Consider the following 56812-nt stretch of genomic DNA (forward strand, 5'->3'; position numbering starts at 1 on the left):
GTGTCTTCCAGCGGCTTCAGTTGCAGCGGCTTGCTGAGGCAGTCGTCCATGCCGGCTTCGCGGCAGCGCGCGAGCTCGCCCGCCAACGCGTTGGCCGTGGTCGCGACGATGGGCAGGCGGGAAGCGGCGGCGCTCTCGCGCTCGTGGCGGCGCCATGCACTGGCCAGTTCGTATCCGCTCATCTCGGGCATGTTGCAGTCGGTGAGCAGCAGGGCGTGGTCGCCGTGCTGCAGGGCCGCCAGCGCCTCCCGCCCGTTGTCCACGAGTTCGCAGGGCCAGCCCAGCAGGCCCAGCTGGCGCTGCACGAGTTGCCGGCTCACCGGGTGGTCCTCGGCGACCAGGATGCGCTGCGTGCGGCGCCGTGCGTGCCGCGCGTCGGGGGCGATGGCCTCGATGGCTGCCGGCGCCGGCATGGGCGCCGTCGACGCCGTGTGCCGCGGGTCCAGCGCCAGCGTGCAGGCGCGCAGCAGCGCCTGCCAGCGCAGCGGATTGGCGCCCAGCAGGATGCGTTCGCCGTCGGCGGCGACGATGGGTGCGGGAACGTCGCGCTGGGTGAGCGCCACCACGCGGGCGGGGATGGCGCGGCCGCTGTCGAGGTCGTCCTCGTCCAGGAACAGCAGGTCGGCGGCCACGCCGGTGCGCAGCGGCACGGCGGGGTCGATGCGCTCCACCGTCATTCCCAGCGCGGCGAGGTGCTGCGCCAGCGCCGCCACCAATTCCGGCTCGCGCAGACGCAGCAGCGCGTGCGGCGATGCGGCGCCTGGCAGCCGCACGGCGTCGCGGCTGGCGACCGGGAGACGCAGTTGCAGCGCCACCGTGGTGCCTTCGCCGGGCTTGCTGGCGAGCGTGATCTCGCCGTCCATCAATTGCGCCAGGTGGCGGCAGATCGCCAGGCCCAGGCCGGTGCCGCCGTAGCGGCGCGCGGTCCAGTCCTCGGCCTGGCTGAACGGGGCGAACAGCGCGGCCTGTTTCTCCTCGGCGACGCCTATGCCGGTATCGCTGACCGCGATGCGAAGCCGCTGGCCGTCTTCGTCTTCGCCGAGAACGCGCCAGGACACGGCGATGCTTCCGCGCTCGGTGAACTTCGTCGCGTTGCCCAGCAGGTTCAGCAGGATCTGCCGCATGCGCACGCCGTCGCCCAGCAGCAGCCCCGCGACGGCGGCGTCCACCGACACGTCGATGCGCAGGCGCTTGCGGCGCATCGCGCCGGCCATCACGCCCACCACGTTGTCCACCAGCGTGCGTGGGTTGAAGGGTTCGCGGTCCAGCCGCAGGCTGCCGGCTTCCAGCTTGGAGAAGTCCAGCACGTCGTTGAGGATCTGCAGCAGCACGCCGGCCGAGTCCTCCACCGCGTGCAGCAGCTCGCCTTGCGCGGCGTCCAGCGGCGTCTGGCCCAGCAGTTCCAGCATGCCGATCACGCCGTTCATGGGCGTGCGTATCTCGTGGCTCATGGTGGCGAGGAAATCCGCCCGGGCCTTGGCGGCGCGTTCCGCCGCGTCGCGCGCCACGCGCAGCGCCTCGCTGTGCGCGCGGGTACGCGAGGTGTCCAGCAGGTAGCCGACCCACTGCTGGCCGCCATCCGCGCGCGGCTGGGCAGCCAGCGAAACGTGCAGCCAGCGCAGGCCTTCCGGTGCGTGCACGCGGAAATCGGCCGTGCGCGGCCACGGGTCGGCGGCTGCCTCCCGTGAAAACTCCAGCAACTGCGCCAGCGCGGCGCGGTCATCGGGATGGACGCGTTCGCGGAAGGTCGGCGTCGTCAGCGGATTCTCGCGCGGCGGGGCCGCGGTCCCCAGGCCGGCCACGACGAACGGGTCGCCGACCAGCGGGGCGAACCGCGGCGTGCCATCGGGCGCCACGCGCAGCATGAAGACCGCCACCGGCACCTGCGCGGCGATGCCGCGCAAATCCTGCTCCACGGCAAGGTAGTGGCGGGCGCGCCGCAGCAGCTGCCGTTGTCCGCGGATGTACCAAAGCAGCCCCAGCGCCAGCAGCGCCACCAGCACCAGCAGCCCGGCGAGCAGCAGGGTAGGCGCCTGCCACGCGCCGGACGCCGAGTGCAGCCAGTCGGGGGCGGCAGCGGTGGCGGCAAGCTGGCTCATGGATGGGCGCCTTTCCCGCGGCACGTGGACCGCAGCATGCCCCAATTTCTTGCGCACGGCCGCAGGCCGGCGGTGGGGCCGGGGCGTTCCTTGCGCATGCTCGCGCGCCTGGCTGGCTTGTGCATGGGCATAGCGTGCAGCCTCGATCGGGCGACGACAAGCACTTCGACCGGAGGGATGGCTGGCGCATGCAGGGCCGGGACGGATATGGTGGGGCCGACGGCAGCGGGGCGCCGGTTCGGCAGGAGAAGTTCCCAACATGCGCATCGTGATCTGCGACGACCACCCCGTAGTGGTGATGGGCGTCAAGGCCATCCTCGCCAGCCAGGGCAACGCGTTCGAGGTGGTGGGGGAGGCGCACGGGGGCCAGCAACTGCTGCAGCTGCTGGGGACCACGGCGTGCGACCTGGTGATCACCGATTTCTCCATGCCCGGCGAAAATCGCCAGGACGACGGGCTGCCCATGCTGCGCCGCCTGCGCGAGGCGTGGCCGGAACTTCCCGTCATCGTGCTGACGATGATCCACAACGCCGCGCTGCTGCAAGGCATGCTCAAGCTGGGCGTGCAGGGCGTGGTGGACAAGACCGGCATGACGACGGAGCTGCTGCGCGCCGTCCGCGCCATCGCTGCCGGGCGCAACTACGTCAGCACCCATGTGCAGGCCGCCAGCAATCATGGTCGTGCGGCCGAAGTCGACGACCAGCAGGCGGCGACAGTCGCCGTGCTCTCCGTGCGCGAGGCCGAGGTGGTGCGCCTGTACGCCCAGGGCCTCAGCGTCACCCAGATCGCCGAAACCGTGCGGCGCAGCGTGAAGACAGTCAGCAAGCAGAAGAACGACGCCATGCGCAAGCTCGGCCTGGAAAGCAACCGCGAGCTGTACGAATTCGCACGCGCCAGCGGGCTGCTTGCCTGAGGAGCCGGCGCCTTCGCCCGGCGGGGAATGGCCCCGGACGGGCGTGGTAGCCACGTCGCCGGCTGCCGTGGCGGCCTGACCCGACGCTCCGCCTCGCGCGGCCCACTGCACAACCTCTTTGCCGTCCGCCCCGTATGGCTGGTCGCCGCGTGTCCCGGGCGAACGATGTTCTCGTCGTGCCGGCCGGCGCCGGGGACTGCGCATTTTCTTTTTCAGAATCGTCTGATTCAAACCGCCTGTGGCCAGCCGCAGAATCGGTCTCAAGAAGTGTGATGCGCATCACGGCGCTGGATTCATTTGACTTGCCTGTGCGCGGCAGCGCTTCTCCGCCTCCCGCATGCCGAAGGAACGGCATGTGTCGACCCTGGTGTCGGCGGCAGGTGACCCCTACCCCCTGGGGAGTCGCCTGTCGGGTTCCAATTCGCATGTGAGGGTTGGGGGATACAGAGAGACTGATGGCGCGGGATTTGTCGCGTACGGCTCGGGGACTTCGTTGCCAGTTTTCAGATTGAGCTGCAGTCGCGCCCCCCGAGTGCTGCCGCATGCAATACGCCGAAGCCCGCATGGAGCGATCCATGCGGGCTTCGATGCATATGCCGCCCTGCTGCCACGGTTGGTTTGCCGATTCCATTTGAGGAACGACCGTGAACAAGACCTATAGCAAGGTGTGGAGCAAGTCGCTTGGCCAGGTGGTGGTTGCGTCGGAACTCGCAACCAGCGATGGCGGCGGAGCAGCCAAGGGAGGCGGATGCCTCGGCCTTCGTCTTGGAGCGTTGTCGCTTGCCATTGTCTTCGGCTTGCAGGCCGTGCCGCAGCGAGCCGTGGCAGCCACTTATGCCGGCAATCCAAGCACCTGCTCCGCAGCGGGCACCAGCACCATAGGTCGCGTCACCGTGAACGGCACGAACGCCGACCCTGTTGATGGATCCGGCACCTTGTCGAACATCGCGGGGTGCAATGCCAGTGGCAACGGAATGGACGCGGCCACCGTTTACGGTGCGTACTCCCAAGCTACCGGGCAGGGGGCGGCGTCCTTCGGTTTTTACGCAACTTCCGCCAAATGGGGAAGCGCTTTCGGTCTCTCCTCCAGTGCAACGGGCATCGGTTCGACCGCACTCGGCTTCGGCAGCTCCGCAAGCGCTCCGAACTCGGTTGCCATCGGCGGCGCAGGCGGCAATGGCACCGCCGCACTGAGTGCCGCCAACTCCACGTTGGCATCCGGCGCCGGCGCCATCGCCATCGGCAGCGATGCCGTGAAGGGGGCGCAAGCCACGACGATCAATGCGATCGCCATCGGTGGCGAGTCGTCTGTAGGGACAACCGGCACATCCGGCATTGCCATAGGCCGTGGCGCCACGGTAAGTGCGGCCTACGGCATCGCCCAGGGCGACGGCGTCGCCAGCGGCGCGACTGGCCAGAACGTGGCCATCGGCTCCTCGGGCACCACCGCCAATGGCGGTTCCAGCGCGGGTGGCGCGGTGGCGATCGGCATGGGCCAGAAGGCGACCGGCAACGGTGCGGTCGCCATCGGCGATCCCAACATTTCCAACGGCACGGGTGCGGTGGCCCTGGGCGCCAACAACACGGCGGCTGGCGACACGGCCGGCGCAACGGCGGCCAACGGCGCGGTCGCCATCGGCAACAGCAACCAGGCCATCGGGCAGGGTTCGGTGGCGCTGGGCAACGGCAGCGTGGCGGCCGCGGCCGGTGGTATCGCCATGGGCGACACCGCCAATGCGAAGGCAGCCAATGCCGTCGCCATCGGCAGTGGCGCCACCGTGACCAGCGTCGGTGCTGTCAACGACACGGGCGGTGCAGCCGGTTTGCGCGGCGTAGCCATTGGCATCAACGCCAGCACCACGATGGCCGACTCCATCGCCATGGGCAACGGTGCCCTGGTGCGGAACACCGCCGCCAGCTCGCCGAGCCCGCTCGGCGCGATCGCCATCGGCACGTCGGCGGCCGCGATGGGCACGCAGTCCATTGCCATCGGCAACCATACCGGTACCGGTTCCACCGGTTTCAACAATCTTGCGATTGGTGTCACGTCGGGTCAGAACAATGCCTCGTCCGTCAATCTGGCCCTGGGCTACAACGTGGGCAACAGCGTGTCGAGCACGGGCAACACCGCCATCGGCAACCTGGGCACCGGCAGCAGTGTCTCCGATACCAGCACCCAGCCCGCGGTGTTTCCGGGCGTCAGCGGGAACAACACCGCCATCGGCCCGGTGGCGGGCAACGGCGTGAAGGGTGCCCTCAATACCGCGCTGGGCTGGAAGGCCGGCGACACCGTCGATGGTTTCAACAACATCGGGATCGGGCCGAATGGCGCGCGCTCCGTGACCGGCAACGCCAATATCGGCATCGGCTCCTTCAGCGGCTCCAGCATCAAGGGCAACGACAATACGACCATCGGCAATTTCTCCGGCCAGAACATCACCGGTGCACGGAATACCGCCATCGGCGACAACGCCGGCAACACGGTCTCGGGCAACGCCAACTATGCCGGCGGCGAAGCCTCCGGCACCAACGTCACGGGCGATTCCAACGCCGCGATTGGCAATGGCGCCGGCCGCTATGTCACCGGCACCGGCAACCTTGCCATGGGGTCGAACGCCGGTTCGGGCACGAGCACGACGGCGTTGACCGTCGATCGTTCGACCGCCATCGGCAACGCCGCTGCCGCCCATGGCAACGACGGGATCGCCCTGGGTACCAACGCAGTGGCCGGCGTTTCCGGTTCGAACGTGAGCATCGTCGACGACATCGCGCTGGGCAATGGCGCGCAGGCGACGGGCGGCAATTCGATCGCCATGGGCGCGGGCGCCAATGCTGCCGGCGCGTCGGCCATTTCCATCGGCAACGGCAACAATGTGAGCGGTGCGAGCTCGGGTGCCATCGGCGATCCGAACACCGTCAGCGGCGCGGGCAGTTACGCGATCGGCAACGACAACACGGTGACCGCGGACAATGCCTTTGTGTTCGGGAACAATGTTGCCAACGGCATTGCCAATTCGGTGGCCTTGGGCGCCAACTCCACGGTCGCGGCCGCGAACATGGGGTACTACAACCCCGGTACGGGCGCGTTGTCGGGAACGGCGGCCGGCGTGGTGAGCGTGGGCGCGGCGGGTGCGGAACGTCAGATCCAGAACGTGGCGCCGGGCAGCAACGCGACGGACGCGGTGAACGTCAGTCAGCTGCAGTCCCTGGCGAACGCGGTGGCGGCGGGGCAGACGCATTACTACAGCGTCAACACCCCTGCCGGAACAGGTGCCGGAAGCAACTACAACAACGATGGTGCGACGGCGGCATACTCGCTCGCTGCCGGCGGGGGAGCCCAGGCGACCGGTGAGCAGACCATCGCCATCGGCGACAACTCGTTGGCCGAGGGCGCCGCTCGGGGAGCCATCGCTGTAGGCGTGTCCGCGCATGCAAGCGGGCGGAAACCCGTTGCCATCGGCTTGAGCGCAGCGGCGACGAATGACTATACGGTGGCCATCGGTGGAAATACGACGGCTTCAGGCTGGAACTCCACTTCCATCGGTTCCGATGCGATGGCCAGCGCCAGCAATGCTGCCGGCTTCGGTGCCAATTCCAACGCATCCGGTGCCGGTTCGAGCGCAATAGGCAGCTTCTCGAGCGCGAGCGGTCTCAACTCGACTGCGGTGGGCGCCTACGTGGTAGCGACGGGTGCGGCCTCGACCGTGGTCGGCAGCCAGGCGACCGACAACGGAAATGCCGACGCGACGGTGCTGGGCCAGGGCGCGAGCATCGCCAGCGGTACCGCGGGCAGCAACGTGGCGCTGGGCCAGGGCTCGACGGTGGCGGCCGCCGCGGTGGCGACGCCGGGTGGCGTGATCAACGGCACGACCTACACCTATGCAGGCCAGACGCCCGCAGGCGTGGTGAGCATGGGCAGCGCAGGCAACGAACGCCAGATCGCGAATGTGGCGGCAGGCCAGGTCACGGCCAACAGCACGGATGCGGTGAACGGCTCGCAGCTGTATGCCACGAACCAGGCCGTGAACCAGCTCGGCAGCCAGATCACCAACATCGACAACGGCGGCGGCATCAAGTACTTCCATGCCAACTCGAGCGATCCGGACAGCCAGGCGCTTGGCGCAAACAGCGTGGCGATCGGTCCGAACGCCGTGGCGAGCGAGGCTGACAGCGTGGCACTGGGCAACGGCGCCACGACCACGGCGACCGTGGGCGTGAGCAGCGCGGTGATTGGCGGCAATACCTACGGCTTCGCCGGCGCCGCACCGGTGGGCGTGGTGAGCATCGGCTCGGTCGGGGCGGAACGCCAGCTGCAGAACGTCGCGGCCGGCCGGTTGAGCAGCAGCAGTACCGATGCGGTCAACGGCAGCCAGCTCTATGCCACCAACCAGCAGGTGGATGCCAACACCACCAGCATCAACAACATCAACAACACCGTCACCGGCATCAACAACGGCAGCGCCGGCATGTTCCGGGTCAGCCAGGACCACAACACGCCGCCACCCAGTCCGACCGGCGCCAATTCGGCTGCGGGCGGCGCGGGTGCCGTTGCTTCGGGCAGCAACAGCCTGGCCGTGGGCAACAACAGTGCGGCCACCGGCACGAACGCCACGGCGGTGGGCACCGGCGCCACGGCAAGTGCGGACGGCAGCACGGCACTGGGCCAGGGCGCGGTCGCGAGCACGCCGGACTCGGTGGCGCTGGGCGCCGGCTCGACTACGGCTACGGCCGTGGCCGTGGGCAGCGCCACGGTGGGCGGCGTGACCTACGGCGGCTTCGCCGGCAACGCTCCGACCGGCGTGGTCAGCGTGGGTTCGGCGGGCGCCGAGCGGCAGGTCACCAACGTGGCCGCGGGGCAGGTGACCGCGACCAGCACCGATGCGGTGAACGGCAGCCAGCTGTATTCGGTGGCGAGCCAGGTTTCGCAGATCGGCAACTCGGTCAGCAACGTCGCCAATCAGGTGAATGCCGACACCACCGACATCAAGAACCTGCAGCAGGGTTCGGACGGCATGTTCCAGGTCAGCCAGGACGACAACGGCACCAAGCCGGTGGCATCGGGCACGAAGTCGACCGCGGGTGGCAACGGCGCCGTGGCCTCCGGAAGCGGGAGCACCGCCGTCGGCAACGGCGCGCAGGCGACGGCCGACAACAGCGTGGCGATCGGCGCGAACTCGGTGGCGGATCGGGCGAACAGCGTTTCCGTCGGCTCCGCCGGCGGTGCGCGCCAGATCACCAACGTGGCGGCTGGCACCCAGGCCACCGACGCGGTGAATGTGAGCCAGCTGCAGGCATCGCAGGCCGGCAGCGTGCATTACGACACCAATGCCGACGGCAGCGTCAACTACGACAGCATCACGCTCAATTCCGGCGGTTCGCCCACGTCGATCCACAACGTCGGGCCCGGCACGGCCGCAACGGATGCGGTGAACGTGGGACAGATGAACCAGGGCATGCAGCAGGTGCAGAACTGGTCGAAGAGCTACACCGACCAGGCGGTCACCAACCTCGGCAACAAGGCTTTCGCCGGCGTGGCTTCGGCGATGGCGATGGCGAGCATGCCGCAGGCCTACCAGCCCAACCAGAGCGCCGCCACGGTGGGTCTCGGCAATTTCCATGGCCAGTCCGGCGTCGCCGTGGGCCTGTCGACGATCTCCGAAAGCGGTCGCGTGATCTTCAAGGTCAACGCCTCGACCAATACGCGTGGCGACACCGGCGTGGGCGTGGGCGCGGGCGTGGTCTGGTAAGTGGAGAGGACGCCCACGCCGCCGTGGCGTGGGCGACGAACATGAGCAATCTCCCGTCCTGCACGGGAGCGTCACGACCTGAAGGGGCATGGCATGAGGGATTCTTTCAAAAACCTGGCACGGGCGACGATGGTGCTTGCGGCGTTGCTTGCCCTTGGCGGGTGCGGCAACGTGAGCCGGAATGTCGCCACGGACGGCAAGAGCGCGGGCGAACTGGTGTGGCCGAGGATCGGCGACACCACGCCGATGCACGCCAACGGCACCTGGCCCAACCCGGACAGCTTGCGCCTGGTGCATGCGGGCCAGACCAAGAACCAGATCGCGGCCCTGGTCGGCTACCCCCATTTCAGCGAAGGGGTGTTTGCGGTGCGCGAGTGGAACTACGTGTTCCATTTCCGCACGAAGGATCACCCCGACCAGGTGTGCCAGTACAAGGTGCTGTTCGACGGGCAGAAGATCGCGCAAAGCTTCTACTGGAAGCCCGAGTCATGCGCGGAGTTGCTGAAGCTGCCGCAGCCCGAGGTGGCCGGGAAGCGTTTCAGCCTGTCCGCCGACGCGCTGTTCGCGTTCGACAAGTCGTCCATCGACGACCTCACCCCGAAGGGGCGCGAGCAACTGGACGAACTGGCCGGCCGGATCGTGGCGGAGGACAACAGGCTCAGCATGGTCCACGTGGTCGGCTACACCGATCGCCTGGGCAGCGCCGAGCACAACGACCGCCTGTCGCGCCGACGCGCCTATACGGTGATGGAGTACCTGGTCAGGCACGGCGTGCCGTCGAACGTGGTCGTGGCCGAGGGGCGCGGCTCCGTGGCGCCGGTCACCACCGACTGCGAGAGCGGCAACCGCGCCGAACTCATCGCCTGCCTGGCGCCGGACCGGCGCGTCGAGGTGATCGTGGTGGGGCGGCACTGAGCAGCCGGCCGCCCCGTGCGCGGTCAGCCCGCCAGCGGCGCGCAGTGGCGCTCCAGCCATGCCAGGTCGGCGCCTTCCAGCAGCGGGGCGAGCGCGGCGCGCACGCTGGCGTGGTAGTCGTCCAGCCACGCGCCTTCGTCGGGGCTGAGCAGGCCCGGCTCCAGCGCGCGGCGGTCGAACGGGCACAGCGTGAGCGTCTCGAAGGCGAGGAAATCGCCGAACTCGGTGCGGTCGGCCTCGACCACCACCGCGAGGTTCTCGTGGCGGATGCCGTGGCGACCCGGCTTGTACAGGCCCGGCTCGATCGAGGAGATCATGCCCGGCTCCAGTGCCACCAGGGCGCCGCCGGAAACCGGCGGCCGGACGGACTGCGGCCCCTCGTGCACGTTGAGGAAGTAGCCCACGCCATGGCCGGTGCCGTGGCCGTAGTCGCAGCCGGCCGCCCACAGCGGGGCGCGCGCCAGCGCGTCGAGCTGCGGGCCGCTGGCGCCCTTCGGGAAGCGCGCGCGGCTGAGCGCGATCATGCCCTTCAGCACCAGGGTGGCGTCGCGGCGTTGTTCGACGGTGGTCTCGCCCAGCGCCAGCACACGGGTGATGTCGGTGGTGCCGCCGAGGTACTGGCCGCCGGAGTCGATCAGCAGCAGGCCCTTCGCCTGCAGGGCGTTGTGCGATTCCTGCGTGGCGCGGTAATGCGGCAGCGCGCCGTTCGCCTGGTAGCCGGCGATGGTGGCGAAGCTCTCGCCCACGAATTCCGGTTGCGCGGCGCGTGCGGCGTGCACCAGGCGGTGCACGTCCAGCTCGGTGAGCGGCTTGCCGTCGGCGAGCTGGTGCTCGATCTCGCGGAACGCGCTGGCCAGGGCGGCGCCGTCGCGGCGCATCACCTCGCGCACGTGGTCCAGTTCGGCGGGACCCTTCACCGCCTTGAACGCGGTGCTGGGGTTGGCGGCCTCGATGCGCCGCACGTCGGCAGGGATGGCATGGCTGATCGCGCAGACCACGCGGGCGGGATCGAACAGCAGGGCGGCATCCTTGCCCAGTTCGGCCAGCGCGCCGGCGATGCCGGCATAGCCGTCGATCGCGACGCCGTCCGCGGCGAGCTGCGCGACCAGGGCGTCGTCGAACTTGCCGCGCTCGGCGAACAGGGTGGCCTTGCCTTCGGTCGCGACCAGCAGGTGGGCGAGGAAGACCGGGTTGCACTCCACGTCGCTGCCGCGCAGGTTGGTGAGCCAGGCGATGTCGTCGAGGCTGGAAACCAGATGATGCGTGGCGCCGCGCTTGCGCAGCGCGTTGCGCAGGCGCGCCAGCTTGTCCGCGCGCGCGGTGCAGGCCCAGGCGATCGGGTGTTCGACGATGCGCGCATGGGGCAGGGCGGGCCGGTCGCTCCAGATCGCGCCGGGCAGGTCGAGGTCGGTGCGCACGCGCACGCCGTGCTCGCCGAGCTTGCCTTCCATCGAGCGCAGGCCAGCAAGCGACAGGCTGTCGCCGGCCACGGCCAGCACGTCGCCCCCGTGCAGATGCGTGGTCAACCAGTCCATGTGCTCGGGCGTGTGCGGCACGTGCAGCTTCATCAACGCGATGCCGCTGCCGCCAAGCTGCTGCTCGGCCTGCGCGAAATAGCGCGAATCGGTCCACAGGCCAGCCTGCTCCAGCGTCACGATCAGGGTGCCGGCCGAGCCGGTGAAGCCGGACAGCCACGCCCGTGCCTGCCAGTGCCCCGGCAGGTATTCGGAGAGGTGCGGGTCGGCGCTGGGGACGATCACGGCGGCGACGCCGTGCTGCTGCATGGCCGCGCGCAGCGCGGCGATCCGGGCGGGGATGGGGGTGGTCATGCGCGGCATGGTAACAGGCGCCCCATGCGCGCGATGCCTTCCGTGCCGGCGTGCCGGACCACTGCGCGGCGCCGCCTGGAAGGCCATTTGCCTGAATCGGAGTGTCCGGACATCTCGCGGCGGCGGCCGTCTGCCGCTAGAATGCGTATTTCCAGCACGGCTGCATTCCATGACCCCCCTGATTTTCGTCACTGGCGGTGTGGTGTCCTCGCTTGGCAAGGGCATCGCCGCGGCGTCGCTGGCCTCCATCCTGGAAGCGCGTGGCCTCTCGGTCACCATGATGAAGCTCGATCCCTACATCAATGTGGATCCGGGCACCATGAGCCCGTTCCAGCATGGCGAGGTCTACGTCACCGACGACGGCGCCGAGACCGACCTCGACCTAGGCCACTACGAGCGCTTCGTCCATACCCGGCTCACCGGCAAGAACTCGATCACCACCGGCAAGATCTACGAGAGCGTGATCCGCAAGGAACGCCGCGGCGACTACCTCGGCGCCACCGTGCAGGTGATCCCGCACATCACCGACGAGATCAAGCACTGCATCCACGAGGCCACCCGCGGCTTCGACGTGGCGCTGGTGGAGATCGGCGGCACGGTGGGCGACATCGAGTCGCTGCCCTTCCTGGAGGCCATCCGCCAGCTGCGCATCGAGCACGGCCCGGAGAAGTGCCTGTTCATGCACCTCACCCTGGTGCCGTACATCAAGGCCGCCGGCGAGATCAAGACCAAGCCCACCCAGCATTCGGTGAAGGAACTGCGCTCGATCGGCATCCAGCCGGACATCCTGCTGTGCCGCAGCGAGCAGCCGCTGCCCGAGGGCGAGCGCCGCAAGATCGCGCTGTTCACCAACGTGCCCGAGAACGCCGTGATCAGCGCGGTGGACGTGGACGTGATCTACAAGACCCCGCTGTGGCTGCACCAGCAGGGCCTGGACGAGATCGTGGTGAAGCGGCTGGGACTCGACGCCAAACCGGCCGATCTTTCGGCATGGCAGCGCACGGTGGACGCCGTGGTGCATCCGAAGGACGAGGTCACCGTGGCCATCGTTGGCAAGTACGTGGAGCACAAGGACGCCTACAAGTCGCTGGGCGAGGCGCTGCGCCACGGCGGCATCAAGCAGCAGACGCGCGTGAACCTGGAGTGGATCGACTCCGAGCAGGTCGAGGCCGAGGGCGCCGCCAAGGTGCTCGGCGGCGCGGACGCGATCCTCGTGCCGGGCGGCTTCGGCAAGCGCGGCTTCGAAGGCAAGATCATGGCCGCGAAGTACGCCCGCGAGCACGGCGTGCCGTACTTCGGCATCTGCTACGGCATGCACGCGGCGGTGGTGGATTTCGCGCGCCACGTGGCCGGGCTCGCCGGGGCCGATTCCAGCGAGAACGACCGCAACACGCCCGACCCGGTGATCGCGTTGATCACCGAGTGGACCACCTCCAGCGGCGAAGTGGAGCAGCGCACCGAGCGTTCGGATCTCGGCGGCACCATGCGCCTGGGCGCGCAGGAATGCCGCCTCAAGGCCGGCACGCTGGCGCGCGAGATGTACGGCCAGGAAGTGGTGCGCGAGCGCCATCGCCACCGCTACGAATTCAACAACCGCTACCGCCAGAGCTTCGAGGACCAGGGCCTGGTGATCTCCGGCAAGTCGATGGACGACCTGCTGGTCGAGATCGTCGAACTGCCGCGGCAGAAGCATCCGTGGTTCCTCGGTTGCCAGGCGCATCCGGAATTCACCTCCACGCCGCGCGACGGCCACCCGCTGTTCATCGGCTTCGTGCACGCCGCGCGCGAGTACAAGGCCGTGCGCGACGGGCAGAAGCTGGCGCAGGGAGCCGTGGCATGAAGTTGTGCGGGTTCGAGGTTGGCCTCGACCAGCCGCTGTTCCTGATCGCCGGGCCCTGCGTGGTCGAATCCGAGCAGTTGCAGCTGGATACCGCCGGTACGCTCAAGGAAATCACCGGCAAGCTCGGCGTCCACTTCATCTTCAAGTCCAGCTTCGACAAGGCCAACCGTTCCTCCGGCACCAGCTTCCGCGGTCCGGGCATGGAGGAAGGCTTGCGCATCCTCGGCGAGGTGAAGCGCCAGATCGGCGTGCCGGTGCTCACCGACGTGCACGAATACACCCCGTTCGGCGAAGTCGCCGCGGTGGTGGACGTGCTGCAGACGCCGGCCTTCCTGTGCCGCCAGACCGATTTCATCCAGAACGTGGCCCGCGCCGGCAAGCCGGTGAACATCAAGAAGGGCCAGTTCCTCGCGCCCTGGGACATGAAGAACGTCGTCGACAAGGCCAGGGCCGCGGGCAACGACGACATCCTCGTGTGCGAGCGCGGCGCCAGCTTCGGCTACAACAACCTCGTCTCGGACATGCGCTCCCTGAGTGCGATGCGCGACACCGGCTGCCCGGTGGTGTTCGACGCCACCCACTCGGTGCAGTTGCCGGGCGGGCAGGGCGCGAGTTCCGGCGGCCAGCGCGAATTCGTGCCGGTGCTGGCGCGCGCCGCCGTGGCCGCGGGCGTGGCCGGCCTGTTCGCCGAAACCCACCCGGACCCGAGCAAGGCGCTCAGCGACGGCCCCAATGCATGGCCGCTGGGCAAGATGCAGGCCCTGCTGGAAACCCTGATGGAACTGGACGCCGTGACCAAGCGCCACGGTTTTCTCGAACACACCCTGTAAGCCCGGACGCGAACCCCGCCTCATCCCCTTTCTCCAACGCTTGAAGGATTGCCGCCGCATGAGCACCGACATCACCCGCATCCACGCCCGTGAAATCCTCGACTCGCGCGGCAACCCCACGCTGGAGGCCGAAGTCACCCTGGCTGGCGGCGGTTTCGGTCGTGCGGCGGTTCCCAGCGGCGCCAGCACCGGCACGCGCGAGGCCGTCGAGCTGCGCGACGACGACAAGTCGCGCTATCTCGGCAAGGGCGTGAAGAACGCGGTGGGCCACGTCAACGGCGTCATCGCCAGCACGCTGAAGGGCTTCGACGCCGCGAACCAGGGCGGCCTGGACGCGAAGCTGATCCAGCTCGACGGCACGCCGAACAAGGGCAAGCTGGGCGCGAACGCGCTGCTCGGCGTGTCGATGGCCGCGGCGCACGCGGTGGCGGCGCAGCGCAAGCAGGCGCTGTGGCAGTACCTCGCGGAAATCAACGGCACCACCGGCAAGCCCGGCGCGCTGCCGGTGCCGATGATGAACATCATCAACGGCGGCGCGCACGCCGACAACAACGTCGACGTGCAGGAGTTCATGGTGCTGCCGGTGGGCGCGTCCAGCTTTGCCGAGGCGCTGCGTGCCGGCGCGGAGATCTTCCACGCGCTGAAGAGCGTGCTGAAGGGCAAGGGCCTCAACACCGCGGTGGGCGACGAAGGCGGCTTCGCGCCGAACCTGCGCTCCAACATCGAGGCGCTGGACACCATCCTCGAAGCGGTGAACAAGGCCGGCTACAAGGTGGGCAGCGAGATCCTGCTCGGCCTCGACGTCGCCAGTTCCGAATTCTTCAAGGACGGCAAGTACGACCTCGAAGGCGAGGGCAAGGTCTACACCCGGCACGAGTGGGTGGACGTGCTGGCGAGCTGGGCGAAGCAGTACCCCATCGTCACCATCGAGGACGGCATGGCCGAGGGCGACTGGGACGGCTGGAAGCTGCTCACCGACAGGATCGGCAAGAGCGTGCAGCTGGTGGGCGACGACCTGTTCGTCACCAACCCGGCCATCTTCAAGGAAGGCATCGACAAGCAGATCGCCAACGCCATCCTGATCAAGGTGAACCAGATCGGCACGTTGTCGGAGACGCTGGAAGCCATCGCCATGGCCGACGCGGCGAAGTACGCGGCCATCGTCTCGCACCGTTCGGGCGAGACCGAGGACACCACCATCGCCGACATCGCCGTCGCCACCACGGCCACCCAGATCAAGACCGGCTCGCTGTGCCGCACCGACCGCGTGGCCAAGTACAACCAGCTGCTGCGCATCGAGGAAGCGCTGGGCTCTGCGGCGCATTACGCGGGCCGCGCGGCCTTCGTGAGCCTCGACCACCTGCCGGGCTGATCCGGCAGCCTCGCCGCCCCATGTTGCGCTGGATCGCCCTGATACTGGTCCTGCTCCTGATCGGACTGCAGTTGAAACTGTGGTCCGCGCATGGCGGCATGCACGAGGTGGACGCCTTGCGCGTGTCGATCAAGAAGCAGACCGACGAAAACACGCGCCTGCAGCAACGCAACCAGGCGCTGGCGGCGGACGTGAGCGACCTCAAGCACGGCGACCAGGCGATCGAGGCGCGCGCGCGCACCGGGCTGGGCCTGATCAAGCCCGGCGAAACCTTCTACCAGATCGACAACCAGCCCGCGGGCGCCAGCAGCACGCTGCCGTTGCCGCCGCCGGCCCGGCCCGGTGGCATCACCGGCCGCGTCGTCCGATGAGTGCCGCCTTGTGGTGCGTGGTGCCGGCCGCCGGGCGCGGCACGCGGATGGGCAGCGACTGCCCCAAGCAATACCTGCCACTGGCTGGCCGGCCGCTGATCGCGCACACGCTGGAACGGTTGGCCGCACATCCGCGCATCGCCGGCCTCATGGTGGTGCTGGGCGCGAACGACGGACACTGGCCCGGCACCACGACCCTGCACGGCAAGCCGGTGCGCACTGCAATCGGCGGCGCCGAGCGCAGCGATTCGGTGCTGGCGGGCCTGAACGCGTTGCCGCCTGAAGTGGGTGATGCCGACTTCGTGCTGGTGCACGACGCCGCGCGCCCCTGCGTGCGCGAGTCCGATATCGCGCGCCTGATCGAGCGGGCCACGCAGGCGGATGGCGGCCTGCTCGGCGCGCCGCTGCGCGACACGCTCAAGCGCGCGGATCAAGACGCGCGCAGCCTCGCCACCGAGCCGCGCGATCAGCGCTGGCGGGCCTTCACGCCGCAGATGTTCCGTCGCGGCGAGCTCGTCGCCGCGTTGCGCGCGGTGGCGCGCGATGGGCGGCCGGTCAGCGACGAGGCGATGGCGATGGAATTGGCGGGCTTCCGGCCGTTGCTGGTCGAGGGCGCCGAGGACAACATCAAGGTGACCACGGCGGCGGACCTCGCGCTGGCCGAATTCCTGCTCGCGAGGACGGCATGAGCTTGCGCATCGGCAACGGTTTCGACGTGCACGCGTTCGGCGACGGCGACCACGTCGTGCTGGGCGGCGTGCGCATCGCCCACTCGCGCGGGCTGGTCGCGCACTCCGACGGCGACGTGGTGATCCACGCCCTGTGCGACGCGATCTTCGGCGCGCTGGCGCTGGGCGACATCGGCAGGCATTTCCCGCCCTCGGACGAGCGCTGGCGCGACGCCGACAGCCGCCAGTTCCTGCGCCACGCGGCGCTGCTGATGACGCAGCACGGCTATGCGCTGGGCAATGCCGATATCACCGTGATCGGCGAATCGCCCAGGGTGGGTCCGCACGCGCAGGCGATGCGCGAGATCCTCGCCGCCGATCTCGCATGCGAACCCGGCCGCATCAGCGTCAAGGCCACCACCACCGAAAAGCTGGGCTTCACCGGTCGCGGCGAAGGCATCGCCGCGCAGGCCTGCGTGTTGCTGGAACGCCGCTAGTTCGCTGTCGCCATCCCGGCGGAAGCCGGGACCCGGCAGTGGAACGAATGGGTTTCGCGACTGCACGACCAGCTCCCCGGTCATTCAAGAACGCCTCCGGCCTGCGCCGGAATGACGTTTCCGTACTTCGAGGCAACCATGTCCAGTTCTGAACTTCCTTTTGCACATGGCAACGTCCCGCCGCTCACGGCGAGCTTGCGCAGTACCCCCGAGGATTTCGTGGTCGAGGAGATTCTGGGCTACGACGCCGACGGCAGCGGCGAACACGCGCTGCTGTGGGTGGAGAAGCGCGGCGCGAACACCGACTGGGTGGCGCGCGAGCTCGCGAAGTTCGCCGGCGTGCCGCCGCTGGCGGTGGGTTACGCCGGCCTCAAGGACCGCAACGCGGTGACCCGGCAGACGTTCTCGGTGCAGCTGGCGGGCAAGCCCGATCCGGACTGGTCCGCGTTTCCGCACGCGGACGTGAAGGTGCTGGCGTCCACGCGCCATGGCCGCAAGCTCAAGCGCGGCGCGCTGCGCGGCAATCGTTTCGTGCTGGTGCTGCGCGAGGTGCGGGGCGAGCGTGAGCGCGCCGGGCAGGTGCTGGCCGCGATCGCCGCGCGTGGCGTGCCGAACTATTTCGGCGAGCAGCGTTTCGGCCGCGAAGGCGGCAACCTCGCGCAGGCGCGGGCGATGTTCGCAGGGCGCCGGGTGGATCGCGACAAGCGCGGCTTCCTGCTTTCCGCCGCCCGCTCGCAGATCTTCAACAGCGTGCTCGCCGCCCGCGTCGAGCGCGGCGCGTGGGACGCGCCGCTGGACGGCGAGATCTGGTCGCTCGCCGGCTCGCGCTCCTGGTTCGGGCCGGAGCCATACACCGACGTTCTGGCGCAGCGCCTCGCCAGCGGCGACATCCATCCGTCCGGCCCCTTGTGGGGGCAGGGCGAGCCGCCCACCACGGGCGAGGCCGGGGCATTGGAGCGCGACATCGCCGCCGCCCACGCCGATCTTGCCGAAGGCGTCGCTGCCGCTCGCATGGACCAGGAGCGCCGCCCGCTGCGCCTGCTGCCGAAGGACCTGCGCTGGCGCTGGTTGGCGGACGACGCGCTGGAGCTGGCGTTCGAGCTGCCCGCCGGCGCCTACGCCACCGTCGTGGCGCGCGAAGTGGCGGCGCAGGCGGAAGCGCTCAGTTCCTGAGCAGCACCACCACCGCACCGGTGCCGCCTTGCGCGGGCCGTGCGGAGGCGAAGCCCACCACGTCGTCGCGCCGTCGCAGCAGCCGGTCGGTGAGCGCCTTCAGCACCGGGCCGGCGGCCTTGGAGCGCAGCCCCTTGCCGTGGATGATGCGCACGCAGTGCAGGCCGCGCCGCCGCGCCTCGGCGAGGAAGCTGGCGATCGAGGCCTGCGCGGCGGCGACGTTCATCTGGTGCAGGTCCAGTTCGTCCTGCACGCTGTACTGGCCGCGCTTGAGCTGGCGCAGCAGCTTCGGCGGGTAGCCGTCGCGCAGGTAGGCCAGTTCCTCGCCCACTTCCAGCGTGGCCGGGTCGAAGGCCATCTCCAGCAGCTCGCCGGGCACCGCGGCTTCGTCGGCTTCCAGCATGCGCGGCAGCGGCGCGGGTTTCGGCACCGGCAGCGGCGCCGCGACCGGATCGATGCGGCGCACGTCGCCGATCGCCTCGCGGAACAGGCGGGCATCATTCTCGCTGATCGTGACAGGAGCGCGGCGTTTCATGTCCCGATGCTAGCAAGCGACGCGGCGCCCGGCGTGTGCCCGATCCGTGAATCCCGGGGTGCGCTCCGGTAAACTCGGGAGGTTGCAGGGTACGCAGGCCGCGAATGGCATGCGCTGCACTCGACTCAACACGGATCAGCATGCGAGTTCTTGTCAGCAACGACGATGGCGTGGATGCGAAAGGCATCCACGTGCTTGCCGAGCGTCTCGGCGAGGTGGGAGAGGTGACGGTGGTGGCGCCCGATCGCGACCGTTCCGGCGCCAGCAATTCACTGACACTGGACGCGCCGCTGCGCGTGCTGCGCATGGAGGACGGCCGCTACCGCGTGGCCGGCACGCCCACCGACTGCGTGCACCTGGCGCTGTCCGGCCTGCTGGAGCACGAGCCCGACATCGTGGTCTCGGGCATCAACAACTCCGCCAACCTCGGCGACGACGTGATCTATTCCGGCACGGTGTCGGCGGCGATGGAAGGGCGCTTCCTGGGCCTGCCGGCGATCGCCGTGTCGCTGGTCAGCGACGACCACCGCGGCGTGCATTACCACGCGGCGGCGAACGCGGTGCTGCTGCTGATGCGCCGGTTGCTGGTCGACCCGTTGCCCGCCGACACCATCCTCAACGTCAACGTGCCGGATCGGCCATGGGGGGAAATCCACGGCTTCGAGGTCACCCGGCTGGGCCGCCGCCACCGCGCCGCGCCGTGCATCGCGCAGACCGATCCGCGCGGACGTCCGGTGTGGTGGATAGGCCCGGCGGGCGAGGTGGACGACGCCGGCCCCGGCACCGACTTCGACGCGGTGCGCCGCGGCTACGTGTCGGTGACGCCCATCCATGTCGACCTGACCCGCTTCCAGGCGCTGGAGAAGATCAGCAGCTGGATGGAATCGCTAAGCGACGACATGGCCGCCCCCGGCCACAAGGTGGCCTGAGCGATGAGCATGCATCTGCTGCCCCCGGCGGTGTTGAAGGGCGAGGGCATGACCTCGCAGCGCGCACGCGACCGGCTCGCCGGCCTGCTCAAGGAAAGCGGCATCCGCGATCCGCGGGTGATCGACGTGATCCGCAACGTGCCGCGCCACCATTTCATCGACCAGGCGCTGCACTCGCGCGCCTACGAAAACACCGCGCTGCCGATCGGCCACGGCCAGACCATCTCCCAGCCCTGGGTGGTGGCGCGGATGACCGAGGCGCTGCTCGAACATTTCGACGCGCGCAAGGAGAAACCCGGGCGGGTGCTGGAGATCGGCACCGGCTCCGGCTACCAGGCGGTGGTGCTGGCCGCGCTGGTGGAGCAGGTCTACACCGTGGAACGGATCGAGGAGCTGCTGCGCCAGGCGCGCCGGCGTTTCCGCCAGCTGGGTCTCGCCAACATCCGTTCGCGCTACGACGACGGCAAGCTCGGCTGGGCCGACGAGGCGCCGTTCGACGCGATCATCCTCACCGCCGCGGGCGACACCATCCCCACCCGCATCCTCGAACAGCTCAGCCCCACCGGCGTGCTGGTGGCCCCGGTGGGCTCGCCCAGCAGCCAGGTGCTGATCCGCCTGCGCGGCGACGGGCAGGGCGACTTCACCCAGGAAGAACTCGGCGCGGTCAGCTTCGTGCCGCTGCTTGGCGGCATCGGCTGATGCATACAGCAAAGGAAACCGACTAGATGCGCCTGTTCGGCAAGCTCTATGCCCGCGCCCTGGTGTGGGCGCGTCACCCGCACGCGGTCCGCTACCTGTGCGTACTCAGTTTCGTCGAGGCCTTCATCTTCCCGGTCATGCCGGAAGTGATGCTGGCGCCGATGATGCTGGGCAAGCGGCACCGGGCGTTCTTCTACGCGAACATCAGCCTCGCGTTCTCGCTGCTGGGCGCGCTGGTCGGTTATGCGCTGGGGCACTGGGCGTTCGAGGCGCTGAAGCCGGTGCTGGGCACGCTGCACCTGCTGGCGCCGATCGAGCAAGGCGTCGAGAGCCTGCGCACCCAGATGGCCGAGCACCGCTGGGGCATGTTCGGCGTGCTGATCCTCGCGGCGTTGCAGCCGGTGGTGCCGATGAAGTTCGTGACCTGGGCCTCGGGCATCGTCGGCGTGCCGGTGCTGCCGTTCCTGGGTTGCGTGGCGCTGGGCCGCGGCAAGCGCGTGTGGCTGCTGGCGCTGCTGATCCGGCTGTTCGGCGAGCGCGCCGAGCAACTTTTGCACAAGTACATCGAGTGGATAGGCTGGATCGTGCTGGTGGCGCTGGGCCTGCTGCTGGCATGGTGGATCTGGAGCCATTGAGCAGGGATGGCGCCCCGGAGCGCCGCATGAAAAAACAAGGAAGTCCCATTATGCTGCCGCGAATGAATGGTTTTCTTTCCAGGTCGCTGGCTGCGGCTGCGTTGCTGGCGCTGTCGGCCTGCAGCACGGTGGTGGTGGAACCGGCGTCGAACGCCGGCCATCCGGTGGCGCCGGCCGTGGCGCATGCACCGGCCCCCGGCGGCCACTACGAGGTGCAGCGCGGCGACACGCTGTATTCGATCGCGTTCCGCAACGGGGTGGATTTCCGCAACCTGGCGCAGTGGAACGGCATCGCCGAGCCGTACACGATCTGGCCCGGCCAGCGCTTGAGCCTGTCGCCGCCTTCCGGCGCCGCGCCGGCGTCGCACGCCACCGTGGCCGCCGCGCCGCCTGCCAGGCCCGCCCCTGCTCCGGCCGCGCCCGGCGCCCCCATGTTCGAGAACGTGCCGACGCCGACGCGGGCTTCCACACCGGCCCCGACCGCCACCAGTCATGCGCCGGCGGCCACGGGGGCGGTCGTCGCCGCCGTTCCGCATGCGCCGCCTGCGCCCGCGGCCGTGGTGAAAGCGCCCGTGCCGGCAACCCCGGCCAGCACCGAAGTGCCGGTGGCGGGCGAGCCCAAGGCCAGCGTGCCGCCGCCGGCCCCGGCGGTGGCGACCGGCAGTTCGCGCGCCTCCGGGGGCGTGACCTGGCGCTGGCCGGCTGACGGCCAGATCATCAAGCGCTTCACCCCGGGCGATGCGGTGCCGGGCGTCGAGATCGCCGGCAAGGCGGGCGACCCGGTGCGTGCCGCCGCCGATGGCGTGGTGGTGTACAGCGGCAACGGCCTGGTCGGCTACGGCGAACTGGTCATCATCAAGCACAACGACAGCCTGCTGTCGGCCTACGGGCACAACAGCAAGCGGCTGGTGAAGGAAGGCCAGCGCGTCAGCGCCGGCCAGGAGATCGCCGAGATGGGCTCCAGCGGCGCCTCGCGCGTGGAACTGGGTTTCCAGATCCGCAAGGACGGCAACCCGGTCGATCCGCTGAACTACCTGCCCCCGAAGTAGCCGGCCGGCGTGAAGGCGGCCGCCGTGGAAGACCGCCCGGCTTCCGCGCTCAGGGGGCGGCGCCGAGGATGAACCCCGCGACCACGTGCCGCCCTTCGCCTGCCAGCAGGTTGTAGGTGCGCGCGGCGGCGGCGTTGTCCATCACCTCGATGCCGACGCCCTTGCGCAGGAAGCCGGCCATGAACGCGGCCGCCGGAAACACCTGGCGCACGCCGGTGCCCAGCAGCACCAGTTCCGGCTGCAGCTCGAGCAGGGCATTGACGTGCCCTTCATCCAGCGTGCCGGCCGCGTGCACCGGCCAGCGCTCGACCACGCGGTCCGGCGCCAGCAGGAAGCTTTCGGTGAGCTCGCGGTCGATCAGTGTGATGCCGTGCTCGCCGACCCTGCGCACGTACAGGTAACCCTCGGGACGGTCGAGCGAAAGGTCCATCAGCGCGGCAGGGCGATCTTCGGTTCGTCCGCATTGCGGCGGAACAGCACGGCGACATGGCCGATCTGCTGCACCGCTTCGGCGCCGGTGCCGCCCAGCAGGGCGTCGAGCTGGACCTGGCGCTCGTCCTTGTCGCCGCCGGAGAGCTTCACCTTGACCAGCTCGTGGATATCCAGGGCCTGGTGCAATTCCTTGACCACGGCATCGCTGGCGCCCTTGTTGCCCAGCAGGACAACCGGGTTCAGGCCGTGGGAAAGGCTGCGCAGGTAGCGGATCTGCGAGGGGGAAAGGGCCATGCGGGGCGGTCGATTCGCGGGGAGTGAGCGGCAAAGGGTATCATGCGGCCTGATTCCCTGTAGCGATGTACCCCCCATGAGCCGCAGCAAGAGCAGCGCCGGCTGGCTGCGCGAACACTTCAGCGACGCCTACGTGAAGAAGGCGCAGGCCGAAGGCGTGCGCTCGCGCGCGGTGTACAAGCTGGAGGAGCTGATCGACCGCGACCGCCTGCTCAAGCCGGGCATGGCCGTGGTGGACCTGGGGGCGGCGCCGGGCGGCTGGTCGCAGCTGGTGCGCCAGCGGCTGGGCGACCGCGGCAAGGTGGTGGCGCTGGACATCCTGCCGATGCAGGGCATCGCGGGGGTGGATTTCATGCAGGGCGATTTCCGCGAGGAAAGCGTGCTGCGCGCGCTGGAGGCGCGGCTGGAGGGCCAGCAGGTGGATCTTGTGCTCTCCGACATGGCCCCCAATATGAGTGGTGTGGCCTTGGCCGACCAGATCCGGGCGATGGATCTGGCCGAACTGGCGCTGGATTTTTCCCGGCAATGGCTGAAACCGGGGGGCGCGTTCCTGATCAAGCTGTTCCAGGGCGCCGGCTTCGACGATTACCTGCGCAGCTTGCGCGCGGACTTCTCGCGCGTGACGATGCGTAAACCAAAGGCCTCGCGCGCGCGTTCGCGGGAGGTATACGCGCTCGCTACCGGCCGCAAGGCCGCCGCGGCGCAACCGGGCGAGAACCGCGCATGAACGAAACAGCGAAAAACGTATTGCTCTGGGTGATCATCGCGGTGGTCCTGTTCACCGTGTTCCAGAGCTTCAATCCGCACGGCGCCGCGTCGTCGAACATGGCCTACAGCAGCTTCGTGCAGAGCGTGGGCAACGGCAACGTCTCCAGCGCCGTGATCAGCGCCGACACGCCGCCCAGCATCACCGGCAAGCTGAAGGACGGCTCCAGCTACCGCACCGTCGCGCCCATGCTCGGCTTCTCCACCAATGCGGTGGTCAAGCAGATGCAGGACAAGGGCGTGGAAGTGCGCCAGGACCCGGCCGAGGGCTTCTCCCTGCTGGGCCTGCTGGTGAGCTGGCTGCCGGTGCTGCTGATCGTGGGCGTGTTCATCTGGTTCATGCGCCAGATGCAGTCCGGCGGCGGCGGGCGCGGCGCGATGAGCTTCGGCCGTTCGCGCGCCAAGCTGCAGGGCGAGGACCAGATCAAGGTCAACTTCAGCGACGTGGCCGGTTGCGACGAGGCCAAGGAAGAAGTCGGCGAGCTGGTCGAGTTCCTGCGCGACCCGGGCAAGTTCCAGAAGCTGGGCGGCAAGATTCCGCGCGGCGTGCTGATGGTGGGCCCGCCCGGCACCGGCAAGACCCTGCTGGCCAAGGCCATCGCGGGCGAGGCCAAGGTGCCGTTCTTCTCGATCTCCGGTTCGGACTTCGTGGAGATGTTCGTGGGCGTGGGCGCCAGCCGCGTGCGCGACATGTTCGAGCAGGCCAAGAAGCACGCGCCCTGCATCATCTTCATCGACGAAATCGACGCGGTGGGTCGCCACCGCGGCGCCGGCCTGGGCGGCGGACATGACGAGCGCGAGCAGACCCTCAACCAGTTGCTGGTGGAGATGGACGGCTTCGAAGGCAGCGAAGGCATCATCGTGATCGCCGCCACCAACCGCCCCGACGTGCTCGATCCGGCGCTGCTGCGCCCGGGCCGTTTCGACCGCCAGGTGGTGGTCGGCCTGCCGGACGTGAAGGGCCGCGAGCAGATCCTCAAGGTGCACCTGCGCAAGGTGCCGGTGGCCAGCGACGTCGATGCGATGACCATCGCACGCGGCACGCCGGGCTTCTCCGGCGCCGACCTGGCCAACCTGGTCAACGAGGCGGCGCTGTTCGCCGCGCGCGAGAACGCGCGCGAAGTGCGCATGGCCCACCTGGACAAGGCGCGCGACAAGATCCTGATGGGCACCGAGCGCCGCTCGATGGCGATGAGCGAGGACGAGAAGAAGCTCACCGCCTACCACGAGGCCGGCCACGCCATCGTCGGCCGCCTCGTGCCCGAGCACGATCCGGTCTACAAGGTCACCATCATCCCGCGCGGTCGTGCGCTGGGCGTCACCATGTACCTGCCGGAAGGCGACAAGTACAGCATGAACAAGGTGGCGATCGAGTCGCAGCTGTGCTCGCTGTACGGCGGCCGCGTGGCGGAGGAGCTGATCTTCGGCACCGACAAGGTCACCACCGGCGCCTCCAACGACATCGAGCGCGCCACCAAGATGGCGCGCAACATGGCGACCAAGTGGGGCCTGTCCGACGAACTCGGCCCGATCACCTACGGCGAGGACGAGGACGAGGTGTTCCTGGGCCGCTCGGTGACCCAGCACAAGAGCATCTCCAACGAGACCGCCAGCAAGATCGACGAGGTGGTGCGCGGCATCCTCGACCGCGCCTATGCGCGCAGCACGCAGTTGCTCACCGACAACATCGACAAGCTGCACGCGATGGCCGAGGCGCTGCTGCAGTACGAGACCATCGACGCGCACCAGATCGACGACATCATGGCCGGCCGCGAGCCGGGGCCGCCGGCCGACTGGAACCGCAACGCCAGCGGCGGCTCCACGCCGCCACCGCCGCCGCCACCAAAGGGCGGGGACTCCACGGTAGGCAAGGTGGGCGATCCCGCCACGCAGAGCCGCTCCGGACTGGATGCCTGATTCGGACGTCTGGACGTCCATTTGATCTGCGCTGGCGGAGCATGCGAAAGGAGCGGCGGTTGTCGCTCCTTTCGTCGTTCGAGGGGCCGCGTGGCGCGCTGCCATCGTGTCGCACGGCATGTCGCGAAACGGGATGCGGGCAGGGCGCCTGTATGCGATGTGAAAAAAATTCACGAAAGGTGTTGACCTTCGCGGCCCAACCCTGAATAATTCCGCTCCTTGCTTCGGCGGTCCGGGAAACCGGGTGGCGGAAGCGGCAAGTTTAGTGTGCGCCCGTAGCTCAGTTGGATAGAGTACCTGGCTACGAACTAGGTGGTCGGGAGTTCGAATCTCTCCGGGCGCACCATTTTGTACTGCAGGCCGAAGCGTCCGTGCTTCGACCTGCTTTCGCGGAGCAGGCAGTTCGCCGATGCCGCGGAATGGTGGGCATGGTGCTCTGGCAATGCTCGCGGATTGACGGGTGGCATGGTCGGCCGTGACATTTCAAGGCTCCGTTGATGAAGGCTGTCGCGGGCTCGCTCGGGGTATAGCTCAGTCTGGTAGAGCGTTGCGTTTGGGACGCAAAAGTCGGGGGTTCGAATCCCTCTGCCCCGACCACTCGCGTGTTCTGCCGTAGGCGTCCGCGCCTGTAGCTCAACCGGATAGAGCATCGGCCTTCTAAGCCGACGGTTGCAGGTTCGAGTCCTGTCGGGCGCACCACTTGAAGTGTTTTATGGTGGACGTAGCTCAGCTGGTAGAGTCCCGGATTGTGATTCCGGTTGTCGTGGGTTCGAGTCCCATCGTTCACCCCAAAATTCAGGTTTCAGGGCCGTTAGCTCAGTTGGTAGAGCAGTTGACTCTTAATCAATTGGTCGAAAGTTCGAATCTTTCACGGCCCACCAACACCAGAACGCCGACCTCAGGGTCGGCGTTTTGCTTTGGTGCGATGCAAGGCTCCCGGACCGCGTCGCATGCTTGTGCTGCGCCTCGGCGCGACCGTACAATGAGCCGCTTTAGCGCTGGGTAATCATCGACTTAGGCTGCGGCGGGGCAGGTGTCACGGAAACGCCGTTTTTGCCCGCAAGGCCGGCCAGACAAGGCGAAAGTGGCGGAACTGGTAGACGCACCAGATTTAGGTTCTGGCGGGTAACCCCCGTGCGGGTTCGAGTCCCGCCTTTCGCACCACCCGGCACGATGGTTTTCCGGCGCTGCAGGTTGCCCCAAGGCGCCCGGCGGGTGCCCAACATTCAGGTTTCAGGAGACGACATGCAGGTTTCGGTTGAGAACATCGGCACGCTCGAGCGCAAGCTCACGGTGAAGTTTCCCGCCGAGCGTTACGAGACGCAGGTGAGCGCGCGCATCGCGGAGCTGGGGCGCACGGTACGCCTGAAGGGTTTTCGTCCGGGCAAGGTGCCGGTGGCCGTCATCAAGCAGCGTTTCGGCGAGCAGGTGCGCGGCGAAGTGCTGTCCGACCTGATCGGCAGCACGCTGCGCGAGGCGGTGACGCAGGAGAAGCTGCAGCCGGTCGCCAACCCCTCGATCGACACCACCGGCAAGCCGGAGAACGGCGAGATCGCCTACACCGCCACCTTCGAGGTGATGCCGGAATTCCCCGCGGTCGATGTGGCCGCGCTTGAAGTCAAGCGCCCGCGCGCCGAGGTGACCGACGCCGACGTGGAGAAGATGCTGGAAACGCTGCGCCAGCAGCGCCGCAGTTTCGAGCTGGTCGACCGCGCCTCTGCCGAGGGCGACTTCGTGATGTTCGAGTACGCCGCCGAGACCGGCGACTACCGTTTCCCGGCCGAAGGCCTGGAGCGTGCGGGCAGCGTGCTGGGTTCGGGCAACCTGTTCAAGGCGCTGGATGCGGCGCTGACCGGCCGCAAGTCCGACGACAGCTACGAGGCCGACGTCGAGTTCCCGGCGGATTTCCGCAACGAAAGCCTGGCCGGCAAGACGGCCAAGGTGAGCTTCAAGATCATCAAGGTGCAGGAGCCGAAGCTGCCCGAGATCGATGCCGAATTCGCCAAGCTGTTCGGCATCGCCGACGGCGACCTGGAACACTTCCGCAAGGAAGTGCGCGCCAACCTCGAGCGCGAGCTGAAGGCTGCGCTGATGGGGCGGCTGAAGTCCGAGGTGGCCGAGAAGCTGGCGGACGCGCATCCCGCGCTGGACGTGCCGAAGCTGATGGTGCAGTCCGAGGCGCAGGCGATGGCCGCAGGCAGCGTGCCGCGCGGTCAGCAGCCGCCGCCGCAGCTGGTCGAGGCCGCCATGCCGATGGCGCGCAAGCGCGTGACCGCCGGCCTGCTGATGGGCGAGATCGCCCGCAAGCAGGAGCTGAAGATCGACCGCAAGCGCGTGGCCGAGCAGCTTGCCGCGATCGCCTCGACCTACGAGGAGCCGGAGAAGGTCATTGAACTCTACAACGGCGACCCCCAGTTGATGTCCGGGCTGCAGAACCGCGTGATCGAGGACCAGGTGGCCGAGTGGGTGGCTGACCACGCCAACACCACCAACCTGGACCTGAGCTTCGACGAAGTGATGCGCCCCGCGGGCGCCTGATCATCAGGCGCGGGCCGTCGGGTCTGGCGGATGCCGGGCCCGATGGCATACTCAAGGCACACAACCGGAGAGCGCAAAGACCATGGAACAGATTCAGAACCTCAACCTGGTGCCGATGGTCGTCGAGCAGACCGCCCGCGGCGAGCGCTCCTACGACATCTACTCGCGCCTGCTGAAGGAGCGGGTGATCTTCCTGGTCGGCGAAGTCAACGACCAGGTGGCGAACCTGCTGGTCGCGCAGATGCTGTTCCTGGAGTCGGAGAACCCGGACAAGGACATCCACCTGTACATCAACAGCCCCGGCGGCGCGGTCACGGCCGGGCTGGCGATCTACGACACCATGCAGTACGTCAAGCCCGACGTCAGCACCATGTGCATCGGCCAGGCCTGCAGTGCCGCTTCGCTGCTGCTGATGGCCGGCGCCAAGGGCAAGCGCTTCTCGCTGCCGAACTCGCGGGTGATGATCCACCAGCCCTCGGGCGGCGCCCGCGGCCAGGCCACCGACATCGAGATCCAGGCCCAGGAGATCCTGTACCTGCGCCGGCGTCTCAACGACCTTTACGTGCACCACACCGGCCAGCCGCTGGACCGGATCGAGCGCGACATGGAACGCGACCGTTTCATGAGCGCCGAGGCGGCCCGCGAGTACGGCCTGATCGACGCGGTGCTCGACCGCCGCGCCGTCGACACGGTCAAGTCGGCCTGACGCCGATCTTGCGTCGTCCTTGATCGCGAAGATCCAACGGGCGGCCATCCATGGCCGTACTCTTCACGGTGCGGGTCCTGCGGTTCCGCGTCTGCCGGCAGACGCGGAACCCTGTGCTATTCTCGGGCCGCACCCTGAACCAGCCACAGTTTCACCAGCGGAATCGAAAGTATGAGCGACGATCGGCAGGGACGTTCCAGCGACGGCGGGAAGATTCTCTACTGCTCTTTCTGCGGCAAGAGCCAGCATGAGGTGCGCAAGCTGATCGCGGGCCCGTCCGTGTTCATCTGCGACGAATGCGTGGAGCTGTGCAACGACATCATCCGCGAGGAGCTGGAGGAGAAGGCCGCCTCCGGCCGCACCCAGCTGCCCAAACCCAAGGAAATCCGCGAGTCGCTGGACCAGTACGTGGTGGGCCAGTCCCGCGCCAAGAAGGCGCTGGCGGTGGCGGTGTACAACCACTACAAGCGCATGGAATCGCGCCAGAAGGGCGACGACGTCGAGTTGGGCAAGTCCAACATCCTGCTGATCGGGCCGACCGGCTCGGGCAAGACCCTGCTCGCCGAGACGCTGGCGCGCCTGCTCAACGTGCCGTTCACCATCGCCGACGCCACCACGCTGACCGAGGCCGGCTACGTGGGCGAGGACGTGGAGAACATTATCCAGAAGCTGTTGCAGAAGTGCGACTACGACGTCGAGAAGGCGCAGTCGGGCATCGTCTACATCGACGAGATCGACAAGATCTCGCGCAAGAGCGAAAACCCCTCGATCACCCGCGACGTGTCGGGCGAGGGCGTGCAGCAGGCGCTGCTGAAGCTGATCGAGGGCACGCTGGCCTCGGTGCCGCCGCAGGGCGGGCGCAAGCACCCGCAGCAGGAATTCCTGCAGGTGGACACCAAGAACATCCTGTTCATCTGCGGCGGCGCGTTCGCGGGGCTGGAGAAGGTGATCCAGCAGCGCTCCGAGAACACCGGCATCGGCTTCGGCGCCGAGGTGCGCAGCAAGGAGCGCACCCAGAACCTCGGCAAGATGCTGGCCGACGTGGAGCCGTCCGACCTGGTGAAGTTCGGCCTGATCCCCGAGTTCGTCGGCCGCCTGCCGGTGGTCGCCACGCTGGACGAGCTGGACGAGCCGGCGCTGGTGAAGATCCTCACCGAGCCGAAGAACGCCGTCACCAAGCAGTTCAAGAAGCTGTTCGAGATGGAGGACGTGGAGCTGGAATTCCGTCCCGAGGCGCTGCAGGCGATCGCCAAGAAGGCGCTGAAGCGCAAGACCGGCGCCCGCGGCCTGCGCACCATCCTCGAGCAGGTGCTGCTGGACACCATGTACGAGCTGCCTTCGCTGGAGCACGTCAGCAAGGTGGTGGTGGACGACGCGGTGATCGAAGGCCAGGCCGAGCCCTACCTGATCTACCGCGGCAACCTGCAGCAGCGCGCAGGCGGCGAGGGCGGCGACGCGGCCTGAACCCGACTGTCGCGAGATTCATCGAGACGGCCCCGGCGCGCGCGTCGGGGCCGTCTTGTTTCTGTCGCGGCTGCGACATCCAGCCGCGGCCATCGATGGCTGCGCGTTTGATCGTCGCGAGCCCGGGCCGCATGGCCGCGTTCGCTTGAGTAATCCGCCCGCTGCCTCCACTTGACGAGACATGGTGCCCGGCGCAGTGTCGGGCCTGTCCCCCGGATTCCCGCGAGAACCTCCTCAATGGCCAAAAACGCCCCTGCGCCTGCCGTACTCGACGCTCTGCCCGTGCTGCCACTGCGCGACGTGGTGGTCTACCCGCACATGGTCATTCCGCTGTTCGTGGGCCGCGACAAATCCATGCGTGCGCTGGAGCGTGCGATGGAGAGCGAGCGGCAGATCCTGCTTGTCGCGCAGAAGAGCCCTGACGTCGACGACCCGGCGGTGGGCGACCTGCATTCCATCGGCACGCTGGCCGGCGTGCTGCAACTGCTGAAGCTGCCCGACGGCACCGTGAAGGTACTCGTCGAAGGCCAGTCGCGCGTGTCCATCGAGGACTGCCACGAGGAAGGCGGCATGCTGGTTGCGCGCTCGCGCGTGATCGAACCGGTGTACAGCGTGAAGGAACGCGAGCTGGACGTGGTCTCGCGCACGCTCATCTCGCTGTTCGAACAGCTGGTGAAGCAGAGCCGCAAGCTGCCGCCGGAAGTGCTGGCCAGCCTGTCCGGCATCGAGGATCCCTCGCGCGTGGCCGACTCCATCGCGGCGCACCTGACGGTGCGCATGGCCGACAAGCAGAAGGTGCTGGAAACCAAGGACGTCGGCGAGCGCCTGGAACTGCTGATCGGCCTGGTCGACGGCGAGATGGACCTGCAGCAGGTGGAGAAGCGCATCCGCGGCCGCGTGAAGTCGCAGATGGAGAAGAGCCAGCGCGAGTACTACCTCAACGAGCAGATGAAGGCGATCCAGAAGGAGCTGGGCGAGGGCGAAGACAGCCCGAACGAGGTCGAGGAACTGCAGAAGAAGATCGAGAACGCCGGCATGCCCAAGCCGGTGCTGGCGAAGGCGCGCGCGGAGTTCGGCAAGCTGCGCCAGATGTCGCCGATGTCGGCCGAGGCCACGGTGGTGCGCAACTACCTCGACTGGCTGGTCGGCGTGCCGTGGAAGAAGCGCAGCAAGGTGCGCAAGGACCTGGCGCTCGCGCAGGAGGTGCTGGACGCCGACCACTTCGGCCTGGAGAAGGTCAAGGATCGCATCCTCGAATACCTCGCCGTGCAGCACCGCGTGTCGGTGATGAAGGGACCGATCCTGTGCCTGGTCGGCCCGCCCGGCGTGGGCAAGACCTCACTGGGCCAGTCGATCGCCAAGGCCACCAACCGGAAATTCGTGCGCATGTCGCTGGGCGGCGTGCGCGACGAGGCGGAAATCCGCGGCCACCGCCGCACCTACATCGGCTCGATGCCGGGCCGCATCGTGCAGAACCTCAACAAGGCCGGCAGCAAGAATCCGCTGTTCGTGCTCGACGAGATCGACAAGATGTCGATGGACTTCCGCGGCGATCCGTCCTCGGCGCTGCTGGAGGTGCTCGACCCCGAGCAGAACCACGCGTTCAACGACCACTACCTCGAGGTCGACCTCGATCTTTCCGAAGTGATGTGGATCGCCACCGCGAACTCGTTGAACATCCCGGGCCCGCTGCTGGACCGCATGGAAGTGATCCGTATCCCCGGTTACACCGAGGACGAGAAGCTGGCGATCGCGCAGAAGTACCTGTTGCCCAAGCAGCTCAAGGCGAACGGGCTGAAGCCCGAGGAATTGCACGTGGCCGAGGAGGCCGTGCGCGACATCGTGCGCTACTACACGCGCGAGTCCGGCGTGCGCAACCTGGAGCGCGAGGTTTCCAAGATCTGCCGCAAGGTGGTGAAGGAGCTCACGCTGGGCGAAGTGCGCAAGGCCAAGGGCAAGCAGCCGGCGAAAGCGGTGGCGAAGCCCGCGAAGGGCAAGGCGAAGGCCATCGCCGCCGTCATGGTGGATTCGGCCAACCTCGACCACTACCTGGGCGTGCGCCGTTTCGATTTCGGACGGAAGGAACTGCAGAACGAGGTGGGCCTGGTCACCGGCCTGGCCTGGACCCAGGTGGGCGGCGAGCTGCTCAGCATCGAAGCCTCGGTGGTGCCCGGCAAGGGACGGCTGGTGCATACCGGCCAGCTCGGCGACGTGATGAAGGAGTCGATCCAGGCGGCGCTGTCGGTGGTGCGTGCGCGCGTGGACCGGCTGGGCGTCGACCCGGAGTTCCACCAGAAATTCGACATCCACGTGCACGTGCCGGAAGGCGCCACGCCGAAGGACGGCCCCAGCGCCGGCATCGGCATGTGCACCGCGCTGGTGTCCGCGCTCACCAAGGTGCCGGTGCGCTCCGAAGTGGCGATGACCGGCGAGATCACGCTGCGCGGCCGCGTGCTGCCGATCGGCGGCCTCAAGGAAAAGCTGCTGGCCGCGCATCGCGGCGGCATCACCACGGTGATCATCCCCGAGGACAACAAGAAGGACCTGGCCGACATGCCGGCCAACATCACCGCCTCGCTGGAGATCCACCCCGTGCGCTGGATCGACGAGGTGCTCGACATCGCGCTGGAGCGCCCGCTGCAGCCGAATGAGCCCACGGCCGAGCCGCGGGCTGCCGCACGCGAGGAACCGGCCGACGCCGACGAAGCGGAGCAGCACGCACGCCCCCATTGAGGCGGCCCTGGCGCCAGGCGTCGCGGAGCCGGAAACGGCCCCGCGATGCCTGGCGCTTTCGTGCTTTTCGGAAAATTCTCAGATGACATGCGGCGTTTTGTGACGCGGTCGCCGGCAAACCTGTCCGGTGCCTGCATGTCGCCTGAAAACCTTGTCGCAGCTTGTGTTGCGGTGCTCGGCGAGGCGCTGGTATAAAGGCAAAACCGCAATCCCGGCGCCTGCTGCGCAAGGCCGTGATGCGGAGGTTGCGATACGGCGCCAAGCAGGCACCAACCATCCACGACGGCTGCGTGCGCCCATGCCACGGGCGCGCCTGCCGCAAAACGCACTAGGGAGCTTTCAATGAATAAAACCGATCTGATCAATGCCATCGCCGACAAGGCCGAACTGACCAAGGCCGATGCCAGCCGCGCGCTCGAAGCGTTCTTCGAGGTCGTGCAGAAGTCGCTGAAGAAGGGTGAGGACGTGTCGGTGGTCGGTTTCGGTACGTTCACCGTGCGCAAGCGCGCCGCCCGTACCGGTCGCAACCCGCGTACCAACGAGACGATCAAGATCAAGGCTTCGAAGGTTCCCGCCTTCAAGGCTGGCAAGACGCTCAAGGACGCCCTAAACTGAGCGGCTGACGCTTGGTTTCGGGTGCTTAGCTCAGCGGTAGAGCGCCGCCCTTACAAGGCGATGGTCGTAGGTTCGATCCCTACAGCACCCACCAGAAAACTGCGGAGCGGTAGTTCAGTCGGTTAGAATGCTGGCCTGTCACGCCGGAGGTCGCGGGTTCGAGTCCCGTCCGCTCCGCCACGGTTCGCAAGGGCGCCCCTGTGGCGCCCTTGTCGTTTGAACGGCGTTCCAGGGGAATCCGCCGTGACAGGCGCCTCGCCGGCGCCCGAAGAGTTCGTGCAACGTGCGCCCGGGGGCGCCGATCAACACTGGCAGGAAGGTAGGCAATGCTGCAGGCAATGCGTAACAAGATGCACGGATGGCCGGCCATCGTCGTTCTCGGCGTGTGCGTCTTCGCCGTCTCGTTCTTCGGCATCGAGGGCTACATCATGTCCCGCGCCGACACCTATGTGGCGAAGGTGGGCAAGCACGAGATCAGCCAGCAGGATTTCCAGGACCGCATGAACCAGTTGCGCCAGCAACTGAGCGCCGAGCAGGGCGACAACTTCGACCCGGATGCGTTCGAGAAGCCGGACATGAAGCTGAAGGTGCTGGACGGCATGATCGACCAGCAGCTGCTGCTGCAGGCGAACCAGAACTGGGGCATCCGCGTACCCGACCAGGCCGTGCGCGACTACATCGCCGGGATCCCCGCGTTCCAGGTCAACGGCCAGTTCGATCCCGCCACCTACCGCACCGTGCTGGCCGAGCAGCGCAAGACGCCGGAGATGTTCGAGAACGACGTGCGCGCCTCGCTGTCCACCCAGGCCCTGCCCAACGCGGTCGACGGCAGCACCATCATCACCGACGCCGAGATCGACCATTACCTGGACCTGCGCATGCAGCGCCGCGATCTGAGCTACTTCGTGCTGCCCAAGCCGCAGCCCGCGGACGCCACGGTCACCGACGCGCAGATCGAGACGTATTACAAGGAACACCTCGCGGATTACATGAACCCCGAGCAGGTGGCGCTGCAGTACGTCGAGGTGAACGGCGCAGCCCTCGTCCCGGACGCCGCACCCAGCGACGCCGATCTCATGAAACGCTACGAGAACGAGAAGCAGCGCTTCGTGCAGCCCGAGCAGCGCGAGGTGTCGCACATCCTCGTCAACGTGCCCGCCAACGCCACGCCGGAGCAGCAGAAGGCCGCGATGGCCAAGGCCGACAAGATCGCCGCCGAGGCCACGCCGGAGAATTTCGCCAAGCTGGCCGCGCAGGATTCGGACGACCTGGGTTCCAGGCGCCAGGGCGGCGACCTGGGCTGGCTGCAGAAGGGCGTGACCAATGCCGCCTTCGACACCGCGATGTTCGCGCTGAAGAAGGGCGAGATCTCCAAGCCGGTGCTGACGCCGGACGGCTACGACATCATCTGGCTGCGCGACACCCGCAGCGGCGAGGCGAAGTCGTTCGCCGAGGTGCGCAGCCAGCTGCTGGCCGAGGCCACCGCCGGCGACAAGGATCGCAAGTACAACGAGGTGGCCGGCAAGCTGTCGGACAGCAGCTACCAGAACCCCTCGTCGCTGGAGCCGGCCGCGCAGGCGCTGGGCCTGACCATCAAGAGCACGGAGCTGTTCTCCGCCAAGGGCGGCGAGGGCATCGCCGCGAACCTCAAGGTCGTCAAGGCCGCATTCGGCAACGACGTGCTGGCGCAGGGCAACAACTCCAACCTGATCGAGCTGGGCAACGACGATGCGGTGGTGATCCGCGTGGCCAAGCACGAGCCCGCCGCGGCGAAGCCGCTGGCTGAGGTGTATGACGCCATCGGCAAGACCATCCTCGCCCAGCGCGTCGAATCCGCCGCGAAGCAGCAGGCCGATGCCTTGCTTGCGCGCCTGCGCAAGGGCGAGACGATGGCGGCGGTGGGGGCGTCCGCGAATGCGGCGATCAAGAATGTCGCCGATGCAGTGCGCGTGCAGCCGGACGTGCCGGCGTCGCTGCTCGACCAGGCCTTCCTGCTGCCGCACCCGGTCGACGGCAAGCCGCAATACACCGCGGTGGCGATGCCGGAGGACGACACCTATGCGCTGCTGGCGGTGGACAAGGTGCAGGGCGCGGATCTGTCCAAGATCCCGGCCGACCAGCGCGACATGCTGCGCCAGCAGATGATCCAGGCCTACGGTGCGGTGGCTACCCAGGAACTGATCAAGACGCTGCGCAACAGCACCGAGATCAAGATCGCCAAGGACCGGATGTAAACCCCGGCCGCCAGGCGTCGCAACGAAGAAGGCGGCCCACGGGCCGCCTTCTTCGTTGCCTGCATCCGGAAACCGTACGCTTCAGCCCGGTGCGCCGAGCTTGAGCACCTGGCCGGGCTTGACGCGCTGGGCCTTCAGGTGGTTCCAGCGCTGCAGGTCGCGCACGCTCACCGAGTAGCGGCGGGCGAGCTGCCAGAGGCTCTCGCCGGACCGGACCCGGTGCGTGCGCGGGCGTTCCGCGGTCGTCGCCGGCGCCGGGCCGGAGACCTGTTCCGCATCGCTGGCGCCCATGCCCCGGCCGAGCACCGCATCGGGCAGGCGGTCGGCGCTGGCGCTGGCGGCCTGGGCCAGCAGCGCATCGCGGAATTGCCGCGCGTGGCCCACCGGCATCATCAGGTAGGTGGTTTCGCGGGTATCGGCGATGTCGCTGCGGAAGGCGGCGTTGAGGTCCTTCAGCTTGTCCAGCGGCATGCCGGCGTGGTCGGCCGCGCGTGCCAGCGGCATCGAATGCGGCAACGGCACCGAGACGAGGTGCTGGTCGGCCGTGAGCGTGGGCAGCGTGACGTTGAACCGCCCGGGCTCGCGCACCACGCAGGCCATGGCCAGCAGCCGGGTGAGGTGCTGGCGGGTGACGTCGTGCACGGACCAGCGCGGGATCACCGGCAACTCCGGCGGCAGCCCGTGCCGCTGGACCAGCGCGCGGGCCCGGAACTCGCCGGCGTTGTACGCGTAGTCGGCGACGCGCCAGTCGTTGAACTGCTCGTGGTAGCGGCTGAGCAGTTTCATCACCGCATCGGCGGCGGCCTGCACGTCCAGCCGGGCGTCGTAGCGGTGGTCCACCTGCAGGCCCATCGCGGAGGCGGTGACCGGCATGATCTGCCACATGCCGGCCGGGCGGCCGCGCTTGCCGGGAATGGGGCGGAAACCGCTTTCGACCCAGGGCAGCAGCACGAATTCGCCCGCCACGTTGTGCCTGGCCGCGACCTGCTGCACGTAGGCCAGCTTGGGCAACGCCGCGCGCGCCTCGTCCTCGAACTGTTCCGGGTTGCGCGTGTAGCGGCGAGCCTGGGCCAGCACCGCGGGCTCGGCATCGCAATCGGCCATCGCGAAACTGTCGCGCAGGCGGTCCCAGACATTCCCGGCTTGCGGCTGGGTCGGCGCCGCCGCCTCGGCCGGCGCGGCGCTTTCGGCGGCCGGGACCGGGGCGGGCAGGGCGGCCGGCAGCGCAGGTTCGGGACGCGGCGTCGTCGTGGTGGCGCAGGCGCTGAGCAGGGCCGAGAGCGCCAGCGGCAACAGCCGCTTCGGATGCAGGGTCCTGTTCATGCGCGGAACGCGTCCTTGGCGGACCGCACGGCGGCGAAGCGCGCCGTGCGGTCCGCCGGATGGCCGGGTTGCTGCCGGCACCACTCGACCACCGCCGGCGCGTCGGTGCGCAGGAACGGATTGGTCGCCCGTTCGCTGGCCATCGATACCGGCAGGCTGGGGCGTTCACTGGCGCGCAGCGCCGCGACTTCCTCGACACGCACCGACAGTTCGGCGTTGTCCGGCTCGACCTCGCGCGCGAAGCGGCCGTTGGCGGCGGTGTATTCGTGACCGCAGCAGAGCAAGGTATCGGCCGGCAATGCCGCCAGCCGGTCCAGCGAAGCCAGCATCTGCGCGGGCGTGCCCTCGAACAGCCGGCCGCAGCCCATGCTGAACAAGGTGTCGCCGGCCAGCAGCACGCCTTCGCCGAAGTAGGCCACGTGGCTCAGCGTGTGGCCCGGCACCGCGATCACCTCGAAGCTGGCCTGCGGCAGCGGCAGGTCGATGCGCTCGCCGTCGCGCACGCGCACGGTGGCTGCAGCTATCCGTGCGTCCTCGGGCGCGTACACGGCCGCGCCGTGGCGCTCGCGCAACGCCAGCGCGCCGCCAACATGGTCGTGATGGTGGTGGGTGAGCAGGATCGCCTGCAGCCGCAGCTCGCGCGCGGCCAGCGCCTGCTCCACCGGCGCGTCGTCGCCGGGATCGACGACCAGGGCATGACCCTCGTCGTCGTGCAGCAGCCAGATGTAATTGTCGGCCAGTGCCGGTAGCGGTAGGAGATGCATGCATGCTCCGCTGCGTTGGTCGAACGGCAAACGCAGCCTGCCTGGCATGCGCGAATCGGACGACTATAAACAGCCTGCCCGGAAGACTCGTTAGCATGCCGTTAATGCCTGATGTGACGGTTCAGCGACGTGATGAGCGTCCCGCCGGGGATGCGACGCGGTCGGCGTCATCCAACGCTACACTGCACGCTGGATTTCAACGATGACCGCAGGCCGGGTTCACCGGAGCCGGATCGAGTGCATGCCGCTTCAACGCGATCAGGACATTCACGCAAGCGCCCCCTTGAGGCAATTGCGCAACGGACAATGGCGCAGCATGGCGCCGTTGCTGCAGCGCGAGACGGGGCGGCGCGCCCTGCGCATAGGGGTGGACGACGATGACGCGGTGCCGCCGCTGCCCGGCGTGACCTGGACGCGGCTGTGGCTGGAGCAGGGCGGTTATCGGGGCGACCTGCGCGGCAGCGCCGAGGAGCCGCTGCCGTTCATAGCCGAGGCCTTCGACCTGGTCTGGCTGCAGCACGCGCTGGAGCCGGCGCCGCAGGTCGCCGGCCTGCTGGGCGAGGTCTGCCGGGTGCTGGCTCCCGGGGGCGTGCTGGCGGTGACGGCAGTGCACCCGCTGGGCGGCTGGTCGCCCTGGTTCTTCTGGAAGGCGCGCGGGCAGGGACAATCGCTGCAGTGGCCATGGCACCTGTGCCATCGCCTGCGGCGCGAAGGACTGGCAATCGAAGACGTGCGCCGGCTGGGTCCGCCATGGCCCGCCCATGGTCGCCCGGCCAGCGGCGACAGCCGCTGGGGCGGCGCCTACCTGCTGCTGGCCCGCAAGCAACGGCACCTGGTCACGCCCGTGAAACTGCGGCCGCTGCCGGCGCGGGCGCCGGTGAACGCGCACCTGTCGCCGGGCACCCGGCGGCATTCCGTATCCTGAAGACGATCGGCGTGACGATGGAAGAAGTGGAAGCATTCACCGATGGCGCCTGCCTCGGCAATCCGGGACCCGGCGGATGGGCGGCGCTGCTGCGCGCCAGAGGGCGCGAGCGCCTGCTGGCCGGCGGCGAGGCCGCCACCACCAACAACCGCATGGAGCTGATGGCGGCGATCGGCGCGCTGGAGGCGCTGACCCGCCCCTGCGCGGTGGTGCTCACCACCGACTCGCGCTACGTCATGCAGGGCATCGAGCAGTGGCTGCCGAAGTGGCGCGCGAACGGCTGGCGCACGGCCGACAAGAAGCCGGTGAAGAACCAGGATCTGTGGGAGCGCCTTTCCTCGGCCTCCGGCAACCACAGCGTCCGCTGGAAGTGGGTGAAGGGCCACAACGGCCACGCCGAGAACGAGCGCGTGGACCAGGCCGCGCGCGAACAGGCCGAACAATTCGGGGGCAGGGCATGAGGCAGGTGGTGTTGGACACGGAAACCACCGGCCTGGAGGTGCGCCAGGGACACCGGCTGGTGGAAATCGCCTGCGTGGAAATGGTGGGGCGGCGCCTCACCGGCCGCCACTGGCAGACCTACCTCAATCCCGAGCGGGCGATGGACGAGGGCGCCAGCCAGGTCACCGGCATCCGCGACGATTTCCTGCAGGACAAGCCCTTGTTCGCCGACAAGGTGGCCGAGTTCCTGGCCTTCGTCGACGGCGCCGAACTGGTCATCCACAACGCCAGCTTCGACGTGGGCTTCATCGACGCCGAGCTGGCGCGCCTGGGCGGCGCGCAGGGCCGCCTCACCGACCGCTGCAGCGTGCTCGACACGCTGGCGATGGCGCGCGAACGCTATCCCGGGCAGCGCAACAGCCTCGATGCGCTGTGCAAGCGGCTCGGCGTGGACAATTCGCGGCGCGACCTGCACGGCGGCCTGATCGACGCCCAGTTGCTGGCCGACGTCTACCTGGCGATGACCTCGGGCCAGGTGGCGCTGGACCTCGCGTTCGAGCAGCCACAGGAATCGGCGGCGCAGATCGTCGCCCAGCCGCTGCTGCGGCACGGACGGCCGCGCGTGCTGCGCGCGTCCGCCGAGGAGTCCGCCTTGCACGAACAGCGCCTGGACGCGCTGGACAAGAGCGCCGGCGGCGTCAGTGTCTGGCGCCAGGCGGAAACGCCTGAGGCCGCCGCGGAAACCGGCTCAGCTTGAGCGCACCAGGATCGCGGTGATGTTGTCCTTGCCGCCGCGGTCCAGCGCATCCAGCAGCAACTGATCCACGCACTCCTGCGCGGCCAGGTCGGTGCGCGACACGGTGTGCGCGATCGACGCCGGGTCCAGTTCCTCGGTCAGCCCGTCGCTGCACAGCAGGAAACCCATGCCCGGCACGATGCGGCCCTGCGCCATGCCGACGTGCAGCTGGGCGATGGCGGTCACGCCCAGCGCCTGGGTCAGCACGTTGCGCTGCGGATGGCGCGTGGTGTGCGAGGGATCGAGTTGACCCGCCTCGACCAGCGCCTGCACCAGCGAATGATCGTGGCTGATCTGGCGCAATTCCCGCCCGGTGGTGTAGATGCGGCTGTCGCCTACCCACGCGGCCTCGTAGCGGTCCTCGCTCACGCGCAGGACCGCGATCGTGCTGCCCATCGGCAGCAGGTCGGCGCCGTCCTGCATCTGCGCCAGCAGGTGTTCGTCGGCGCCGCGGATCGCTTCCGCCAGGCTGTGCCCGCGACTCACCAGGTCGACCACGCTGTCGCGCACCCGCGCCGCCGCCACCTCGCCGTGCAGGTGCCCGCCCATGCCGTCGGCTACCAGAAACAGGCCCAGCGCGGCATCGGCGTAATAGGTGTCCTCGTTGCGCGTACGGCGCAAACCGACGTGGGTGGCGTGTCCGAATTCGATCATGGGCGAAGCATGGCGGATGTTGGTGGAGGGTGCAAAAGCAATCGCAGTGAGCTGAAAGTCGCGTCGGATTGTCCGGTGCGTCCATGAGCCGAACCCCTTCGCGCTTGCGCACCGTGGGGATGGCTTGCAGTGGTCCAGATTCCAAAGTGGGCGGATGTGCGGTGAATCCTTGATTTGCGTACATGACGAGCCCCAAGCGGGGTGTTGTGCAATGTGTATCGGTGTGTATCATATACGCGATGAACAGCGCAGACCTCATCAAGCTGCTGAAGTCCCATGGTTTCGCTGTCGTCGGGGTTCGCGGCAGCCATCACAAGCTCCGCAACGCCGCCAACGTCACGGTGATTGTCCCGCATCCGAAGAAGGATCTTGGCAAGGGTCTGGTCGCAGCGATACTCAAACAAGCCGGCCTGTAGGGCCGGGAGGTGTCCGCCATGTTGTTCCGCTATCCAGTCGCCATTGAAATCGGGAACGAAAAGACAGCGTATGGCGTCGTCGTGCCCGATCTTCCCGGCGTGTTCAGCGCAGGCGACACGCTGGAAGACGCCCTCGCCAACGCCGAGGAGGCCATCCTGTTCGCGTTGGAAGACATTGTCGAAAGCGGGGCCGACATCCCACCGCCGACGGAACTGGAATGGATGATGCTGGGCAAGGGCGGCAAGGGCGGTCCCAGGCGTTTCCCGCCGAGCAAGTGGGGATGGTTCGTGGTGAACGTGGATACCGGCAAGCTCACCGCCAAAGCCGTGCGCCTGAACATCACGCTGCCCGAGCCGCTGCTGAAGGCGATCGACAAGCGCGTCAGCGCCCTCGGCGGCACCCGCAGCGGATACCTGGCGGCCCTCGCTCAGCGCGACCTCAACAAACACCGCGCGGCCTGAAGGGTTTCAACAAAGCCTGCTGCGACCAGGGCATGACCGACCAGGTTGCCCGCCCGGCCCGCCTCCGCGATGCTGCCGGCTGTACGGGCTGGTGCGGTTTCTGCAGGATAGGAGCGGTGGCCCCGATGCGTAGGCCAGTCGGCGACATAGACGGGAGGGGGCGCAAGCCCCTTGCCGAGTCTCGACATCCGTACCGAAGGCTGAAAACCACCATCTTGAATCTGCAGGGGGATTCACGTGCAACCCAACAAGACCAGTGTCACCGGGCTGTTCAGTACGCCGTACCAGTACCAGATCCCAATTTTTCAGCGTGGCTACGTCTGGACGCTGGAAAAGCAGGTGGTTCCGTTGTGGGCCGATATACAGGATCGCTCAGATGCGCGGTTGGAGCGCGAGGAAGCGATGCTGCATGGTGTCGTTGCAACCGACCTCAAGCCCCTCCAAAAGCACTTTCTTGGCTCGCTGGTGCTCACGCCGGTCACGCCGCCGTTCGGCCGCGTACCCGCCTACGAGGTGATCGACGGTCAGCAGCGCTCGACGACACTGCAATTGCTGTTGCTGGCGTTCCGCCTTGCGGCGCAACAGCTTGGCGACACTCAGCTACCGAAGATGCTGGACACCTTGGTGCGCAACCCCGGCCCGTACACGACGGACACGGACTTCCACAAGGTGTGGCCGACGCAGGCCGGCCAGGATGAGATACAGGCGCTGTACGCAGCGAAGGATGTCGCCGACATTTGTGCGGCTTACCCGGCACGCACGGGACGCAAGAAGTCCGAGCGGCCGTTGATGGTGCAGACATTCTTGTACTTCTACTTCGCGTGCCTCGCGTACCTTCAAGGCATTGATCTGGTGGGTTCGGGCGATGCGGACGAGCACACGCCAAGCGACGTGCTGGTCGCGCGGATTCGCCGCGACAATGACGTAGTCCCGTTGGATGTGGACAGCACGTTCGAGCCGAAGCGTGCGCAGGCGCTCTACATGGCGCTTTCCGAGAATGTGCAGATCATGACCCTGCAGTTGGAGGTCGATGATGACCCGCAGATCATCTTCGAGACGCTCAATGCACGTGGTGAGCCGCTGCTGGCTTCCGACCTGATCCGCAACTTCGTCTTTCTGGCAGCGGCGCGCGCCGGCAAGCCTGTTAGTGCGCTCTACGAGAAGTTTTGGAGCCCATTCGATCTGGTGTCGGCGGGTAGCCAGGGAGTGACCAGCAACCGCTACTGGGCAGAAAAGGAGCGGCAAGGCCGCTTGACCTATCCACGTATCGACCTGTTCTTCTACAACTACACCGTGTTGCGCAGTCAGGAAGTAACCCTGGTCGGACGCGTCTTCGATGCTTTCAAGACGTGGTGGCAGAAGCAGCCGAGAGATCTCGAACAGGAACTGCAGGGCATCGTGGTCGCCAGCCGACACTTCAAGGAACTGGTTTCGCCGGAGGGAACCGGTCACCTTGCCGAGTTTGCGAGGCTGGTCGAGTCACTCGATGTCAGCACCATCACGCCGGTCTATCTGGCACTGCGGGAGCGATTGTCGGACGACAGTCCGGAGCTGCGGCAGGCCTTGGGCGATATTGCGTCGTACCTGACCCGTCGCTCCGTTTGCGGCATGGAGACCAAGGGATACAACCGCTTCTTCATGCGTCTGTTGCAGACAGTTTCCGCGGCTTCCGAAGAACCGCACCTCGCGCTTCGCAAGGTACTTCTGGCGGCCACGGCAGACAGCGAACTCTGGCCGAGCGACGAGAGGTTCAAGGAGCGGTGGTTGCACCGGCCCGTCTATCAAGAGATGAAGCCGGCGCGCGTGTGCGGCATTCTGCGCGCACTCGAATACGCGGCACGCGGCACCATGCAGGGCAGCAACCACGTGCCCGTCCAGTCCGCGCTAACAGTCGAGCATGTCATGCCGCAAAGCTGGCGAACTGAGCCAAGCTACGAGGCTTCTGAGATGACCGATGCCCAATGTTCGCTCCGCGACGTGGCGATCCACGAGTTCGGAAACCTTACTCTGCTAACTCAGCCGCTCAACAGCTCGGTCAGCAACGGGCCGTTCAACGACCGACAAAGTCCAGCCGGTGAGGTCGTGCACGGCAAGCGTTCCAAGTTGGGTCAAAGCGCGCTGTTGATGAACACCTTCTTCAACCAACAAGGCTTGGATGAGTGGAACGAAGATGCGATTGCTGCGCGCGCCAACGCGCTTTACAACGCGGCGCTTCTGGTGTGGGCACGACCAGCCTCCACCACTGCCACGCCTAAAGCGATAGCTCAGGCATTCTCCAGTAGCGAAAGCAGTTAGGTGGGCGCGTAGTTTCCTGACCCAGCTTCACGACCTGGTGCACGAAACCCTCCAGCAGGCTGTGCGCAGGCTCCGCACGGGATCAAGTGCGGGTTGAAGCCGTTGGTTGGTGTACAAATTCCAGAATGAGATGAAGCTTGACGATCAGGCGAGAACCTTCGGCTTCAAGAAGATCATCTACACGGATGGCTATGATTCGACGTGGACTCAAGGCCTCTGACCACCTGAGAGGCAGTCTATACGCCCGGCAGCGATGCGCGAAGTACACCCGAGCCCATGCAGCCATGTGCAGGAGCACCTCGCGCGGGTAGAGCGGTGTCTACCTACTGCCCCTCGGCCCGCTCGCAGCGAAATCACCGTGTACATTGCGGCCATCCGTGTCCGTAGCCGTCCGTGCGCAAGCGGGTTGTAACGTAGGGACTAAAGTAGGGGCGACCACAAGAATGCAAGAAAAAAGCCGCTGAATTCAGCGGCTTAGTTCCATTTCTGGCGGAGAGGGTGGGATTCGAACCCACGGTACGCTTGCACGTACGCCTGATTTCGAGTCAGGTACATTCGACCACTCTGCCACCTCTCCGAAAGGGGTCGCGTGGTCTGCGCGAGCCGGCAATCTTACGTGGTGGCAGGGGCCGTGACAAGCGAGGGAATCCAGCTGGCCGTGGTCACCGCGGGATTTGCCTGCCTTGCCCGGCAACCGTTCGGCGGGAAGGGATGGGCACGGGAGCGCCGCCTGGGTGCCGGTACGTTCGTTCGCAAGCCGGGAAGCTTCATGGGGACGGTGCCGCGTCGGGCGGACCTGGGTCCTCCGGGTTGCCATGCGTAAGCGGATTCGCCGAGACCTCGCGGAACAGCAGCATGTCGCCGATGTGCGACGAGGCGCCGTCGTAGAACCCGGTCGCCGGGGCGAAGTTGCGAGGGTTGTCGAAGGTCCCGAACAGGATGTCGAACAGCGGCACGTCGGCGTAGTTGTTGCGGTGCCGTCCGCGCGCGTGGTGCCAGGAGTGGCTCTCCGGACGCTGGACGATGTAGCCGAGCCAGCGTGGCGTGCGCACGTTGGTGTGCTGGAAGATCGACAACAGGGTGAAGGCGAGCAGCGCCGCCGTCGTCGCCGGCGCCGACAGGCCGACGACGAGCGTCAGCGCGAGGCTGGACACGACTGTCCAGCCGATCATGTCGAGCGGGTGGAACCAGAACGCGCTCCAGGTATCGATGCGCTCGGCGCTGTGGTGCATCTGGTGCAGGCCGCGCCAGAGCACGTCGGAGGCATGCATGCCGCGGTGGTAGAAGTAGCCGATGCCTTCGTAGGTGAGCACGCCGACGAGAGCGCCGGCTGCGGTGCCGAGATGGCTGAGATCGAGGAACTGCCACCGCAGCAGATGCTCGCTCCAGAGCAGCGGCAGATAGGTGGACAGCGCGAAAAAGAGCGCGAGCGCGGCGAGCCCGCGCATTTGCCATGCCGGCGCCCGGGGCAACTCACGCGCCGGGAAGAAATGCTCCCAGAGAATCAGCGCCGCATAGGCGGCGAAAACCGTCAGGGAGGTCGGGTCCAGCAGGACTTCAAGCGGTGTGGGCATGGGAGCCTCCGGTTTGCCTGGTACGGGTTACGATAGCCCGCACGACAGCCATAGCCCCCAGTCATTTCGGCAGCGAATCGGACGGATCGGCCATGACCGCAGCCCGGCAACCCGTGATCGCGATTCTCGCCGTACCGGAGACCTCCGCGTCGGTCCTGTACGGCATGTACGACCTGTTCCGCTCGGCCGGCCGAGATTGGAGCATGGCCATCGGCGGGGAGGCGGGGCCGGGCCTCGTGCAGCCCGTCGTCGTCGCCACGCGCGAAGGCTCGTTCCCCATCGTCAACGAGGTCCACGTGCGGCCAGAGACGACGATCGACCGCATCGGCTGCCCCGATGTCGTCGTCATTCCCGACCTGGCGGTCGATCCGGGCGGCCCTTTCGACCGTGACCGCTTTGCGGCCGAGATCGCCTGGCTCAAGGACTGCCATGCGCGCGGCGCCGTGCTTGCCTCGGCCTGTTCGGGAGCCCTGTTGTTCGCCGAGGCCGGCCTGCTGGATGGCTACGACGCGACAACGCACTGGGCTTTCGCCGACGCGATCGCCCGGCGCCATCCGCGTATCCGCATGCGACCGGAGAACGCGCTGGTCGTCACGGGCGAGGGGCACCGCCTGGTCATGGCCGGGGGCGGCACTTCGTGGTCCGATCTCGCGCTGTACCTGATTTCCCGCCTCGCCGGCGTCCAGCAGGCCATGGACACGGCGCGCATGAATCTGGTCGAGTGGCATGCCGTCGGCCAGCAGCCATATGCGCGGCTGGCGCGTTCGCGCCAATCCACGGATGCGGTGATCGCGCGGTGCCAGGTCTGGATCGCGGAGCACTACCAGGGACCGGCGCCGGTCGCCGCGATGGTGCGCCTGAGCGGGCTGCCCGAACGGACGTTCAAGCGGCGCTTCCAGGGCGCCACCGGGCTGTCGCCGCTGGAGTACGTCCACACGCTGCGCCTCGAGGAGGCCAAGCAGATGCTCGAGGCGGGCAGCGAGCCGGTCGAGGCGATCGCGAATGCGGTCGGCTACGAGGACGCGGGCTTTTTCGGCAAGCTGTTCCGGCGCAAGGTCGGCCTTGCGCCGGTCCAGTACCGGCGCCGCTTCGGGGCGATGCGGCGCTCGTTGTCCACGGCCTGAAAACGGCGCCTCAGCCGGCCTTTTTCCGGGCCAGCCGCAGCCAGGTGTCGACCACGGTGTCGGGGTTCAGCGACACGGATTCGATGCCCTGGTCCATCAGCCATTCGGCGAGGTCGGGGTGGTCGCTGGGGCCCTGGCCACAGATGCCGACGTACTTGCCCTTGGCGCGTGCGGTCTGGATGGCCATGGCCAGCAGCTTCTTCACCGCGAGGTTCCGCTCGTCGAACAGGCTGGCGACGATGGAGGAATCGCGGTCCAGGCCCAGGGTGAGCTGGGTGAGGTCGTTGGAGCCGATGGAGAAGCCGTCGAAGATGTCGAGGAATTCGTCGGCGAGCAGGGCGTTGGAGGGCACCTCGCACATCATGATGACCTTGAGGCCGTGCTCGCCCTGCCTGAGCTCGTTCTTCGCCAGCACATCGAGCACCTTGCGGCCTTCCTCGAGCGTGCGCACGAAGGGAATCATCACCCACACGTTGTCCATGCCCATGGTCTCGCGCACGCGCTTGACCGCCTTGCACTCCAGCCCGAACGCCTCGGCGAAGCTGGGATCGACGTAGCGGCTGGCGCCGCGGAAGCCGATCATCGGGTTCTCCTCGTGCGGCTCGTAGCGCGAGCCGCCGAGCAGGTTGGCGTATTCGTTGGACTTGAAGTCGCTCATGCGCACGATCACCGGCTTCGGGTACACCGAGGCGGCGATGGTGGCGATGCCTTCGGCGAGGCGGTCCACGTAGAACTCGACCGGACCCGCGTAGCCGGCGATGCGCGCGTCGATCTTCGCCTTCGTCTCGGCGTCCTGCTTGCCGTATTCCAGCAGCGCCTTCGGGTGCACGCCGATGTGGCTGGCGATGATCATTTCCAGGCGGGCCAGGCCGATGCCGGCGTTCGGCAGCATGCCGAAGTCGAACGCGCGTTCGGGGTTGGCCACGTTCATCATGATCTTCAGCGGCGCCTCGGGCATCGCGCCGAGGTCGGCGGTGATGCGCTCGAACTTCAGCTGGCCGGCGTAGATCGTGCCGGTGTCGCCCTCGGCGCAGGACACGGTGACGTCGGCGCCGTCGGGGATGCTGTCCAGCGCGTTGTGCGTGCCCACCACGGCCGGTACGCCGAGTTCGCGGGCGATGATCGCCGCGTGGCAGGTGCGGCCGCCGCGGTTGGTGACGATGGCGCTGGCGCGTTTCATCACCGGCTCCCAGTCGGGGTCGGTCATGTCGGCCACCAGCACGTCGCCGGGCTGCACCTTGTTCATGTCGGCGAGCGAGCGGATCACGCGCGCCTTGCCGGCGCCGATCTTCTGGCCGATCGCGCGGCCCTCGGCCAGCACCTTGCCCTTCTCGTTGAGGCTGAAGCGCTCCAGCTGGGTGGCCTGGGCGCGCGATTTCACCGTCTCCGGGCGGGCCTGCACGATGTAGAGCTTGCCGGTATGGCCGTCCTTCGCCCACTCGACGTCCATCGGGCGGCCGTAGTGCTGCTCGATGATCAGCGCCTGCTTCGCCAGCGATTCCACGTCGGCGTCGCTGATGCAGAAGCGATTGCGCAGTTCGGCCGGGGTGTCCTCGGTCCGCACGCGCTCGCCGGGCTGGCTGGAATACACCATGCGCAGCTGCTTGGCGCCGAGATTGCGGCGCAGCACCGCGGGCTTGCCGGCCTTGAGCGTGGGCTTGAACACGTAGAACTCGTCGGGGTTCACCGCGCCCTGCACGACCATCTCGCCGAGGCCGTAGCTGCCGGTGACGAACACCACGTCGCGGAAGCCCGACTCGGTGTCCAGCGTGAACAGCACGCCGGAGGCGCCCACGTCCGAGCGCACCATCAACTGCACGCCGGCGGAGAGGAACACGTTCTCGTGGGCGAAGCCCTGGTGCACGCGGTAGGCGATGGCGCGGTCGTTGTACAGCGAGGCGAAGACTTCCTTCACCTTGTGCAGCACGTCCTCGATGCCGACCACGTTGAGGAAGGTTTCCTGCTGGCCGGCGAAGCTGGCGTCGGGCAGGTCCTCGGCGGTGGCGGAGGAGCGCACGGCCACGGCGATGTCGTCGGCGCCGGCGTCCTTGCAGAGCTTGGCGTAGGCGTCGCGGACCGCCTGGTCGAGCTCGGCCGGCAGCGGGGTCTCGGTGACCCATTCGCGGATTTCCTTGCCGGCCCGGGTGAGCGCGTCCACGTCGTCCACGTCGAGGTCGGCCAGGCGGGCCTGGATGCGCTTGGCCACGCCGCTCTTTTCCAGGTACTGCTGGAACGCGTCGGCCGTGGTGGCGAAGCCGCCGGGCACGGACACCCCGAGCTTGGCGAGGTTGCCGATCATTTCGCCCAGCGACGCGTTCTTGCCGCCGACCTTGCCGAGGTCGGTCATGCGCAGTTGGTCGAGCCAAAGCACCAGGTGGTTCAAGGCAATCTCCTAGAGGGAAGGGCGGTAAAGAGTGGAATGCTCGCACAACGAAGGCGCGAAGCGGCTTGCAAAGGATTGGTATTGTCTGCTGTCGATGGTGCGAAGCACAAGAAGACCAATGCCAACCGGCGCCGCGCCAACTGCATACCAGTCAGTCGGGAGTCGGCGTGGACGGCATGCATGCGGATGATTCTCCGGGCTGGCTGCCATCCTCGCGCGGCGCTCCGGGCGACCGGCGACAGTTTTCGGGGCTTGCGCTAAGGTGCCCGGCAGGCAGCTTTCCCGACGATCGGACTCTTCATGCAACGCACGGTCTTCTTCATTTCCGACTCCACCGGCATCACCGCGGAGACGATAGGCAACAGCATCCTGGCGCAGTTCGAGGGCGTGCGCTTCGACAAGCACCGGCTGCCTTTCATCGACGACGCGCACAAGGCGGAAGCGGCCGCGCTGCGCATCAAGACCCATTACGCGAAGAGCGGCGAGCGGCCCATCGTGGTCAACACCATGGCCGACCGCGCGCTGTGCGAGATCGTGGGCGCGAGTGGCGCGCTGATGCTGGACGTGTTCGCGCCGTTCATCGGTCCGCTGGAAGCGGAGCTGGGCGCCAAGCGCTCCGGTGCGGTGAACCGCTCGCATGGCCTGGTGGATTTCGACAAGTACGAGGCGCGCATCAATGCCACCAACTACGCTTTGACGCACGACGACGGCATCGACGTGGACTACGCGCAATCCGACTTGATCCTGGTCGGCGTGTCGCGTTCGGGCAAGACGCCGACCTGCCTGTACATGGCCTTGCATTACGGCGTCAGCGCCGCCAATTACCCGTTGACCGACGAGGACCTGGAAAAGCTGGAACTGCCCGCGCGCCTGCGGCCGTACCGCGACCGCCTGTTCGGGCTGACCATCGAGCCCGAGCGGCTGGCGCAGATCCGCGAGCAGCGCCGCGCCGGCAGCCGCTACGCCACGCTCAAGCAGTGCCGCTGGGAACTGGAGCAGGCCGACCGGCTGATGCGCCAGGCCGGCATTCCGTTCCTCAACACCACGCATGTCTCGATCGAGGAGATCGCGAGCAAGATCTTCGCGAGCTTCGGCATCGAGCGCACCATGTACTGAAACCGCATCGGAGTAGCCAGTCCCTGCCATGAGTGCCGTACTCGACGATCGCCACAGCCTGCTGCCGGGACGGTTCGAGTTCCTGATGGGGTTGTATGCGGAGAACTACCACCGCCTGACCAGGTTGTTCGCGCCCCAGGAACTGGCGCCCGGGCGGTACGTGTCGAACGTGGACGACGGACTCAACGTGCATCTGGCCGTGCAGGAGCGCCATCCCTATACGCTGGAGCTGGAGCTCACCTACGACTTCGTCGACGCGCATACCGGCCACCGCGCGCCGTCGGCGCAGTTGCGCATGTATACGGACGCCCATGTGGCCGAAGCGCTGCATTGCCATCCGGGCCGGCATCTGTGGCAGGTGCTGGGCCCGTTCGCGCCGGCGCATACGGTGTTCCAGCACCGCCTGCAGATGAACGGCTTTCTTGCGCGCTGGCTGGAGTACCTGGCCGAGCAAGGGCATTCCAGCGGCACGCTGGAGCCGTGTCGCGGGACGTCGGCGGGGCGCGGGGAACAGCAGGGCCCCTGAAGGAGTATGGAAGCGGGAGACGGCTTCTGCTTCCCGTACTCACCGGCAAGCGCGGCAGTTGCCACGCAGAGCCGTGCGGCCGTTGGTGCATCGGTGCATGCCGGAGCGGGCGCAGGACAATCCCGATAAACAAGAAAGCCGCCCGAAGGCGGCTTTCTTGTTTATCGGTGGCGGAGCGGACGGGACTCGAACCCGCGACCTCCGGCGTGACAGGCCAGCATTCTAACCGACTGAACTACCGCTCCACATTTTTGACTGCTACTGCGTTGTCGACTTGGCGTCCCCACGGGGATTCGAACCCCGGTCGCCACCGTGAAAGGGTGATGTCCTAGGCCTCTAGACGATGGGGACGGATCGGGTTGGTGGAGCCAGGCGGGATCGAACCGCCGACCTCCTGCATGCCATGCAGGCGCTCTCCCAGCTGAGCTATGGCCCCGCCGCTGGAAGCCGCAAAGGATAGGTGGGGGTCACAGTTCCGTCAAGCTTTTTTTCCAGAAATCTTCACGTGGACAGGCAGGCCTGCGTCACCATGGATGCGGTCGGCCGATCCCGGTTCGCGGAGGCCATCGTTTAAGCTTCCCGTCCATACGCGACGAGAGGAAGACATGCACGAGATCGGCTTCATCCGCGACCTCGCAATGGTGATGCTGGTGGCCGGCGCCACCACGGTGCTGTTCCAGCGGCTGCGCCAGCCGGTGCTGCTGGGCTACATCCTCGCCGGCGTGCTGATCGGCCCGCATACCCCGGGCATGCTGGTGGCCGATCCGCGCGCGATCGACGACATCTCCAACCTCGGCGTGGTGCTGCTGATGTTCACGCTGGGCCTGGAGTTCAGCGTGCGCAAGCTGCGCGAAGTGGGCATAGGCGTGCTCGCGGTGGCGGTGCTGGAAGTGGGCCTGATGCTGTGGATAGGCATGGGCCTGGGCCACCTGTTCGGCTGGAAGGGCATAGACGCGCTGTTCCTGGGCGCGATCATCGCGCTTTCCTCCACCATGGTCGCCACCCGCAACCTCAAGGAAGGCGGGTTGCAGGGGCAGTCGTTCGCGAAGCTGGTGGTGGGCCTGCTGGTGGCGGAGGACGTGCTCACCATCGTGATGCTGACCCTGCTCACCGCGGTGGCGATCGGCGGCAGCGTGCAGGCGGACACCGCGCTCGCGCTGGTCGGCCACCTCGGCCTGTTCGTGCTGGTGGGGATGATCCTGGGCCTGCTGCTGCTGCCGCGGCTGGTGGATTACGTGGCCGGTTTCGGCCGCGACGAAACCCTGCTGGTCAGCGTGCTGGGCATCTGTTTCGGCGCCAGCCTGCTGGCGGTGTGGATGGGCTTCAGCGTGGCGCTCGGCGCCTTCCTCGCCGGCGCGGTGGTGGCCGAGTCGCGCAGCGTAGACCGTGTGCTGCACCTGGTCGAACCGTTGCGCGACATGTTCGCGGCGCTGTTCTTCGTCGCGATCGGCCTGAAGATCGACCCGGCGATGCTGGGGCAATACGTGCTGCCGGCGCTGCTGATCGCCGCCGTGGTGATCGTCGGCAAGACGCTGGCCTGCAGCGTCGGCATCCTTGCCGTGGGGCACGATGCGCGCACCGCGCTGCGGTCGGGGCTGAGCATGGCGCAGATCGGCGAGTTCTCGTTCGTGATCGCCACGCTGGGCCTCTCGCTGGGCGCGATCAGCGATTTCCTCTACCCGATCGCGGTGGCGGTGTCGGTGCTGTGCATGGCGGCGTCGCCGTACCTGGGGCGTTCGGCCGACCGCCTGGCCGACGGCTTGTCGCGCGTCACGCCGCACTCCATGCGCCTGCTGGTCGAGAGCTACAGCGGCTGGCTGGAGAACCTGAAGCCGGTGGACGAGAACGCGGTGCTGGCGGCCATGCTGCGCCGGCTGCTGTGGCATATCGCGGTGAACGTGCTGCTGGTGGTCACGCTGTTCCTGATCGGCGCCTACGTGAACTCGCATGGCTGGAGCTGGTTCAGCCAGCTGGGCATCGAACGCGATCTGCGTCACGAGCTGATCTGGGCCGCCGCGCTGTTCCTGTCGCTGCCCATGCTGATCGCGGTGTACCGCAAGGCCGAGGCCCTGGGCATGCTGCTGGCCGAGCTGGGCATACGCGAACGCTTCGCCGGCGCCTACACGCACCGGATCCGCAGCGTGCTGGCGCGGATCATTCCGCTGGCCACCCTGTTCGTGCTGGCCCTGCTGGTGAGCGCCCTGGGGGCGACGATACTGCCGCCGCGCGGGGTGGCGCTATCGCTGCTGGTGGTCGGCGTGGTGCTGGCGGTGGTGTTGTGGCGCTCGCTGGTGAAGCTGCACGCCCGCTTGCAGGCCGCCCTGAAGGAGACGCTGGACAAGCCCGAGACGCCCCGGCCGGGCGATCCGTCCTGAACCGGGGCGGGGGAGGCGCCGCCCGGAGCTGCCGATCCGGGCGCGCTGAACCTTTCCGGGGCTTGACTGTCCCAGCCAGACCCGATTGCAAGCCCGGCGCAGCCGCCTCACAATTGGCGACCATGCCTCCGCAGTGGGGGCCCGGCCGGCGGCACCGGCATATCCAACACGAGGAAGTTTCAGATGAAGCATTTTCTGCGTCCCACGCTGACCACGGTTGCGATGGCCGTGGCGCTGGGCATGTCGGCGGGTGTGTGCGCCGCCCAGACGACCACCAAGGCCGCTGCCGGCACGGTCGACAAGGCCAAGGCCAGCTACGTGGTGGGCTGGGAGATTGCTTCCCAGGTTCCGCCGATCATGCGCGACGAGCTGGACCCGACCGCCGTGTCGAATGCGGTGAAGGCCGCCCTGTCGGGCCAGAAGCCGACCATGAGCGAGGCCGAGGCCAAGCAGGTGCATGACGCCTTCATGGCCAAGATCAAGGCCAAGTACGAAGCCGAGATGACCAAGCTGGCGGCCAAGAACAAGGCCGAGGGCGACGCCTTCCTGGCCAAGAACAAGACCGCCCCGGGCGTGAAGACCACCGCCTCGGGCCTGCAGTACCAGGTGATCAGCCAGGGCACCGGCGCCCGTCCGGGTCCCAACGACACCGTGAAGATCGACTACACCGGCACCTTCGTGGACGGCCAGGTGTTCGATGCCTCGTCCAAGCACAATCCGCCGGGCGCGGCCGACATCCCGCTGGCCGGTGTGATCCCCGGCTTCCGCGAAGGCCTGCAGCTGATGCAGGTGGGCGGCCATTACAAGCTGTTCATCCCGTCGGCCCTGGCCTACGGCGCCGAGCCGCAGCCGCCGATGCCGCCGAACGCCACGCTGATCTTCGACGTCACCTTGGTCAGCACCAAGGCCACGCCGGCGGCGCCTGCGCAGAAGTAATCCTGGCGCAGGCCACCGGCCGCGAGAGGGCGCGAAGCGATTCGCGCCCTCTTGTTTTGTCCGTCCCCCGTAACGACCGCGCGGTTAGAATGCGCGTTCGCGTTCCACAGGAATCGGCAGCACGATGAAAGTCACGATCTTCGGCACCGGCTATGTCGGCCTGGTCACCGGCGCCTGCCTCGCCGAGATGGGCAACCACGTGGTCTGCGTCGACATCGACGCCGGCAAGGTCGAGCGGCTGAGGCGCGGCGAGATTCCGATCTACGAACCCGGCCTGGAGCCCATCGTCCGGCGCAACCATGCCGGCGGCCAGCTCGATTTCACCACCGATGCCGCGCCGGCGATCGCGCACGGCGAGGTGATCTTCATCGCCGTGGGCACGCCGCCCGACGAGGATGGCAGCGCCGACCTGCAGTACGTGCTGGGCGTGGCCAGGACCATCGGCCAGCACCTCGATCGCTACGCCGTGGTGGTGAACAAGTCCACCGTGCCGGTGGGCACGGCCGACCGCGTGCGCACGGCGATCGCGACGGAACTGGCGTCGCGTGGCGCGGGCGTCGAGTTCGACGTGGTCTCCAACCCCGAGTTCCTCAAGGAAGGCGACGCGGTGGAGGATTGCCTGCGCCCCGACCGCATCGTGATCGGCAGCTCCAGCGCGCACGCCGTGGCCGTGCTGCGCAAGCTGTACGCGCCGTTCAACCGCAACCACGAGCGCACCGTGGTGATGGACGAGCGTTCCGCGGAGCTGACCAAGTACGCCGCCAACGCGATGCTGGCCACCAAGATCAGCTTCATGAACGAGGTCGCGAACATCGCCGAGCGCGTGGGCGCCGACGTGGAGCTGGTGCGCCAGGGCATCGGCGCCGATCCGCGCATCGGCTACCACTTCATCTATCCCGGCGCCGGCTACGGCGGCTCGTGTTTTCCCAAGGACGTGCAGGCGCTGGAGCGCACCGCGCGCGGCGTGGGCTACCAGGCGCGCCTGCTCGGCGCCGTCGAGGCGGTGAACCACGACCAGAAGACCAAGCTGTTCGAGCTGATCTCGCGCCACTTCGACGGCGACCTGAAGGGCAAGACCATCGCGCTCTGGGGCCTTGCCTTCAAGCCGAATACCGACGACATGCGCGAAGCCTCCAGCCGCCGCCTGATGGAGGCGCTGTGGGCCGCCGGTGCGCAAGTGCGGGCCTTCGACCCGGAGGCTCGCGAGGAAACCCGGCGCATCTACGGCGAGCGTGCCGACCTGGTGCTGTGCGAGCACGCCTACGATGCGTTGCAGGGCGCCGACGTGCTGGCCATCGTCACCGAGTGGAAGGCGTTCCGCAGCCCGGACTTCGCGCGCATTCGCGCCGCACTGGGCACGCCGGCGGTCTTCGACGGCCGCAACCTCTACGACCCCGCCGTGGTGGAAGAGGCCGGCCTGGCCTACTACGGCATAGGCCGCGGCCGCAGCCTGCGGGTGGCGCGCTGATGGACGCGATCGAGCGGCGCCTCGCCGATCTGGAAGTGCGGCTGACCTTCATCGACGACACCGTGCAGGCGCTGGCCGCCGCCGATGCCGACCAGGCCATGCGCATCGTCGAACTGGAACGCCTGCTTCACCTGCTGCGCCAGGAACTGCAGAGCGTGCGCCTGGGCGCCGGGCATGACCCGCACAGCGAACCGCCGCCGCCGCACTATTGAAGAGTGCGGCCATGGATGGCCGCCCGTTTGATCTTCGCGATCATGGATGATCGCAAAAAATGGAAGAGTGCGGCATGGATGGCCGCCCGTTTGATCTTCGCGATCATGGATGATCGCAAAAAATGGAAGAGTGCGGCATGGATGGCCGCCCGTTTGATCTTCGCGATCATGGATGATCGCAAAAAATGGAAGAGTGCGGCATGGATGGCCGCCCGTTTGATCTTCGCGATCATGGATGATCGCAAAAAATGGAAGAGTGCGGCATGGATGGCCGCCCGTTTGATCTTCGCGATCATGGATGATCGCAAAAAATGGAAGAGTGCGGCATGGATGGCCGCCCGTTTGATCTTCGCGATCATGGACGGTCGCAAGAAATGGAAGAGTGCGGCATGGACGGCCGCCCGTTTGATCCTCGCGATCATGGACGAACGCAAAAAAATGGAAGAGTGCGGCCATGGACGACCGCCCGTTTGATCTTCGCGATCATGGACGATCGCCAACGAAAAACACCAGACACACCGGATCACGATCATGGCCGAATCCCTGCGCGACCAGCTGCTGAAGAGCGGTCTCGTCAAGCAAGTCCGCGAGGAAAAAAAGCGCGGCGCCGAAAGCAAGGGCAGGCCGGCAGGCAAGCCCCAGGGTCACGGCGGCAAGCAGCCGGCGCCGCGCCGCAGCCAGGAAGACATCGACCTTGCCAAGGCCTACGCGATCCGCGCCCAGACCGAGGCGAACGAACGCAAGCGTGCCCAGCAGGAAGCCGAGGAACAGGCGCGCCTGCGTCGAGAGCGCAAGCTGAAGATCCAGCAGCTTCTGGAAGGCAAGGCCCTGAACAAGGCCGAGACCGAGCTGGTGCGCAACTTCGAGTACGGCGGCAAGATCCGGCGCATCCACGTGGATGCGGACCAGCTCGCGGCGCTCAACGCCGGCGAGCTGGGCGTGGTGCAGCAGGCGGGGCGCTACGTGCTGGTCGGCCGCGAGATCGCCGAACAGGTGCGGACGATCGACGCGCATCTCCTGGCCTTGCTGGTCGAACCCGGCGCGGCCGCCAGCGACGACGACGGTGTGCCCGACGACCTGGTGTGGTGAACCGGCTTCGCCATCCACGCAACCGCGGCCCGGTTGAAATTCCTCATGCGGAGAAACGGCGGCGCGAAGCGCGTCCGCTCCGGGTGGCGCGCGTCGGCGCGGCCGTATCCCCATTCCCATGATGCGCTGGCCGG

The 56812-nt window shown here is 67.7% G+C and carries 47 protein-coding genes and 12 tRNA genes; 45 read left to right on the plus strand and 14 right to left on the minus strand.

The features are described from left to right. Positions 1 to 2099: ATP-binding protein (locus tag PCA_RS06830; protein ID WP_255436708.1), on the minus strand; the 2099-nt coding region annotated here is incomplete at its 3' end. A gap of 259 nt (positions 2100 to 2358) precedes the next feature. Between PCA_RS06830 and PCA_RS06835 the strand changes: the two genes are divergently transcribed. The 3 genes from PCA_RS06835 (at position 2359) to PCA_RS06845 (ending at position 9674) form a co-directional block, all read left to right on the plus strand. Next, positions 2359 to 3012, plus strand: coding sequence for a response regulator transcription factor (locus PCA_RS06835; RefSeq protein ID WP_181301853.1), 654 nt, complete (start codon positions 2359 to 2361; stop codon positions 3010 to 3012). A 644-nt stretch (positions 3013 to 3656) separates the two neighbouring features. Next, positions 3657 to 8759, plus strand: coding sequence for an ESPR-type extended signal peptide-containing protein (locus tag PCA_RS06840; RefSeq protein WP_181301854.1), 5103 nt, complete (start codon positions 3657 to 3659; stop codon positions 8757 to 8759). A gap of 171 nt (positions 8760 to 8930) precedes the next feature. Further along, on the plus strand, positions 8931 to 9674 hold the full coding sequence (locus PCA_RS06845; protein ID WP_219918603.1) for an OmpA family protein: 744 nt from the start codon (positions 8931 to 8933) through the stop codon (positions 9672 to 9674). Between the two features lie 23 nt (positions 9675 to 9697). Here PCA_RS06845 and PCA_RS06850 read toward each other — a convergent pair whose 3' ends face one another. Further along, entirely contained in the window at positions 9698 to 11503 is a 1806-nt protein-coding gene (locus tag PCA_RS06850) for an aminopeptidase P family protein (protein ID WP_181301856.1), read from the minus strand. Positions 11504 to 11672: 169 nt separating this feature from the next. On the opposite strand from PCA_RS06850, the gene PCA_RS06855 reads away from it, so the two are divergent. The 7 genes from PCA_RS06855 to truD all read left to right on the plus strand — a co-directional run bounded on the left by PCA_RS06855 (position 11673) and on the right by truD (position 18254). Further along, positions 11673 to 13343 (plus strand): CTP synthase, encoded by a 1671-nt coding sequence (locus PCA_RS06855; protein ID WP_181301857.1) that lies wholly within the window; start codon positions 11673 to 11675, stop codon positions 13341 to 13343. After that, positions 13340 to 14173: a 3-deoxy-8-phosphooctulonate synthase gene (kdsA, locus tag PCA_RS06860; protein ID WP_181301858.1), complete on the plus strand. Its 834-nt coding sequence runs from the start codon at positions 13340 to 13342 to the stop codon at positions 14171 to 14173. The genes PCA_RS06855 and kdsA overlap by 4 nt, the downstream gene beginning before the upstream one ends. A 58-nt stretch (positions 14174 to 14231) precedes the next feature. Then, positions 14232 to 15545 (plus strand): phosphopyruvate hydratase, encoded by a 1314-nt coding sequence (gene eno / locus PCA_RS06865; protein ID WP_181301859.1) that lies wholly within the window; start codon positions 14232 to 14234, stop codon positions 15543 to 15545. A 20-nt stretch (positions 15546 to 15565) separates the two neighbouring features. Beyond that, positions 15566 to 15916, plus strand: a complete 351-nt coding sequence (gene ftsB, locus PCA_RS06870) for a cell division protein FtsB (RefSeq protein ID WP_181301860.1) — start codon at positions 15566 to 15568, stop codon at positions 15914 to 15916. Further along, complete coding sequence (ispD, locus tag PCA_RS06875; RefSeq protein ID WP_181301861.1) at positions 15913 to 16605, plus strand: 2-C-methyl-D-erythritol 4-phosphate cytidylyltransferase; 693 nt, start codon at positions 15913 to 15915, stop codon at positions 16603 to 16605. The genes ftsB and ispD overlap by 4 nt, the downstream gene beginning before the upstream one ends. Next, positions 16602 to 17081: a 2-C-methyl-D-erythritol 2,4-cyclodiphosphate synthase gene (ispF, locus tag PCA_RS06880; protein WP_181301862.1), complete on the plus strand. Its 480-nt coding sequence runs from the start codon at positions 16602 to 16604 to the stop codon at positions 17079 to 17081. Before ispD ends, ispF begins: the two co-directional genes overlap by 4 nt. 138 nt (positions 17082 to 17219) lie before the next feature. Then, the gene (gene truD, locus PCA_RS06885; protein ID WP_181301863.1) at positions 17220 to 18254 is read left to right on the plus strand and encodes a tRNA pseudouridine(13) synthase TruD; all 1035 of its coding nucleotides are present in this window, start codon (positions 17220 to 17222) and stop codon (positions 18252 to 18254) included. Here the strand turns inward: truD and PCA_RS06890 are convergent. After that, a complete protein-coding gene (locus tag PCA_RS06890; protein ID WP_181301864.1) occupies positions 18244 to 18789 on the minus strand; it encodes a Smr/MutS family protein in 546 nt (181 codons plus the stop codon). The two genes, truD and PCA_RS06890, sit on opposite strands and share 11 nt — an antisense overlap. Positions 18790 to 18929: 140 nt before the next feature. Between PCA_RS06890 and surE the strand changes: the two genes are divergently transcribed. The 4 genes from surE to PCA_RS06910 are packed head-to-tail and all read left to right on the plus strand — an operon-like array spanning position 18930 to position 22101. Continuing rightward, positions 18930 to 19718 (plus strand): 5'/3'-nucleotidase SurE, encoded by a 789-nt coding sequence (gene surE, locus PCA_RS06895; RefSeq protein ID WP_181301865.1) that lies wholly within the window; start codon positions 18930 to 18932, stop codon positions 19716 to 19718. A gap of 3 nt (positions 19719 to 19721) precedes the next feature. Then, the gene (locus PCA_RS06900) at positions 19722 to 20417 is read left to right on the plus strand and encodes a protein-L-isoaspartate(D-aspartate) O-methyltransferase (RefSeq protein WP_181301866.1); all 696 of its coding nucleotides are present in this window, start codon (positions 19722 to 19724) and stop codon (positions 20415 to 20417) included. Positions 20418 to 20443: 26 nt separating this feature from the next. Then, complete coding sequence (locus tag PCA_RS06905; RefSeq protein ID WP_181301867.1) at positions 20444 to 21052, plus strand: DedA family protein; 609 nt, start codon at positions 20444 to 20446, stop codon at positions 21050 to 21052. A 50-nt stretch (positions 21053 to 21102) separates the two neighbouring features. Beyond that, complete coding sequence (locus tag PCA_RS06910; protein WP_181301868.1) at positions 21103 to 22101, plus strand: peptidoglycan DD-metalloendopeptidase family protein; 999 nt, start codon at positions 21103 to 21105, stop codon at positions 22099 to 22101. A 49-nt stretch (positions 22102 to 22150) separates the two neighbouring features. Here the strand turns inward: PCA_RS06910 and PCA_RS06915 are convergent, their stop codons facing one another. Continuing rightward, the gene (locus tag PCA_RS06915; RefSeq protein WP_181301869.1) at positions 22151 to 22531 is read right to left on the minus strand and encodes an Mth938-like domain-containing protein; all 381 of its coding nucleotides are present in this window, start codon (positions 22529 to 22531) and stop codon (positions 22151 to 22153) included. Next, complete coding sequence (gene yhbY / locus PCA_RS06920) at positions 22531 to 22827, minus strand: ribosome assembly RNA-binding protein YhbY (protein WP_181301870.1); 297 nt, start codon at positions 22825 to 22827, stop codon at positions 22531 to 22533. Before yhbY ends, PCA_RS06915 begins: the two co-directional genes overlap by 1 nt. Before the next feature lie 76 nt (positions 22828 to 22903). On the opposite strand from yhbY, the gene rlmE reads away from it, so the two are divergent. The 16 genes from rlmE (at position 22904) to PCA_RS07000 (ending at position 35799) form a co-directional block, all read left to right on the plus strand. Further along, on the plus strand, positions 22904 to 23554 hold the full coding sequence (rlmE, locus tag PCA_RS06925) for a 23S rRNA (uridine(2552)-2'-O)-methyltransferase RlmE (RefSeq protein ID WP_181301871.1): 651 nt from the start codon (positions 22904 to 22906) through the stop codon (positions 23552 to 23554). Continuing rightward, positions 23551 to 25509, plus strand: coding sequence for an ATP-dependent zinc metalloprotease FtsH (ftsH, locus tag PCA_RS06930; RefSeq protein WP_181301872.1), 1959 nt, complete (start codon positions 23551 to 23553; stop codon positions 25507 to 25509). The genes rlmE and ftsH overlap by 4 nt, the downstream gene beginning before the upstream one ends. Before the next feature lie 269 nt (positions 25510 to 25778). Beyond that, positions 25779 to 25855: transfer RNA gene (locus PCA_RS06935), tRNA-Arg, on the plus strand. A gap of 174 nt (positions 25856 to 26029) precedes the next feature. Further along, positions 26030 to 26106 (plus strand) — tRNA-Pro (locus PCA_RS06940). 25 nt (positions 26107 to 26131) lie between these two features. Beyond that, positions 26132 to 26208, plus strand: a tRNA-Arg gene (locus tag PCA_RS06945). Between the two features lie 16 nt (positions 26209 to 26224). Then, a tRNA-His gene (locus tag PCA_RS06950) sits at positions 26225 to 26300 on the plus strand. Positions 26301 to 26314: 14 nt separating this feature from the next. Next, positions 26315 to 26390: transfer RNA gene (locus PCA_RS06955), tRNA-Lys, on the plus strand. 197 nt (positions 26391 to 26587) lie between these two features. Next, a tRNA-Leu gene (locus PCA_RS06960) sits at positions 26588 to 26673 on the plus strand. Positions 26674 to 26754: 81 nt separating this feature from the next. Beyond that, a complete protein-coding gene (gene tig, locus PCA_RS06965) occupies positions 26755 to 28047 on the plus strand; it encodes a trigger factor (protein WP_181301873.1) in 1293 nt (430 codons plus the stop codon). 82 nt (positions 28048 to 28129) lie between these two features. Beyond that, a complete protein-coding gene (clpP, locus tag PCA_RS06970; protein WP_181301874.1) occupies positions 28130 to 28753 on the plus strand; it encodes an ATP-dependent Clp endopeptidase proteolytic subunit ClpP in 624 nt (207 codons plus the stop codon). Positions 28754 to 28924: 171 nt separating this feature from the next. Beyond that, positions 28925 to 30217: an ATP-dependent Clp protease ATP-binding subunit ClpX gene (gene clpX / locus PCA_RS06975; protein ID WP_181301875.1), complete on the plus strand. Its 1293-nt coding sequence runs from the start codon at positions 28925 to 28927 to the stop codon at positions 30215 to 30217. A gap of 237 nt (positions 30218 to 30454) precedes the next feature. Next, positions 30455 to 32950, plus strand: a complete 2496-nt coding sequence (lon, locus tag PCA_RS06980) for an endopeptidase La (protein WP_181301876.1) — start codon at positions 30455 to 30457, stop codon at positions 32948 to 32950. A 342-nt stretch (positions 32951 to 33292) separates the two neighbouring features. Continuing rightward, positions 33293 to 33565, plus strand: coding sequence for an HU family DNA-binding protein (locus tag PCA_RS06985; protein WP_181301877.1), 273 nt, complete (start codon positions 33293 to 33295; stop codon positions 33563 to 33565). Between the two features lie 19 nt (positions 33566 to 33584). Then, a tRNA-Val gene (locus PCA_RS06990) sits at positions 33585 to 33659 on the plus strand. A 9-nt stretch (positions 33660 to 33668) separates the two neighbouring features. Then, positions 33669 to 33745: transfer RNA gene (locus PCA_RS06995), tRNA-Asp, on the plus strand. 146 nt (positions 33746 to 33891) lie between these two features. Then, positions 33892 to 35799 (plus strand): SurA N-terminal domain-containing protein, encoded by a 1908-nt coding sequence (locus PCA_RS07000; protein ID WP_181301878.1) that lies wholly within the window; start codon positions 33892 to 33894, stop codon positions 35797 to 35799. Between the two features lie 81 nt (positions 35800 to 35880). Here PCA_RS07000 and PCA_RS07005 read toward each other — a convergent pair whose 3' ends face one another. Further along, on the minus strand, positions 35881 to 37122 hold the full coding sequence (locus tag PCA_RS07005) for a transglycosylase SLT domain-containing protein (protein ID WP_343204424.1): 1242 nt from the start codon (positions 37120 to 37122) through the stop codon (positions 35881 to 35883). Next, positions 37119 to 37886: a hydroxyacylglutathione hydrolase gene (gene gloB, locus PCA_RS07010; RefSeq protein WP_181301879.1), complete on the minus strand. Its 768-nt coding sequence runs from the start codon at positions 37884 to 37886 to the stop codon at positions 37119 to 37121. Before gloB ends, PCA_RS07005 begins: the two co-directional genes overlap by 4 nt. Before the next feature lie 316 nt (positions 37887 to 38202). On the opposite strand from gloB, the gene PCA_RS07015 reads away from it, so the two are divergent. Genes PCA_RS07015 through dnaQ form a run of 3 tightly spaced genes read left to right on the plus strand, consistent with a single transcriptional unit; the run spans position 38203 to position 40009 of the window. Next, positions 38203 to 38811: a class I SAM-dependent methyltransferase gene (locus PCA_RS07015; protein WP_255436710.1), complete on the plus strand. Its 609-nt coding sequence runs from the start codon at positions 38203 to 38205 to the stop codon at positions 38809 to 38811. Between the two features lie 17 nt (positions 38812 to 38828). Next, positions 38829 to 39272, plus strand: a complete 444-nt coding sequence (gene rnhA, locus PCA_RS07020; RefSeq protein ID WP_181301911.1) for a ribonuclease HI — start codon at positions 38829 to 38831, stop codon at positions 39270 to 39272. After that, a complete protein-coding gene (gene dnaQ, locus PCA_RS07025; RefSeq protein WP_181301881.1) occupies positions 39269 to 40009 on the plus strand; it encodes a DNA polymerase III subunit epsilon in 741 nt (246 codons plus the stop codon). Before rnhA ends, dnaQ begins: the two co-directional genes overlap by 4 nt. On the opposite strand, the gene PCA_RS07030 is transcribed toward dnaQ, so the two are convergent. Continuing rightward, complete coding sequence (locus PCA_RS07030; protein WP_181301882.1) at positions 40001 to 40702, minus strand: protein phosphatase 2C domain-containing protein; 702 nt, start codon at positions 40700 to 40702, stop codon at positions 40001 to 40003. The two genes, dnaQ and PCA_RS07030, sit on opposite strands and share 9 nt — an antisense overlap. Before the next feature lie 239 nt (positions 40703 to 40941). On the opposite strand from PCA_RS07030, the gene PCA_RS07035 reads away from it, so the two are divergent. From PCA_RS07035 to PCA_RS07045, 3 genes are all read left to right on the plus strand, one after another. Then, positions 40942 to 41118: a type II toxin-antitoxin system HicA family toxin gene (locus PCA_RS07035; protein WP_181301883.1), complete on the plus strand. Its 177-nt coding sequence runs from the start codon at positions 40942 to 40944 to the stop codon at positions 41116 to 41118. Between the two features lie 18 nt (positions 41119 to 41136). Further along, positions 41137 to 41580, plus strand: a complete 444-nt coding sequence (locus PCA_RS07040) for a type II toxin-antitoxin system HicB family antitoxin (RefSeq protein WP_181301884.1) — start codon at positions 41137 to 41139, stop codon at positions 41578 to 41580. Between the two features lie 237 nt (positions 41581 to 41817). Beyond that, positions 41818 to 43875 carry a DUF262 domain-containing HNH endonuclease family protein gene (locus PCA_RS07045; protein ID WP_181301885.1) on the plus strand — a complete coding sequence of 686 codons (2058 nt, stop codon included), beginning with the start codon at positions 41818 to 41820 and terminating at the stop codon, positions 43873 to 43875. Between the two features lie 487 nt (positions 43876 to 44362). Here PCA_RS07045 and PCA_RS07050 read toward each other — a convergent pair. Beyond that, positions 44363 to 44452, minus strand: a tRNA-Ser gene (locus tag PCA_RS07050). 190 nt (positions 44453 to 44642) lie between these two features. Continuing rightward, the gene (locus PCA_RS07055; protein WP_181301886.1) at positions 44643 to 45449 is read right to left on the minus strand and encodes a sterol desaturase family protein; all 807 of its coding nucleotides are present in this window, start codon (positions 45447 to 45449) and stop codon (positions 44643 to 44645) included. Between the two features lie 92 nt (positions 45450 to 45541). On the opposite strand from PCA_RS07055, the gene PCA_RS07060 reads away from it, so the two are divergent. Next, complete coding sequence (locus PCA_RS07060; RefSeq protein ID WP_181301887.1) at positions 45542 to 46573, plus strand: helix-turn-helix domain-containing protein; 1032 nt, start codon at positions 45542 to 45544, stop codon at positions 46571 to 46573. A 10-nt stretch (positions 46574 to 46583) separates the two neighbouring features. Here PCA_RS07060 and ppsA read toward each other — a convergent pair whose 3' ends face one another. Then, positions 46584 to 48956, minus strand: a complete 2373-nt coding sequence (ppsA, locus tag PCA_RS07065) for a phosphoenolpyruvate synthase (RefSeq protein ID WP_181301888.1) — start codon at positions 48954 to 48956, stop codon at positions 46584 to 46586. A gap of 300 nt (positions 48957 to 49256) precedes the next feature. Here ppsA and PCA_RS07070 point away from each other — a divergent pair, with 300 nt between their 5' ends. Both PCA_RS07070 and PCA_RS07075 read left to right on the plus strand, forming a co-directional pair. Further along, positions 49257 to 50072 (plus strand): pyruvate, water dikinase regulatory protein, encoded by an 816-nt coding sequence (locus PCA_RS07070; protein ID WP_181301889.1) that lies wholly within the window; start codon positions 49257 to 49259, stop codon positions 50070 to 50072. A 28-nt stretch (positions 50073 to 50100) separates the two neighbouring features. Then, entirely contained in the window at positions 50101 to 50598 is a 498-nt protein-coding gene (locus PCA_RS07075; RefSeq protein WP_181301890.1) for a DUF1249 domain-containing protein, read from the plus strand. Positions 50599 to 50766: 168 nt separating this feature from the next. Here PCA_RS07075 and PCA_RS07080 read toward each other — a convergent pair. The 3 genes from PCA_RS07080 to PCA_RS07090 form a co-directional block, all read right to left on the minus strand. After that, positions 50767 to 50843, minus strand: a tRNA-Asp gene (locus PCA_RS07080). Between the two features lie 30 nt (positions 50844 to 50873). Continuing rightward, positions 50874 to 50949: transfer RNA gene (locus PCA_RS07085), tRNA-Glu, on the minus strand. A gap of 9 nt (positions 50950 to 50958) precedes the next feature. Continuing rightward, positions 50959 to 51034: transfer RNA gene (locus tag PCA_RS07090), tRNA-Ala, on the minus strand. Positions 51035 to 51203: 169 nt separating this feature from the next. On the opposite strand from PCA_RS07090, the gene PCA_RS07095 reads away from it, so the two are divergent. The 6 genes from PCA_RS07095 to PCA_RS07120 all read left to right on the plus strand — a co-directional run bounded on the left by PCA_RS07095 (position 51204) and on the right by PCA_RS07120 (position 56678). Further along, positions 51204 to 52973 (plus strand): cation:proton antiporter, encoded by a 1770-nt coding sequence (locus tag PCA_RS07095; protein ID WP_181301891.1) that lies wholly within the window; start codon positions 51204 to 51206, stop codon positions 52971 to 52973. A 183-nt stretch (positions 52974 to 53156) separates the two neighbouring features. Next, positions 53157 to 53909 carry an FKBP-type peptidyl-prolyl cis-trans isomerase gene (locus PCA_RS07100; protein ID WP_181301892.1) on the plus strand — a complete coding sequence of 251 codons (753 nt, stop codon included), beginning with the start codon at positions 53157 to 53159 and terminating at the stop codon, positions 53907 to 53909. Positions 53910 to 54033: 124 nt separating this feature from the next. Beyond that, positions 54034 to 55377 carry a UDP-glucose/GDP-mannose dehydrogenase family protein gene (locus PCA_RS07105; RefSeq protein ID WP_181301893.1) on the plus strand — a complete coding sequence of 448 codons (1344 nt, stop codon included), beginning with the start codon at positions 54034 to 54036 and terminating at the stop codon, positions 55375 to 55377. Next, positions 55377 to 55589, plus strand: coding sequence for a SlyX family protein (locus PCA_RS07110; RefSeq protein WP_181301894.1), 213 nt, complete (start codon positions 55377 to 55379; stop codon positions 55587 to 55589). Before PCA_RS07105 ends, PCA_RS07110 begins: the two co-directional genes overlap by 1 nt. 15 nt (positions 55590 to 55604) lie before the next feature. Next, positions 55605 to 56063 (plus strand): hypothetical protein, encoded by a 459-nt coding sequence (locus tag PCA_RS07115; RefSeq protein ID WP_181301895.1) that lies wholly within the window; start codon positions 55605 to 55607, stop codon positions 56061 to 56063. Between the two features lie 57 nt (positions 56064 to 56120). Further along, complete coding sequence (locus PCA_RS07120) at positions 56121 to 56678, plus strand: DUF2058 family protein (RefSeq protein WP_181301896.1); 558 nt, start codon at positions 56121 to 56123, stop codon at positions 56676 to 56678. Positions 56679 to 56812 lie beyond the last annotated feature (134 nt).

It is taken from the genome of Rhodanobacter sp. PCA2 (assembly GCF_013620825.1).
Classification (GTDB): domain Bacteria; phylum Pseudomonadota; class Gammaproteobacteria; order Xanthomonadales; family Rhodanobacteraceae; genus Rhodanobacter_A.

Coding starts and splice junctions, on each gene's coding strand:
- PCA_RS07110 (WP_181301894.1), top strand. CDS start 55,377: ATGGACGCGATCGAGCGGCGCCTCGCCGATCTGGAAGTGCGGCTGACC.
- tig (WP_181301873.1), top strand. CDS start 26,755: ATGCAGGTTTCGGTTGAGAACATCGGCACGCTCGAGCGCAAGCTCACG.
- PCA_RS06900 (WP_181301866.1), top strand. CDS start 19,722: ATGAGCATGCATCTGCTGCCCCCGGCGGTGTTGAAGGGCGAGGGCATG.
- PCA_RS07115 (WP_181301895.1), top strand. CDS start 55,605: ATGGCCGCCCGTTTGATCTTCGCGATCATGGATGATCGCAAAAAATGG.
- PCA_RS07120 (WP_181301896.1), top strand. CDS start 56,121: ATGGCCGAATCCCTGCGCGACCAGCTGCTGAAGAGCGGTCTCGTCAAG.
- PCA_RS06910 (WP_181301868.1), top strand. CDS start 21,103: ATGCTGCCGCGAATGAATGGTTTTCTTTCCAGGTCGCTGGCTGCGGCT.
- PCA_RS07100 (WP_181301892.1), top strand. CDS start 53,157: ATGAAGCATTTTCTGCGTCCCACGCTGACCACGGTTGCGATGGCCGTG.
- PCA_RS07060 (WP_181301887.1), top strand. CDS start 45,542: ATGACCGCAGCCCGGCAACCCGTGATCGCGATTCTCGCCGTACCGGAG.
- PCA_RS07005 (WP_343204424.1), bottom strand. CDS start 37,122: ATGAACAGGACCCTGCATCCGAAGCGGCTGTTGCCGCTGGCGCTCTCG.
- PCA_RS07000 (WP_181301878.1), top strand. CDS start 33,892: ATGCTGCAGGCAATGCGTAACAAGATGCACGGATGGCCGGCCATCGTC.
- clpP (WP_181301874.1), top strand. CDS start 28,130: ATGGAACAGATTCAGAACCTCAACCTGGTGCCGATGGTCGTCGAGCAG.
- kdsA (WP_181301858.1), top strand. CDS start 13,340: ATGAAGTTGTGCGGGTTCGAGGTTGGCCTCGACCAGCCGCTGTTCCTG.
- PCA_RS06855 (WP_181301857.1), top strand. CDS start 11,673: ATGACCCCCCTGATTTTCGTCACTGGCGGTGTGGTGTCCTCGCTTGGC.
- PCA_RS07015 (WP_255436710.1), top strand. CDS start 38,203: ATGGCGCCGTTGCTGCAGCGCGAGACGGGGCGGCGCGCCCTGCGCATA.
- PCA_RS07030 (WP_181301882.1), bottom strand. CDS start 40,702: ATGATCGAATTCGGACACGCCACCCACGTCGGTTTGCGCCGTACGCGC.
- dnaQ (WP_181301881.1), top strand. CDS start 39,269: ATGAGGCAGGTGGTGTTGGACACGGAAACCACCGGCCTGGAGGTGCGC.
- PCA_RS06985 (WP_181301877.1), top strand. CDS start 33,293: ATGAATAAAACCGATCTGATCAATGCCATCGCCGACAAGGCCGAACTG.
- ispD (WP_181301861.1), top strand. CDS start 15,913: ATGAGTGCCGCCTTGTGGTGCGTGGTGCCGGCCGCCGGGCGCGGCACG.
- PCA_RS07035 (WP_181301883.1), top strand. CDS start 40,942: ATGAACAGCGCAGACCTCATCAAGCTGCTGAAGTCCCATGGTTTCGCT.
- ftsB (WP_181301860.1), top strand. CDS start 15,566: ATGTTGCGCTGGATCGCCCTGATACTGGTCCTGCTCCTGATCGGACTG.
- rlmE (WP_181301871.1), top strand. CDS start 22,904: ATGAGCCGCAGCAAGAGCAGCGCCGGCTGGCTGCGCGAACACTTCAGC.
- PCA_RS06850 (WP_181301856.1), bottom strand. CDS start 11,503: ATGACCACCCCCATCCCCGCCCGGATCGCCGCGCTGCGCGCGGCCATG.
- rnhA (WP_181301911.1), top strand. CDS start 38,829: ATGGAAGAAGTGGAAGCATTCACCGATGGCGCCTGCCTCGGCAATCCG.
- gloB (WP_181301879.1), bottom strand. CDS start 37,886: ATGCATCTCCTACCGCTACCGGCACTGGCCGACAATTACATCTGGCTG.
- PCA_RS06835 (WP_181301853.1), top strand. CDS start 2,359: ATGCGCATCGTGATCTGCGACGACCACCCCGTAGTGGTGATGGGCGTC.
- eno (WP_181301859.1), top strand. CDS start 14,232: ATGAGCACCGACATCACCCGCATCCACGCCCGTGAAATCCTCGACTCG.
- PCA_RS07040 (WP_181301884.1), top strand. CDS start 41,137: ATGTTGTTCCGCTATCCAGTCGCCATTGAAATCGGGAACGAAAAGACA.
- PCA_RS07070 (WP_181301889.1), top strand. CDS start 49,257: ATGCAACGCACGGTCTTCTTCATTTCCGACTCCACCGGCATCACCGCG.
- ftsH (WP_181301872.1), top strand. CDS start 23,551: ATGAACGAAACAGCGAAAAACGTATTGCTCTGGGTGATCATCGCGGTG.
- PCA_RS06915 (WP_181301869.1), bottom strand. CDS start 22,531: ATGGACCTTTCGCTCGACCGTCCCGAGGGTTACCTGTACGTGCGCAGG.
- PCA_RS07055 (WP_181301886.1), bottom strand. CDS start 45,449: ATGCCCACACCGCTTGAAGTCCTGCTGGACCCGACCTCCCTGACGGTT.
- ispF (WP_181301862.1), top strand. CDS start 16,602: ATGAGCTTGCGCATCGGCAACGGTTTCGACGTGCACGCGTTCGGCGAC.
- PCA_RS06905 (WP_181301867.1), top strand. CDS start 20,444: ATGCGCCTGTTCGGCAAGCTCTATGCCCGCGCCCTGGTGTGGGCGCGT.
- clpX (WP_181301875.1), top strand. CDS start 28,925: ATGAGCGACGATCGGCAGGGACGTTCCAGCGACGGCGGGAAGATTCTC.
- PCA_RS07075 (WP_181301890.1), top strand. CDS start 50,101: ATGAGTGCCGTACTCGACGATCGCCACAGCCTGCTGCCGGGACGGTTC.
- truD (WP_181301863.1), top strand. CDS start 17,220: ATGTCCAGTTCTGAACTTCCTTTTGCACATGGCAACGTCCCGCCGCTC.
- PCA_RS06890 (WP_181301864.1), bottom strand. CDS start 18,789: ATGAAACGCCGCGCTCCTGTCACGATCAGCGAGAATGATGCCCGCCTG.
- PCA_RS07095 (WP_181301891.1), top strand. CDS start 51,204: ATGCACGAGATCGGCTTCATCCGCGACCTCGCAATGGTGATGCTGGTG.
- yhbY (WP_181301870.1), bottom strand. CDS start 22,827: ATGGCCCTTTCCCCCTCGCAGATCCGCTACCTGCGCAGCCTTTCCCAC.
- lon (WP_181301876.1), top strand. CDS start 30,455: ATGGCCAAAAACGCCCCTGCGCCTGCCGTACTCGACGCTCTGCCCGTG.
- surE (WP_181301865.1), top strand. CDS start 18,930: ATGCGAGTTCTTGTCAGCAACGACGATGGCGTGGATGCGAAAGGCATC.
- PCA_RS07105 (WP_181301893.1), top strand. CDS start 54,034: ATGAAAGTCACGATCTTCGGCACCGGCTATGTCGGCCTGGTCACCGGC.